42 protein-coding genes (1 of these 42 only partly in view) are annotated in these 48,641 nt (G+C 60.1%); 27 read left to right on the top strand and 15 right to left on the bottom strand.

Annotated elements, in window-relative coordinates; genetic code table 11:
• Positions 1-15 precede the first annotated feature (15 nt).
• The 6 genes from cysG to ACM6I6_RS01915 form a co-directional block, all read right to left on the bottom strand.
• Entirely contained in the window at positions 16-1,410 is a 1,395-nt protein-coding gene (gene cysG / locus ACM6I6_RS01940) for a siroheme synthase CysG (protein ID WP_406592020.1), read from the bottom strand.
• Positions 1,411-2,691: a serine--tRNA ligase gene (gene serS / locus ACM6I6_RS01935; RefSeq protein ID WP_414919282.1), complete on the bottom strand. Its 1,281-nt coding sequence runs from the start codon at positions 2,689-2,691 to the stop codon at positions 1,411-1,413.
• Positions 2,692-2,706: 15 nt separating this feature from the next.
• Positions 2,707-3,081, bottom strand: a complete 375-nt coding sequence (gene crcB, locus ACM6I6_RS01930; RefSeq protein ID WP_274074770.1) for a fluoride efflux transporter CrcB — start codon at positions 3,079-3,081, stop codon at positions 2,707-2,709.
• Positions 3,081-4,403, bottom strand: coding sequence for a replication-associated recombination protein A (locus ACM6I6_RS01925; RefSeq protein ID WP_323608411.1), 1,323 nt, complete (start codon positions 4,401-4,403; stop codon positions 3,081-3,083). The genes crcB and ACM6I6_RS01925 overlap by 1 nt, the downstream gene beginning before the upstream one ends.
• A gap of 154 nt (positions 4,404-4,557) precedes the next feature.
• Positions 4,558-5,181 carry an outer membrane lipoprotein chaperone LolA gene (gene lolA / locus ACM6I6_RS01920; RefSeq protein ID WP_414919281.1) on the bottom strand — a complete coding sequence of 208 codons (624 nt, stop codon included), beginning with the start codon at positions 5,179-5,181 and terminating at the stop codon, positions 4,558-4,560.
• 68 nt (positions 5,182-5,249) lie between these two features.
• Complete coding sequence (locus ACM6I6_RS01915; protein WP_406592019.1) at positions 5,250-7,691, bottom strand: DNA translocase FtsK; 2,442 nt, start codon at positions 7,689-7,691, stop codon at positions 5,250-5,252.
• Between the two features lie 274 nt (positions 7,692-7,965).
• On the opposite strand from ACM6I6_RS01915, the gene trxB reads away from it, so the two are divergent.
• From trxB to infA, 4 genes are all read left to right on the top strand, one after another.
• A complete protein-coding gene (gene trxB / locus ACM6I6_RS01910; protein ID WP_274074766.1) occupies positions 7,966-8,925 on the top strand; it encodes a thioredoxin-disulfide reductase in 960 nt (319 codons plus the stop codon).
• 62 nt (positions 8,926-8,987) lie between these two features.
• Positions 8,988-9,668: a leucyl/phenylalanyl-tRNA--protein transferase gene (gene aat, locus ACM6I6_RS01905; RefSeq protein WP_274074765.1), complete on the top strand. Its 681-nt coding sequence runs from the start codon at positions 8,988-8,990 to the stop codon at positions 9,666-9,668.
• 56 nt (positions 9,669-9,724) lie between these two features.
• Complete coding sequence (locus tag ACM6I6_RS01900) at positions 9,725-10,432, top strand: arginyltransferase (protein WP_274074764.1); 708 nt, start codon at positions 9,725-9,727, stop codon at positions 10,430-10,432.
• Between the two features lie 111 nt (positions 10,433-10,543).
• Positions 10,544-10,762 (top strand): translation initiation factor IF-1, encoded by a 219-nt coding sequence (gene infA / locus ACM6I6_RS01895; RefSeq protein WP_002553999.1) that lies wholly within the window; start codon positions 10,544-10,546, stop codon positions 10,760-10,762.
• Positions 10,763-11,001: 239 nt separating this feature from the next.
• Here infA and clpA read toward each other — a convergent pair whose 3' ends face one another.
• Positions 11,002-13,272 carry an ATP-dependent Clp protease ATP-binding subunit ClpA gene (gene clpA, locus ACM6I6_RS01890; protein ID WP_046817173.1) on the bottom strand — a complete coding sequence of 757 codons (2,271 nt, stop codon included), beginning with the start codon at positions 13,270-13,272 and terminating at the stop codon, positions 11,002-11,004.
• A gap of 30 nt (positions 13,273-13,302) precedes the next feature.
• Positions 13,303-13,686: an ATP-dependent Clp protease adapter ClpS gene (gene clpS, locus ACM6I6_RS01885; RefSeq protein ID WP_020799529.1), complete on the bottom strand. Its 384-nt coding sequence runs from the start codon at positions 13,684-13,686 to the stop codon at positions 13,303-13,305.
• 224 nt (positions 13,687-13,910) lie between these two features.
• Here clpS and cspD point away from each other — a divergent pair, with 224 nt between their 5' ends.
• Entirely contained in the window at positions 13,911-14,177 is a 267-nt protein-coding gene (cspD, locus tag ACM6I6_RS01880) for a cold shock domain-containing protein CspD (protein WP_414919280.1), read from the top strand.
• Between the two features lie 80 nt (positions 14,178-14,257).
• Here the strand turns inward: cspD and icd are convergent, their stop codons facing one another.
• Positions 14,258-15,514: an NADP-dependent isocitrate dehydrogenase gene (icd, locus tag ACM6I6_RS01875; RefSeq protein ID WP_057399856.1), complete on the bottom strand. Its 1,257-nt coding sequence runs from the start codon at positions 15,512-15,514 to the stop codon at positions 14,258-14,260.
• A gap of 495 nt (positions 15,515-16,009) precedes the next feature.
• Between icd and ACM6I6_RS01870 the strand changes: the two genes are divergently transcribed.
• The 22 genes from ACM6I6_RS01870 (at position 16,010) to nuoN (ending at position 42,171) form a co-directional block, all read left to right on the top strand.
• A complete protein-coding gene (locus ACM6I6_RS01870; RefSeq protein ID WP_274074762.1) occupies positions 16,010-18,235 on the top strand; it encodes an NADP-dependent isocitrate dehydrogenase in 2,226 nt (741 codons plus the stop codon).
• Positions 18,236-18,425: 190 nt separating this feature from the next.
• Positions 18,426-18,872, top strand: coding sequence for an NUDIX hydrolase (locus ACM6I6_RS01865; protein ID WP_274074761.1), 447 nt, complete (start codon positions 18,426-18,428; stop codon positions 18,870-18,872).
• A gap of 59 nt (positions 18,873-18,931) precedes the next feature.
• The gene (mnmA, locus tag ACM6I6_RS01860; protein WP_274074760.1) at positions 18,932-20,065 is read left to right on the top strand and encodes a tRNA 2-thiouridine(34) synthase MnmA; all 1,134 of its coding nucleotides are present in this window, start codon (positions 18,932-18,934) and stop codon (positions 20,063-20,065) included.
• Entirely contained in the window at positions 20,062-20,685 is a 624-nt protein-coding gene (gene hflD, locus ACM6I6_RS01855; protein WP_046817168.1) for a high frequency lysogenization protein HflD, read from the top strand. Before mnmA ends, hflD begins: the two co-directional genes overlap by 4 nt.
• Before the next feature lie 124 nt (positions 20,686-20,809).
• A complete protein-coding gene (purB, locus tag ACM6I6_RS01850; protein ID WP_414919279.1) occupies positions 20,810-22,180 on the top strand; it encodes an adenylosuccinate lyase in 1,371 nt (456 codons plus the stop codon).
• Between the two features lie 86 nt (positions 22,181-22,266).
• The gene (locus ACM6I6_RS01845) at positions 22,267-23,436 is read left to right on the top strand and encodes a cupin domain-containing protein (protein ID WP_274074759.1); all 1,170 of its coding nucleotides are present in this window, start codon (positions 22,267-22,269) and stop codon (positions 23,434-23,436) included.
• Positions 23,429-23,854: a GNAT family N-acetyltransferase gene (locus ACM6I6_RS01840; protein WP_032831798.1), complete on the top strand. Its 426-nt coding sequence runs from the start codon at positions 23,429-23,431 to the stop codon at positions 23,852-23,854. The genes ACM6I6_RS01845 and ACM6I6_RS01840 overlap by 8 nt, the downstream gene beginning before the upstream one ends.
• Positions 23,855-24,207: 353 nt before the next feature.
• Entirely contained in the window at positions 24,208-24,969 is a 762-nt protein-coding gene (locus ACM6I6_RS01835; protein WP_274074758.1) for a secretin N-terminal domain-containing protein, read from the top strand.
• Between the two features lie 476 nt (positions 24,970-25,445).
• Positions 25,446-26,771, top strand: coding sequence for an isocitrate lyase (gene aceA / locus ACM6I6_RS01830; RefSeq protein WP_007970439.1), 1,326 nt, complete (start codon positions 25,446-25,448; stop codon positions 26,769-26,771).
• A 460-nt stretch (positions 26,772-27,231) separates the two neighbouring features.
• Positions 27,232-27,645 (top strand): NADH-quinone oxidoreductase subunit A, encoded by a 414-nt coding sequence (locus ACM6I6_RS01825; RefSeq protein ID WP_007905050.1) that lies wholly within the window; start codon positions 27,232-27,234, stop codon positions 27,643-27,645.
• A gap of 10 nt (positions 27,646-27,655) precedes the next feature.
• Complete coding sequence (locus ACM6I6_RS01820) at positions 27,656-28,330, top strand: NuoB/complex I 20 kDa subunit family protein (protein WP_046037844.1); 675 nt, start codon at positions 27,656-27,658, stop codon at positions 28,328-28,330.
• A 73-nt stretch (positions 28,331-28,403) separates the two neighbouring features.
• Positions 28,404-30,188, top strand: a complete 1,785-nt coding sequence (gene nuoC / locus ACM6I6_RS01815; RefSeq protein ID WP_274074757.1) for an NADH-quinone oxidoreductase subunit C/D — start codon at positions 28,404-28,406, stop codon at positions 30,186-30,188.
• A 2-nt stretch (positions 30,189-30,190) separates the two neighbouring features.
• Positions 30,191-30,688, top strand: coding sequence for an NADH-quinone oxidoreductase subunit NuoE (gene nuoE, locus ACM6I6_RS01810; RefSeq protein ID WP_008053447.1), 498 nt, complete (start codon positions 30,191-30,193; stop codon positions 30,686-30,688).
• Complete coding sequence (gene nuoF / locus ACM6I6_RS01805) at positions 30,685-32,040, top strand: NADH-quinone oxidoreductase subunit NuoF (protein ID WP_034146908.1); 1,356 nt, start codon at positions 30,685-30,687, stop codon at positions 32,038-32,040. Before nuoE ends, nuoF begins: the two co-directional genes overlap by 4 nt.
• Positions 32,041-32,177: 137 nt before the next feature.
• On the top strand, positions 32,178-34,892 hold the full coding sequence (gene nuoG / locus ACM6I6_RS01800) for an NADH-quinone oxidoreductase subunit NuoG (protein ID WP_323608399.1): 2,715 nt from the start codon (positions 32,178-32,180) through the stop codon (positions 34,890-34,892).
• Positions 34,889-35,896 (top strand): NADH-quinone oxidoreductase subunit NuoH, encoded by a 1,008-nt coding sequence (nuoH, locus tag ACM6I6_RS01795; protein ID WP_274074755.1) that lies wholly within the window; start codon positions 34,889-34,891, stop codon positions 35,894-35,896. The genes nuoG and nuoH overlap by 4 nt, the downstream gene beginning before the upstream one ends.
• 12 nt (positions 35,897-35,908) lie before the next feature.
• Entirely contained in the window at positions 35,909-36,454 is a 546-nt protein-coding gene (gene nuoI / locus ACM6I6_RS01790) for an NADH-quinone oxidoreductase subunit NuoI (RefSeq protein WP_007970449.1), read from the top strand.
• 9 nt (positions 36,455-36,463) lie between these two features.
• Positions 36,464-36,967, top strand: a complete 504-nt coding sequence (gene nuoJ, locus ACM6I6_RS01785) for an NADH-quinone oxidoreductase subunit J (RefSeq protein ID WP_274074754.1) — start codon at positions 36,464-36,466, stop codon at positions 36,965-36,967.
• Positions 36,968-36,969: 2 nt separating this feature from the next.
• Positions 36,970-37,278, top strand: a complete 309-nt coding sequence (nuoK, locus tag ACM6I6_RS01780; RefSeq protein WP_007946416.1) for an NADH-quinone oxidoreductase subunit NuoK — start codon at positions 36,970-36,972, stop codon at positions 37,276-37,278.
• Positions 37,275-39,128: an NADH-quinone oxidoreductase subunit L gene (gene nuoL, locus ACM6I6_RS01775; RefSeq protein ID WP_414919278.1), complete on the top strand. Its 1,854-nt coding sequence runs from the start codon at positions 37,275-37,277 to the stop codon at positions 39,126-39,128. The genes nuoK and nuoL overlap by 4 nt, the downstream gene beginning before the upstream one ends.
• A 39-nt stretch (positions 39,129-39,167) precedes the next feature.
• Positions 39,168-40,700 (top strand): NADH-quinone oxidoreductase subunit M, encoded by a 1,533-nt coding sequence (nuoM, locus tag ACM6I6_RS01770; protein WP_274074752.1) that lies wholly within the window; start codon positions 39,168-39,170, stop codon positions 40,698-40,700.
• 7 nt (positions 40,701-40,707) lie between these two features.
• The gene (gene nuoN, locus ACM6I6_RS01765; protein ID WP_274074751.1) at positions 40,708-42,171 is read left to right on the top strand and encodes an NADH-quinone oxidoreductase subunit NuoN; all 1,464 of its coding nucleotides are present in this window, start codon (positions 40,708-40,710) and stop codon (positions 42,169-42,171) included.
• Between the two features lie 299 nt (positions 42,172-42,470).
• On the opposite strand, the gene ACM6I6_RS01760 is transcribed toward nuoN, so the two are convergent.
• The 6 genes from ACM6I6_RS01760 to ACM6I6_RS01735 all read right to left on the bottom strand — a co-directional run.
• On the bottom strand, positions 42,471-42,860 hold the full coding sequence (locus ACM6I6_RS01760) for a hypothetical protein (RefSeq protein ID WP_323628011.1): 390 nt from the start codon (positions 42,858-42,860) through the stop codon (positions 42,471-42,473).
• A complete protein-coding gene (locus ACM6I6_RS01755; RefSeq protein ID WP_406592017.1) occupies positions 42,857-44,269 on the bottom strand; it encodes a PAAR domain-containing protein in 1,413 nt (470 codons plus the stop codon). Before ACM6I6_RS01755 ends, ACM6I6_RS01760 begins: the two co-directional genes overlap by 4 nt.
• On the bottom strand, positions 44,266-44,763 hold the full coding sequence (locus ACM6I6_RS01750) for a hypothetical protein (protein WP_323628009.1): 498 nt from the start codon (positions 44,761-44,763) through the stop codon (positions 44,266-44,268). The genes ACM6I6_RS01755 and ACM6I6_RS01750 overlap by 4 nt, the downstream gene beginning before the upstream one ends.
• Before the next feature lie 1,015 nt (positions 44,764-45,778).
• Positions 45,779-47,521, bottom strand: coding sequence for an extracellular solute-binding protein (locus ACM6I6_RS01745; protein ID WP_274074750.1), 1,743 nt, complete (start codon positions 47,519-47,521; stop codon positions 45,779-45,781).
• 47 nt (positions 47,522-47,568) lie between these two features.
• Positions 47,569-47,841 carry a DUF2160 domain-containing protein gene (locus ACM6I6_RS01740; RefSeq protein WP_274074749.1) on the bottom strand — a complete coding sequence of 91 codons (273 nt, stop codon included), beginning with the start codon at positions 47,839-47,841 and terminating at the stop codon, positions 47,569-47,571.
• A 10-nt stretch (positions 47,842-47,851) separates the two neighbouring features.
• On the bottom strand, positions 47,852-48,641 hold the 3' portion of the coding sequence (locus ACM6I6_RS01735) for a carbohydrate ABC transporter permease (RefSeq protein WP_274074748.1). Its footprint extends 11 nt past the window's final position; 790 of the gene's 801 nt are visible here — the last part of the coding sequence; its start codon lies beyond the right edge, outside the window; it ends in the stop codon at positions 47,852-47,854.

Here is a 48,641-nt window from a genome sequence, read left to right as displayed (position 1 = left end):
GCGGCACCTCGGTCTCTAGACCTGCGCCTGAGCCCCTTCAAACCACGCCAGTTTCTCGCGCAGTTGCACCACTTCCCCCACGATCACCAATGTCGGAGCATGCACTTCATGCTCCGCCACCAGCCGTGGCAGGTCCGCCAACGTGCCGGTAAACACCCGCTGATTGACCGTGGTGCCCTGCTGGATCAACGCCGCAGGGGTATCCGCCCCGCGACCATGCTTGATCAACTGCTCGCAGATGCTCGGCAAGCCCACCAACCCCATGTAGAACACCAGGGTTTGCGCCGGCGCGACCAGGTCGGCCCAAGGCAGATCGCTGGAACCGTCCTTCAGGTGACCAGTGATGAACCGCACCGACTGCGCGTAATCGCGATGGGTCAGCGGTATCCCGGCATAGGCCGCGCAACCGCTGGCCGCCGTGATGCCTGGTACCACCTGGAACGGGATGCCATGAGCCGCCAGTTCCTCGATCTCCTCGCCACCACGGCCGAAGATGAACGGATCGCCACCCTTCAACCGCACCACGCGCTTGCCCTGTTTCGCCAGGTCGACCAATTGCTGGTTGATCTGGTCCTGGGGCACGGCGTGATCGGCGCGGCGCTTGCCGACGTAGACGCGCTCGGCATCGCGACGGCACAGCTCGAGAATCGCCGGCGCCACCAGGCGGTCGTAGAGCACCACGTCGGCTTGCTGCATCAGGCGCAAGGCCTTGAACGTCAGCAGGTCGGGATCACCTGGCCCTGCGCCCACCAGATAGACCTCACCGGTCGCCACTGGCGCTTCACCTTCGATTTTCGCCTGCAGCAAACGCTCGGCTTCACCGCCCTGCCCGGCCAGTTGCCGGTCGGCAATCGGGCCCTGGAAGACGTCTTCCCAGAACGCGCGACGCTGCTGCACATCCGGGAACAGCTTTTTCACCTGATGACGGAACCGCGCCGCCAGGCCAGCCAGCTGACCGTAGGTGGAAGGAATCCAGGTTTCGATCTTGGCGCGGATCAATCGCGCCAGTACCGGCGCATCGCCACCGCTGGACACGGCAATGATCAACGGCGAACGGTCGACGATCGCCGGGAAGATCACGCTGCACAAGGCCGGCGCATCCACCACGTTGACCGGCACGCAACGCCGATGGGCATCCTTTGAGACTTGTGCGTTCAGCGCTTCGTCGTCGGTGGCGGCAATGATCAGCACACAACCGTCCAGGTCCGCCTCGCCGTAACCGCGCGTGAGGCACTCGCCATCATGGGCGCTGACCAGCTCACGCAGCTGCGTTTCGATCTCAGGTGCGACCACCCGCAGCAGCGCACCGGCATCGGCCAGCAGGCGGGATTTGCGCAAGGCAATTTCCCCCCCACCGACGACCAACACACGACTGCCGCGAAGGTTATGGAACAGCGGCAGATAGTTCATTTAGCCGATGACCTCGAGGCCACCCATGTACGGCTTGAGTACCTCAGGAATACGGATCGAACTGTCGGCCTGCTGGTAGTTCTCCAGCACCGCCACCAGGGTACGACCGACCGCCAGGCCGGAACCGTTCAGGGTGTGTACCAGTTCCGGCTTGCCGGTTTCCGGGTTGCGGAAACGCGCTTGCATACGACGGGCCTGGAAGTCGCCGCAGTTGGAGCACGACGAGATTTCGCGGTATTTGTCCTGGCTCGGAATCCACACTTCCAGGTCGTAGGTCTTGACCGCGCTGAAGCCCATGTCGCCAGTGCACAGGGCAATGGTGCGATAAGGCAGTTCCAGCAGTTGCAGGACTTTCTCGGCGTTGGCGGTCAGGCCTTCCAGCGCTTCCATGGAGGTCGACGGCTCGACGATCTGTACCATCTCGACCTTGTCGAACTGATGCTGGCGGATCATGCCGCGGGTATCGCGACCCGATGCACCGGCTTCACTGCGGAAGCACGGCGTGTGCGCGACGAACTTGATCGGCAGCAGTTTCGAATCGACGATTTCGCCGGCGACAATGTTGGTCAGCGACACTTCGGCGGTCGGGATCAGGTACAGGTCGGCTTCGCCTTCGCGGGCGATCTTGAACAGGTCTTCTTCGAATTTCGGCAGTTGACCGGTACCTTGCAGTGCCGGAGCCTGGACCAGATAAGGCGTATAGGCCTCTTCGTAGCCGTGCTCGGTGACGTGCAGGTTGATCATGAACTGCGCCAGGGCGCGGTGCAGACGGGCGATAGGGCCGCGCAGCAACGCAAAGCGCGCGCCGGACAGCTTGGCGGCGGTCTCGAAGTCCAGCCAGCCGAATTTTTCGCCCAGGGCGACGTGGTCCTGCACCGGGAAGTCGAACGCGGTCGGCGTGCCCCAGCGGCGCACTTCGACGTTGCCGTCTTCGTCTTCGCCGATCGGCACCGATTCGTGCGGCAGGTTGGGAATGCCGAGCACGATGGCGTCCAGTTCGGTCTGGATCGCGTCCAGCTCGGTTTTACCGGCACTCAACTCGCCCGCCATGCGCTCGACGTCCGCCATCAACGGCGCGATGTCTTCGCCGCGTTGCTTGGCCTGACCGATGGATTTGGAGCGCGCGTTACGTTCAGCCTGCAGTGCTTCGGTGCGGGTCTGGACGGTCTTGCGCTGTTCTTCCAGCGCTTCGATGCGCGCGACATCCAGGGCAAAGCCACGGGATGCCAGGCGGTCCGCTACGTCCTGAAGGTTGCTACGTAACAGTTTGGAATCGAGCATGTCGGTCTCTCGTTATCAAAGTTTGGTCAAGGACAGGCCAGCCCAGGTGGCGAGCAGCCCGCCGAATACGCTGATGGCAGCATAGCCCAGGGCCAGAAGCACTTGCCCGCTTTCCAGCAGGCGCACCGTATCCAGTGAAAAGGATGAAAAAGTCGTCAGCCCTCCGAGGAAGCCGACGATCAACCCGGCGCGCACCTCGATCGGCACCTCCGGGCGTAGCAAAAACAGACCGTATAAAACGCCGATCAGCAAACAGCCGACGATATTAACGGCCAGCGTCGCGGTATAGAAGTGCCGCGGCCAATTAGCGTTGATCCAGTTACCCGTGGCAAAGCGTAGCAAGGTGCCGGCCGTTCCGCCGATGGACACTGCAATGATCAGGGGGAGCACTATTTTCTCCGCTGCCGGGGGCTCAGACGGTCGAGCTTGGCCAGGTGATTGAGCTTCTCGCCGATCTTCAATTCCAGGCCACGGGGCACCGGTTGATAGAAGGGTATCGGGTCGAGTTCTTCCGGGAAGTAATCTTCCCCGGCGGCGTAGGCATCCGGTTCGTCGTGGGCATAACGGTATTCGTCGCCATAACCGAGCTGCTTCATCAGCTTGGTCGGTGCGTTGCGCAGGTGCAGCGGCACTTCCAGCGAACCGTGTTCGGCGGCGGCACGCAGTGCGGTCTTGAAACCCATGTACACCGCGTTGCTCTTCGGCGCGCAGGCCAGATAGGTGATGGCCTGGGCCACCGCCAATTCGCCCTCGGGGCTGCCGAGGCGCTCCTGCACTTCCCACGCCGCCAGGCACAGGCTCAGCGCACGCGGGTCGGCATTGCCGATGTCTTCGCTGGCCATGCGCACCACGCGCCGGGCCAGGTACAGCGGATCGCAGCCGCCATCGATCATGCGCGCGAACCAGTACAGCGCGCCGTCGGGGTTGGAACCGCGCACGGATTTATGCAGCGCGGAGATCTGGTCGTAGAAGGCTTCGCCGCCCTTGTCGAAGCGCCGACGGGTATCGCCGAGCAGGCTTTGCAGCAGGTCGGTGCCGATCTCGCTGTTGTCTTCGGCCAGGTCCGAGGCGTTTTCCAACAGGTTGAGCAAGCGCCGGCCATCGCCATCAGCAGCCGACAGCAGCATCTGGAAGCCTTCATCGCTGAGGGTCAGGTTGCGCTTGCCCAGGCCGCGCTCTTCGGTCAACGCGCGGTGCACCAGTTTGCGCAGTGCGGCTTCGTCGAGGCTCTTGAGCACATAGACCCGCGCGCGGGAGAGCAAGGCGTTGTTGAGTTCGAACGAGGGGTTTTCCGTGGTCGCGCCGATGAAGATCAGCGTGCCGTCTTCGACATAGGGCAGGAACGCATCCTGCTGGGACTTGTTGAAGCGGTGCACTTCGTCGACGAACAGGATCGTCCGCCGGCCGTACTGCGCGGCCTGCTGCTTGGCGATTTCCACCGCCTGGCGGATTTCCTTCACCCCGGCCAGCACCGCCGACACCGTTTCGAAATGCGCCTCGGAGACTTCCGCGAGCAACCGCGCCAGGGTGGTCTTGCCCACTCCCGGCGGTCCCCAGAAAATCATCGAATGCAGGGCACCCTGCTCCAGGGCTTCGCGCAAGGGCTTGCCGCGAGCGAGCACGTGTTCCTGACCGACGTACTCGTCCAGGTTGGTCGCGCGCAGGCGGGCGGCCAGGGGCTGGGCGATGGGGGCGCTGCGAAACAGGTCCATGGCGTACGTTTAAAACCTCTAGTTAATCCTGAGATCGATGATTAACCCCTGTGGGAGCGGTCTTGCTCGCGAAGGCGGTGTATCAGTCACCTTCAATACTGAATGACACATCGCCTTCGCGAGCAAGCCCGCTCCCACAAGGGTTTTTTGCGTTTTATTCCTGGATCACGTCCGCACCCTTGGGGATGTCGAACTTGAACTTGGAAGCCGGGATCGGCTCGTTGGCCTTCACCCCGGTGAACAGGATATTGGTGCGCTGGCCGACGCTGTCGATCAGCTGCATATCGTTGACCAGGCCATTGCGGAACGACAGGCGCAGGCTGTCGAACAGAGTGTCCTTGGTTTTCGGCTTCAAGGTGAAGTCGATCACGCCGCCGGCTTCCTTGGCGCTGATATCGAAGCTCTGGCTGATCTTCGACACGTCACCGGACAGCAGCAACGCTGGGGTCTGGGTCAGGCGCTGGTCGAGGTTCTTGATGGTGGCCTGTTCCAGGTCCGGGTCCCACAGGGTGACCTTCTTGCCGTCGGAGACCATGGTCTGCTCGGCGGGCGCATTGGTGTGCCAATAGAACAGGCCCGGGCGCTGCAGCGACATTTCGCCGGCGGTTTCCTGCAACTGGGTACCCGAGCCATCCAGGGTCAGCTGGGAGAAACGCGCGGTCAGGGTCTGGGATTTTTCCAGCAATTGGGTCAGGCGTGCCACGTCCTTGTCATCGGCGTGGGCCGAGAGCGTGCTCAAAACCAGTACCGGCAGCAACAGCATGCGGATCAGACGCATGGGAGTCCTCATAACATTCGTGGGAGTGCGGGCGGCGCCTCAGGACGCCGCCCCTTTTCAGTGTCGGGTCAGTCGCGTACCGGGCCGGGGGCCAGGACTTCACGCGAACCGTTGGTGTTCATGGACGTCACGACCCCGGCCATTTCCATGGCTTCGATCATGCGGGCGGCGCGGTTGTAGCCGATCTTCAGCTTGCGCTGCACCGCGGAAATGGACGCACGACGGCTTTCCAGGACGAACTGCACCGCTTCGTCATACAGCGCGTCAGCTTCGGGATCATCGCCGTCGCCGCCACCGCTGCTGCCTTCAAAGCCGCTGCCCGCCTCTTCGACACCGTTGAGGATGTCGTCGTTGTATTCCGGCGCACCGCGCAGTTTCCAGGCCTCGACCACGCGATGAACCTCGTCGTCGGACACGAACGCGCCGTGAACCCGGATCGGCAGGCTGGTACCCGGCGGCATGTAGAGCATGTCACCGTGGCCGAGCAGTTGTTCAGCGCCGCCCTGGTCGATGATGGTCCGCGAGTCGATCTTGCTCGACACCTGGAACGCCATGCGGGTCGGGATGTTGGCCTTGATCAGGCCGGTGATCACGTCCACCGACGGACGCTGGGTCGCGAGGATCAGGTGGATACCCGCCGCCCGCGCCTTCTGGGCGATACGGGCGATCAGCTCTTCAACCTTCTTGCCGACGATCATCATCATGTCGGCGAATTCGTCGACCACCACCACGATGGTCGGCAGTTTCTGCAGCAACGGCGCCTCGTCGTGGATGCTTTCGCGCTTGTACAGCGGATCGCTCAACGGCTCGCCGGCGTCCTGCGCTTCCTTGACCTTGGCGTTGAAGCCGGACAGGTTACGCACGCCCATCTTCGCCATCAGCTTGTAGCGTCGCTCCATCTCGGCGACGCTCCAGCGCAGGGCGTTGGCGGCGTCCTTCATGTCGGTCACCACCGGGCACAGCAGGTGCGGAATGCCTTCGTAGATCGACAGCTCGAGCATTTTCGGGTCGATCATGATCAGCTTGGCATCTTCCGGGCCGGACTTGAACAGGATCGACAGGATCATCGCGTTCACACCCACCGACTTACCGGAACCGGTGGTACCGGCCACCAGCAGGTGCGGCATCTTCGCAAGGTCAGTGATCACCGGCTTGCCGCCGATGTCATGGCCCAGGGCCAGGGTGACCGGGGACTTGAAGTTGTCGTACTCGGGGGTCGACAGCACTTCGGAGAAGCGCACGATCTGCCGGTCTTCGTTGGGAATCTCGATACCGACCGTGGTCTTGCCCGGAATCACTTCCACCACCCGCACACTGGTCACGGCCAGGGAACGCGCCAGGTCCTTGGCGAGGTTGGCGATACGGCTGACCTTGACCCCTGCCGCCGGCTGGATCTCGTAACGGGTAATCACCGGACCCGGATGAATCGAGTCCACGGTGACTTCGACGCCGAATTCCTTGAGCTTGATTTCCAACAGGTGGCCGACGGCCGCCAGGGATTCGGGCGAGTAATTGAGCTGTTTCTTTTCCGCCGGGTCGAGAATCGAGATCGGCGGCAAGGTGCCTTCAACGGCGCTGTCGACGAACAACGGCGCCTGCTTCTCTTTTTCCACGCGCTTGCTCGGCGCTGGCGGCTTCGGTGGCGCCGGGGCGATCACCGGCGGCACCTGCTTCTCACGCTCGGACATGTGCTTGCTCAGGGCCTGCTCGCGTTCGATCAGGCGTTCCTTGACCTTGGCCTGCTCACGCTTGTCGGTGACGGTCGGCGCGACCACATCGTGCACGCGGTCATCGACTTCACGCAGTTGCGCAACCAGTTGTTTGCGCTCGACTCGGGCTGCCCACCAGCGATTGGCGGCGCCCTGGAACAGTTCGAACAGGTCGAGGGTGATCTTGCCGGTGACGTCCATCACCTTGAACCATGACAGGTCGGTGAACACCGTGAGGCCGAACAGGAACAGGGCGATGAACAGCAGCGTGCTGCCCTGGATGTTCAGCGCGTTCTTCGCCAGGTCGCCAAGGCTCTCGCCCAGCGCCCCGCCAGCGCCGGCCGGCAGACCGGTGGCAGCATGGAAATGGATGTGCGCCAGCGCGGCACCGGAAAGCACCAGGAACACCAGGCCGATCAGGCGCCAGGAGAACAGCCAGCCACTCCACTCCCACGGCTCGTGGCGTTGACGGAAGATCTGGTAGGCCTTGATCGCCAGCAACAGCGGGAAGATATAGGCAAAGTAACCCAGCACCATGAACAGGATATCGGCGCTGTAGGAGCCCGCCGGGCCGCCGAAGTTCTGCACGTCATCGATCTTGCTGTTGTGGCTCCAGCCCGGATCGTCCTTGCCATAGGTCAGCAAGGCCATCATCAGGAACAGGCACAACGCTCCGATGGCGATCAATGCACCTTCCTTGAGGCGGTAGTGCAAGTGCTGGCGCCAGAGTGGAACAACTGTTTTGGGTGCTACGGTGGATTTCTTCAAAACCTGCTTTTCCTGCGCCAACGGCGCGTCCATCTGTTAATGACTATGAAAAAACTGCCCAATCCAGGCAGGTAAAAAAGTTAACAGGCGTAACCGGGACTACTTTTAACACTGCGCATCGGTTTTCATAAACAGCAAATGCGCTGCCTATTTTGTTACAAACACTGTTACAGCGAGGCATTGTACGGGTTTGTACGGGCGATGCCATGCTGGCAACCCTTGGGTGTAGCATAGTCAACAGCACATGACGTGCGACTCAATTTGAGCACGCATTCTCTTTCGTGACAAAGGCTTATGAGGTGTTTTTATGAGCGAAGCGAAGCATTCCCGCCTGATCATCCTGGGTTCCGGTCCCGCGGGCTACAGCGCAGCCGTGTATGCCGCTCGCGCCAACCTCAAGCCCGTTGTCATTACCGGCATACAGGCAGGTGGCCAGCTCACCACCACCGTGGAAGTCGATAACTGGCCAGGCGATGTCGAAGGCCTGACCGGCCCGGTCCTGATGGAGCGCATGCAAAAACACGCCGAGCGCTTTGCCACCGAGATCGTTTACGACCACATCCATACCGCCAAGTTGCAACAGCGCCCCTTTGAACTCATCGGCGACAGCGGCACTTATACCTGCGACGCCCTGATTATTGCCACGGGTGCCTCGGCACAATATCTGGGGTTGCCCTCGGAAGAGACTTTCGCGGGCAAAGGGGTTTCTGCCTGCGCGACCTGCGACGGCTTCTTCTATCGCAAACAGGTGGTCGCGGTGGTGGGCGGTGGCAATACCGCCGTAGAAGAAGCGCTGTATCTGTCGAACATTGCCAGTGAAGTCCATCTGATTCACCGTCGCGACAAGTTGCGTTCGGAAAAGATTCTTCAGGACAAACTCTTCGAAAAAGCCGCCAAGGGCAATATCCGCCTGCACTGGAACCAGAACCTGGACGAGGTGCTGGGCGATTCCAGCGGCGTGACCGGCGCCCGCCTGCGCGACAGTCATACCGGTGCCATCACCGAGCTGCCGCTGACCGGCGTGTTCATCGCCATCGGCCACAAGCCCAATACCGACCTGTTCACCGGTCAACTGGAAATGCGCGATGGCTATCTGCTGGTCAAGGGCGGCAGCGAGGGCAATGCGACAGCCACCGCCATCGAAGGCGTGTTTGCCGCGGGCGACGTCGCTGATCACGTCTATCGCCAGGCCGTCACCTCCGCCGGCGCCGGCTGCATGGCCGCCCTGGACGCGGAAAAATACCTCGACGACATTCCCGTTGTTTGACCGCACACTTCACGGCGGGCGCTGCGCCCGCCCCGCCCTCCCCTTCTGCAAGCCCTGATGCCATGCTGACTTGGTTACAACGCAACACCCTGACGTTCCCGGCGCTGGAAAAGGCCATGCGCGATCCCAATGGATTGCTGGCGGCCGGTGGCGACCTGTCCGCCGACCGGTTGATCCAGGCTTACCGCCATGGCTGCTTCCCCTGGTTTTCCGAAGGCCAGCCGATTCTCTGGTGGTCGCCGGACCCTCGCACCGTGCTGTTTCCCGATGAACTGCATGTGTCCCGCAGCCTGAAGAAACTTCTGCGCCAACAACGCTACCAGGTGACCTTCGATCAGGATTTCGCCGCGGTCATCCGTGCCTGCGCCGCACCCCGGGAGTATGCGGACGGCACCTGGATCACCGATGCCATGCAGGACGCCTATATCGAGCTGCACAGGCGCGGCCATGCGCACTCAGTGGAAGTCTGGGACCAGGACGAACTGGTGGGCGGGCTGTACGGCCTGGCGATGGGCCAGCTGTTTTTCGGCGAATCCATGTTCAGCCTGGCCGACAACGCCTCCAAATTTGGCTTTGCCACACTGGTGCAACATCTGAAAGACTCGGGTTTTGTGCTCATCGACTGCCAGATGCCCACCGACCATTTGCACAGCCTGGGTGCCCGGGCGATTCCACGCCGCGAGTTTGCCGACTACCTGGCGCGGCATCTGGATCAACCCAATCATGCAACCTGGGTTTGCTGAGCGACTTTTGTCCGCGTGGCTTACACTTATTCAAAAGCTTATCCCGAGGGTTGATCATGACCGAGTTGGCGCGTTTGAAGTTTTATGCCACTCAACCCCACTCCTGCAGTTATCTGCCCGAGGAGCAGGCCACGACCCTGTTTCTCGACCCTAGCCAGCCCATGGATGTGCACGTCTATGCAGACCTGTCTGAAATGGGTTTTCGGCGCAGTGGCGACCATTTGTATCGACCCCATTGCCAGAATTGCAATGCGTGCGTACCGGCGCGCATTCCAGTCGGGCAATTCACCCCCAATCGTCAGCAAAAACGCATTTTCAAACGCAACGCCGACTTGCAGGTGCGCCCCGCAAAGCCGGGCTTCAGCGAAGAGTATTTCGATCTTTACCAGCGCTACATCGAAGAACGCCATGCCGATGGCGACATGTACCCACCCAGTCGCGATCAGTTTTCCACCTTCCTGGTCCGCGACCTGCCATTTTCCCGGTTCTACGAATTCCGCCTCCAGGGTCGATTGCTGGCCATTGCCGTCACCGACCTTCTGCCGAACGGTCTGTCGGCGGTCTACACCTTCTATGAACCCGCCGAAGAGCGCCGCAGCCTGGGGCGCTACGCCATCCTCTGGCAAATCGCCGAAGCCCGGCGACTGGGGCTGGATGCGGTTTACCTGGGCTACTGGATCAAGAACTGCAAAAAAATGAGCTACAAGACCCAGTATCGCCCCATCGAACTGCTGATAAACCAGCGCTGGGTCGTCCTGAACTAGAGCAGGCCCTAAACCCCTTGGCTTGAACACCCTTTTTCGGGCACAATGCACGCCGCTTTTGCCTGGCGCAGTTGCACCGGGCCATTCATTGGACACCGAGGGCTTTACTGCATGTCGAAAGAAGACAGCTTCGAAATGGAAGGCACTGTCGTCGACACCCTGCCCAACACCATGTTTCGTGTGGAGTTGGAAAATGGGCACGTCGTAACCGCGCATATTTCCGGCAAGATGCGCAAGAACTACATTCGTATTCTTACCGGTGACAAGGTGCGCGTCGAGCTGACGCCCTATGACTTGAGCAAAGGGCGCATCACTTACCGCGCTCGCTAATCAGGTCAATACAAGACGCCCGGCTTATGCCGGGCGTTTTTGTTTGCCTGCGATTTGATGCAGCACGCAAAACCAATGTGGGAGCGGGCTTGCTCGCGAAAGCGGCACATCAGTCAACATCGATGGTAAATGTTAAGCCGCCTTCGCGAGCAAGCCCGCTCCCACAGGGGATCGGTGTACACCTGACAGACAGCAAAAAGGCGCCTGTCGGCGCCCTTCTGCTTTGTTGCGGTTTGACGTCAGGCCATTTCAGCCGTGGTTTCGAACTCGAAGGTCAGCTCGCCGTCCTTGATGTCGATGTGGACCACACCGCCATGTTCGGCCAGTTCGCCAAAGAGGATCTCCTCCGCCAGTGGACGCTTGATCTTGTCCTGGATCAGGCGCGCCATCGGGCGAGCGCCCATTGCCGAGTCGTAACCGCCAGCCGCCAACCAGCTGCGGGCTGCATCGGTGACTTCCAGCAATACACGCTTGTCTTCCAGCTGCGCCTGAAGTTCGGTAAGGAACTTGTCCACCACGCTCTTGATGACCTCATGGCTGAGGCGACCAAACTGGATGATGGTGTCCAGACGGTTGCGGAACTCCGGCGTGAAGCTCTTCTTGATCACTTCCATCGCATCGGACGAGTGGTCCTGATGGGTGAAACCGATCGAAGCACGGGCTGCGGTTTCGGCACCGGCGTTGGTCGTCATGATGACGATCACGTTTCGGAAGTCGGCCTTGCGCCCGTTGTTGTCGGTCAGCGTCCCGTGGTCCATGACCTGCAGCAGCAGGTTGAAGACTTCCGGGTGCGCCTTCTCGATTTCATCGAGCAACAGCACGCAGTGTGGCTGCTTGGTGATGGCTTCGGTCAGCAGACCGCCCTGATCGAACCCGACATAGCCTGGAGGTGCACCGATCAGACGCGATACGGTGTGGCGCTCCATGTACTCGGACATGTCAAAGCGAATCAGCTCGACCCCCAGCGCCTTGGCCAACTGACGCGCCGCTTCGGTCTTACCGACACCGGTGGGACCGGCGAACAGGAACGAACCGACTGGCTTGTCAGGCGACTTGAGGCCGGCGCGGGACAGCTTGATCGCGGTCGCCAGCGAGTCGATCGCGGCATCCTGGCCAAATACCGTCAGCTTCAGGTCACGCTCAAGGTTACGCAGCAGCTCTTTATCGGAGCTGGTGACGTGTTTTGGCGGAATACGCGCGATTTTCGCGACGATGTCCTCGACTTGAGGCACTTCGATGCGTTTGACGCGCATTTCGATCGGTTGCAGGCGTTGGTAGGCACCCGCCTCGTCGATCACATCGATCGCCTTGTCCGGCATGTGCCGGTCATTGATGTAGCGCGAGGCCAGTTCGGCAGCGGCGCGCAGGGCCTCATCACTGTATTCGATATTGTGATGGGACTCGAAACGCCCTTTCAGGCCGCGCAGGATACCAATGGTGTCTTCCACCGAAGGCTCCGATACATCGACCTTCTGGAAGCGACGTGCCAAGGCACGGTCCTTCTCGAAGATCCCGCGGAATTCCTGGAAGGTGGTCGAGCCGATGCAACGGATATCACCGGACGACAGCAGCGGCTTGAGCAGGTTCGAGGCGTCCATGACGCCACCGGACGCGGCACCCGCACCGATGATGGTGTGGATCTCGTCGATGAACAGGATCGCCTGCGGACGTTTTTTCAGCTCATTGAGCAGCGCCTTGAAGCGCTTCTCGAAATCGCCGCGGTATTTGGTCCCGGCCAGCAGGGCACCCAGGTCGAGGGAGTACACCACGCTGTTGGCCAGCAGGTCCGGCACCTGGTTGTCGACAATGCGCTTGGCCAGGCCTTCGGCAATCGCGGTTTTACCCACGCCCGCCTCACCCACCAGCAGCGGATTGTTCTTGCGGCGACGGGCCAGGATCTGGGCGACGCGCTCGACTTCCAGCTCACGGCCTACCAATGGATCGATTCGACCCTGGCGCGCGAGTTCATTGAGGTTACTGGCATAAGCATCCAGTGGATTGCCTGAAGATGAAGACTCCCCGCCCTCGTCGTCCTGCATATCTTGCTCGCCCTCGGAGTGATCGCCGTGCCCTGGCACCTTGGAAATGCCGTGGGCGATGTAGTTGACGACATCGATACGGGCAACGCTCTGCTGTTTCAGCAGGAACACTGCCTGACTCTCTTGCTCACTGAAGATCGCGACCAGCACGTTGGCGCCAGTCACTTCGCGTTTGCCCGAGCTCTGTACGTGAAACACAGCACGTTGCAGGACACGCTGGAAGCCCAGGGTTGGCTGGGTCTCACGATCCTCGTCATGCACGGGGATCAGTGGCGTGGTGGAGTCGATGAACTCCTGCAGGTCATGCTTGAGTTTGTCGAGGTTCGCGCCGCACGCACGCAAAACGGTGGCGGCAGCCTCATTGTCCAATAGGGCCAGCAGCAGGTGTTCGACGGTCATGAATTCATGACGCTTCGAACGAGCCTCCTTGAAGGCAAGATTGAGGGTGACTTCGAGCTCGCGGTTTAACATAGCTTCACCTCATACCCAAGTGGTCGGCGATTAACCGTCCTTCTCGATTTCACAGAGTAGCGGATGCTGGCTTTCCCTGGCGTACTGGTTGACCTGCATGGCCTTTGTCTCGGCGATGTCGCGGGTAAACACTCCACATACTGCCCGCCCTTCTGTATGGACGGCCAGCATGACCTTGGTCGCCAGCTCGCGATTCAGGTTAAAAAACACCTCGAGCACTTCGACGACGAAATCCATCGGTGTGTAGTCATCATTGAACAAAACCACCTTGTACATCGGCGGCGCCTGTAAAGCAGGCTTGGCCTCCTGAACAGCAATGCCTGCGGAATCGTCGTCGTGTTCCTCCGGGCGATCTTTCTGGAGAGTCGGGCGATCCTGATTGAATGTTAGTCGAATCTGGCTGATTGCATGCATGGAAAGAAAGGTTCGTCAGTTGTGCAAATACAGTGGTGGGGGCGGTCTTGGGTGATTTCAACTCCGACTGCCTGGTCACCTTGACTATCGGCAAAACGGTGTTACAACCAATAGAGCCCACAGTGGGTAAAAAAGGTCCGCGGAGTCAACTTTTTTTCTAAGAAGTGACTGCGGATGTACTGGATGATACTCCAGTGATGGAGTCTGTTGCAGAGGGAGTTGGTATGTCAGGTGTCAAGGTCGGTGGCAAGGTGAAATGGTTCAACAACGCCAAGGGTTACGGTTTCATCAACGAGGATGGCAAGACAGAAGACCTGTTTGCCCACTACTCGGCCATTCAAATGGACGGTTATAAAACCCTGAAGGCCGGTCAAGCCGTCGTCTTCGAGATCATCCAGGGGCCCAAGGGGCTGCACGCCGTCAACATTGGCAACCCTGTCGATAGCACAAATGCCGTGACCCCTGCTACGCAACAAACCGTTACCGTTTAACGCAGCAGCGTCATCCAGTCATAAAAAAACCGCCCGACTCAATCGCTTGAGCCGGGCGGTTTTCGCATTCCCGGATTTTCTTACATGTGCGAGATCAGCGCATCACCGAAGCCGGACGAGGAAACCAGCTTCGCGCCTTCCATCAGACGCTCAAAGTCATAGGTCACGGTCTTGGCGGAAATCGCGCCGTTGGTGCCCTTGATGATCAGGTCGGCCGCTTCGGTCCAGCCCATGTGGCGCAACATCATTTCAGCCGACAGGATCAACGACCCCGGGTTGACCTGGTCCTTGCCGGCGTATTTCGGCGCGGTACCGTGGGTGGCTTCGAACATGGCCACGGTGTCGGACAGGTTGGCGCCCGGTGCGATACCGATACCGCCCACTTCCGCCGCCAGGGCATCGGAGAGGTAGTCGCCGTTGAGGTTCAGGGTCGCGATCACATCGTATTCCGCGGGGCGCAGCAGGATCTGCTGGAGCATGGCGTCGGCGATGGCGTCCTTGACGACAACGTTCTTGCCGGTTTTCGGGTTCTTGAACTGCATCCAGGGACCGCCGTCGAGCAGGGTCGCGCCGAACTCTTCGGCCGCCACTTCATAGGCCCATTCCTTGAAGGCACCTTCGGTGAACTTCATGATGTTGCCTTTGTGCACGATGGTCAGCGAATCGCGATCGTTGTCGACCACATATTGCAGGGCCTTGCGCGCCAGGCGCTTGGTGCCTTGCAGGGAAACCGGCTTGACGCCGATACCGCAGTTTTCGTCGAAACGGATCTTGGTGACGCCCATCTCTTCTTTAAGGAACTTGATGACCTTGGTGGCTTCCGGGGTACCGGCCTTCCACTCGATGCCGGCATAGATGTCTTCGGAGTTCTCGCGAAAGATCGTCATGTCGACGTCGCCTGGCTTCTTGACCGGGCTTGGCACGCCTTCGAACCAGCGCACCGGGCGCAGGCAGACGTACAGGTCGAGTTGCTGGCGCAGGGCCACGTTGAGGGAACGGATACCGCCACCGACCGGCGTGGTCAGGGGGCCCTTGATGGAAACCACGTAATCCTTGACCGCGTCCAGGGTTTCCTGAGGCAGCCAGGTGTCCTGATCGTAGACCTGGGTCGCTTTTTCCCCGGCGTACACTTCCATCCAGGAAATCTTGCGCTCGCCGCCGTAAGCCTTTTTCACAGCAGCATCGACAACCTTGATCATGACCGGGCTGATGTCGACACCAATGCCGTCGCCTTCGATGAAAGGAATGATCGGGTTATTAGGAACATTGAGAGAATGGTCTGCATTGACGGTGATTTTGTCGCCGACGGCTGGAACCTGAATCTTCTTGTAACCCATGCTGAACTCCATTGATTGGATTGAACATCTGGCTTGGTTCGAGCGTAACCCAGTTAAATCGGCGCGCAAACCCTATGTTCTATCGATATGCCGCAAAGCCATACAACCTGCGCCCTACAAGCCTGAAATCAAAGGGAAAAGCGCCAAACTCAAGCACGACGAACGACCTTACGCCTTGCTCGCCCCTGCGACCTTTAGACCAATGGACGACAAACGTTGTGTATGAACCATCGGCAGATTGCCAGCTACCTATGTATAATGCCGCCGCTGACTAAAGGGTCACGTCAGGTTGAACAGCTCTACGACGAGTGTTTCCACCCGATGAGACGGTCTGCTACCGCAGCCCGCCTACTTGACGCCCTACTTGATGCACCCAACATCACAGCAACGAAATCTCGATATTCGGCTCATGGATGACTTTGAACGAACGCGCTTACCCGGCGCCCCTCGAGTTTCTGCGCACGCTTTAGCAAAGAAGAGAGAGTTAATCCGAATATGCCCACCCGCTCGAAGATCATCTATACCTTCACCGACGAAGCTCCCGCCCTCGCCACCTATTCACTGTTGCCTATCGTAGAGGCGTTCACCGCCTCGGCTGATATCGCCGTTGAAACCCGCGATATCTCTCTTGCAGGGCGTATCCTGGCCAGCTTCCCCGAGCAATTGGGTGACAAAGCCGTAGCCGACCACCTCGCCGAACTGGGCGCCCTGGCCGTTACGCCTGAAGCCAACATCATCAAGCTGCCAAACATCAGCGCCTCGGTTCCGCAGCTGCAAGCCGCGATCAAGGAACTGCAGGCCCAGGGCTACGCCCTGCCGGACTATCCGGAAACCGTGAGCAGCGACGCCGACAAAGAAGCCAAGGCCCGTTACGACAAGGTCAAGGGCAGCGCCGTGAACCCGGTACTGCGCGAAGGCAACTCCGACCGTCGCGCGCCGCTGTCGGTGAAGAACTACGCGCGCAAGCACCCGCACAAAATGGGCGCCTGGGCTGCTGACTCCAAATCCCACGTTGCACACATGAGCAGCGGTGACTTCTACGGCAGCGAAAAAGCCGCCCTGATCGACGCTGCTGGCGCCGTGAAGATCGAACTGATCGCTCAAGACGGCACCACCACCGTCCTGAAAGAAAAGACCACCGTTCAGGTTGGCGAGATCCTCGACTGCGCCGTCATGAGCAAAAACGCTCTGCGTGCTTTCATCGCCGCTGAAATCGAAAGCGCCAAGGCCCAGGGCGTGCTGCTGTCGGTTCACCTGAAAGCGACCATGATGAAGGTCTCCGACCCGATCATGTTCGGCCAGATCGTTGCCGAGTTCTACAAGGACGCACTGGCCAAGCACGCTGACGTGCTGGCGCAGATCGGCTTCAACCTGAACAACGGCATCGGCGACCTGTACGCTCGCATCAAGGCCCTGCCGGCCGAGCAACAAGCGCAGATCGAAGCCGACATCCAGGCGGTCTACGCCGTTCGTCCATCCCTGGCGATGGTCAACTCCGACAAGGGCATCACCAATCTGCACGTGCCGAGCGACGTCATCGTCGACGCCTCGATGCCAGCCATGATCCGTGACTCCGGCAAGATGTGGGGCACCGACGGCCAGCTGCACGACACCAAGGCCGTGATCCCGGATCGCTGCTACGCCACCATCTACCAGGCGGTCATCGAAGACTGCAAGGCCAATGGCGCGTTCGATCCAACCACCATGGGCAGCGTGCCGAACGTTGGCCTGATGGCGAAAAAAGCCGAAGAGTACGGCTCCCACGACAAGACTTTCCAGATCAAGACCAACGGTGTAGTCCGCGTGACCGACACCAACGGCACCCTGCTGCTGGAACAGTCGGTTGAAGCCGGCGACATCTTCCGCATGTGCCAGACCAAAGACGCGCCGATCCAGGACTGGGTCAAACTCGCCGTCAACCGTGCTCGCGCAAGCAGCACGCCAGCGATCTTCTGGCTGGACCCGATGCGCGCCCACGACGGCGTGGTGATCGAGAAAGTCCAGGCTTACCTGAAGGATCACGACACGGCCGGCCTGGACATCCAGATCATGGCGCCAGTCGACGCGATGAAGTTCACCCTGCAGCGCACCCGCGAAGGCAAGGACACCATCTCGGTGACCGGCAACGTCCTGCGCGACTACCTGACCGACCTGTTCCCGATCATGGAACTGGGCACCAGCGCCAAGATGCTGTCGATCGTGCCGCTGATGAACGGCGGTGGCCTGTTCGAAACCGGCGCCGGCGGTTCGGCTCCGAAGCACGTGCAGCAACTGCTGGAAGAGAACTTCCTGCGTTGGGATTCGCTGGGTGAATTCCTGGCCCTGGCCGCGTCCCTGGAACACCTGGGCGTGACCTACAACAACCCCAAGGCGCTGGTTCTGGCCAAGACCCTGGACCAGGCCACCGGCCAGTTCCTGGACAACAACAAGTCGCCATCGCGTAAAGTCGGCAACATCGACAACCGCGGCAGCCACTTCTACCTGGCGCTGTACTGGGCCCAGGCCCTGGCTGCCCAGACCGAAGACACTGCACTGCAAGCGCAGTTCGCGACCCTGGCCAAGACCCTGACCGAGAACGAGGCGACCATCGTTGCCGAGCTCAACGCCGTCCAGGGCAAGCCAGTGGACATCGGCGGTTACTACCACGCCGACGCCGAGCTGATCAGCAAGGCCATGCGTCCTAGCGCAACTTTCAACGCAGCGGTTGCAGCGTTGGTTTAAGGTTGTAAGGAAGCACCACAAACCCCGGCCATGTGCCGGGGTTTGTGTTTTCAGAATTCACACAATCCCCTGTAGGAGCTGGCTTGCCAGCGATGGCGGCCTACCATTCAACATTGAGGGCGGCTGATCCACCGCATTCGCTGGCAAGCCAGCTCCTACAGGGGCAGCATTTCAACATTGAGGGAATTTTATGGAGTGGAAACCCCACATCACCGTCGCCACCATCGTCGAAGACAACGGCCGCTTCCTGATGGTCGAGGAACTCAAGCACGGACGCGTGGTGCTCAACCAGCCCGCCGGCCACCTGGACCCGGACGAAACCCTGACCGAAGCCGCCGTGCGTGAAACCCTCGAAGAAACCGGCTGGGACGTCGAACCCACCGGCGTACTGGGCATTTATCTCTATACCGCCCCAAGCAACGGCGTCACCTACCAACGGGTCTGCTTCATCGCCAAAGCGCTGAAACATCACCCCGAGTATCAACTGGACGACGGCATCGTCGGCGCCAAGTGGTTGACCCGCGAGGAATTAATCGAGCAGCGCGACAACTGGCGCAGCGAGCTGATCATGCGTTGCATCGACGACTATCGGGCCGGTATTCGCTTCGGTCTCGAATTGATCCGTCCTTCTCTTTAGCCTTGCGGGCTTCGGCCTGTTAGAATCGCGTCCTTTTTCAAGACACTCATTGAATCCCTATGCGTGATCCAGCCCCTTCTGACACACAAAAGAAGCGCGTCATTGTCGGCATGTCCGGCGGCGTGGACTCTTCCGTATCCGCCCTCCTGCTGATCGAGCAGGGCTATGAGGTGGAAGGCCTGTTCATGAAGAACTGGGAAGAAGACGACGGAACCGAATACTGCACCGCCATGGATGACCTGGCGGACGCCCAGGCCGTGTGCGACAAGATTGGCATCAAGCTGCACACCGCCAATTTCGCCGCCGAGTACTGGGACAACGTGTTCGAGCACTTCCTGGCCGAATACAAGGCCGGCCGCACGCCGAACCCGGACATCCTGTGCAACCGGGAGATCAAGTTCAAGGCGTTCCTCGACTACGCCATGATGCTCGGCGCCGACCTGATCGCCACTGGCCACTACGTGCGTCGCCGCGACATCGACGGCCGCACCGAGTTGCTCAAGGGCCTGGACCCGAACAAGGACCAGAGCTACTTCCTGCACGCCGTGGGTGGTGAGCAGATCGCCAAGACCCTGTTCCCGGTCGGCGAGCTGGAAAAACCGCAGGTGCGGGCGATTGCCGAGAAATACGAGTTGGCGACCGCGAAGAAAAAGGATTCCACCGGCATCTGCTTTATCGGTGAACGCCGCTTCAGCGACTTCCTCAAGCAATACCTGCCGGCGCAACCGGGCGAGATCAAGACCACCGAAGGCGAAATCATCGGCCGCCACCATGGCCTGATGTACCACACCATCGGCCAACGCCAGGGCCTGGGCATCGGCGGCCTGAAAGACGCCAGTGACGAGCCGTGGTACGTGCTGATCAAGGATCTTGCGCACAACGAACTGATCGTCGGCCAGGGTAACGATCACCCGTGGCTGTTCTCCCGCGCCCTGCTCGCCTCGGACATCTATTGGGTCAACCCGATCGACCTGAGCCAGCCGCGCCAGCTGACCGCCAAGGTTCGTTATCGCCAGAGCGACCAGCCCTGCACACTGGAGAAGACCGCCACCGGTTACCGCGCGACCTTCGACGACCCGCAACGCGCGGTCACCCCGGGCCAGTCCGTGGTGTTCTACGACGGCGAAATCTGCCTCGGCGGCGGCGTCATTGAAGTGGCTGAACCCTGGACCAGCAAAGGCCAGGCTCAATGACCCCCACTCAGGAGCAACTGACGGCCCTCGGCGGTGTATTCCTGGCTGCCGTGCTGGTCGACAAGATCGCCAAGACCGGCCAGACCAACGAGGCTGGCCTGACCTGCATGCTCGGCAGCCTGCTGATCCGCGACCCGAAGGACACCCTGGAGGTCTACGGCGGCGACGACATCAACCTGCGCGAAGGCTATCGCGCATTGATCGGCGCCCTCGAACGCGATCCGAGCGCCCTGCAGCGTGAGCCGCTGCGTTATGCCCTGGCGATGCTTGGCCTGGAACGTCAATTGGCCAAGCGCAGCGACATGCTGGACGTGATCGGCAAACGCCTGCCGCAGATCCAGTCCCAGGTCGAGCACTTCGGCCCGGCCCACGAAAACGTGATCGCCGCCTGCGGCGCGCTGTATCAGGACACCCTGAGCACCCTGCGCCAACGCATCCAGGTGCACGGCGACATGCGCAACCTGCAGCAACCGAGCAACGCCTCGAAAATTCGTGCCCTGCTGCTGGCCGGCATCCGTTCGGCACGGCTGTGGCGGCAATTGGGCGGTCATCGCTGGCAACTGGTGATCAGCCGCCGCAAATTGCTCAAAGAGCTTTACCCATTGATGCGTAACGAATAACCCGCATCGACAGCACTGAACTCAGCAATACGCGTAATACGCCGGTCAGTTGGCGACGGACCGGCGGATTTTTTCATGTATGATACGCGCCCCATTTCGTTGCCCGACTGTCCGAGAACACCCCATGCAGCTTTCTTCGCTCACTGCGGTTTCCCCTGTTGACGGCCGCTACGCCGGCAAAACCCAGGCCCTGCGCCCAATTTTCAGCGAGTACGGCCTGATCCGTGCCCGCGTCCTGGTTGAAGTGCGCTGGCTCCAGCGCCTGGCCGCTCACCCTGCCATCAGCGAAGTGCCGGCGTTCTCCGCCGAAGCCAACGCTGTGCTGAACACCCTGGCGGAAAACTTCTCCCTGGAGCACGCCGAGCGTGTCAAGAAGATCGAGCGCACCACCAACCACGACGTAAAAGCCATCGAATACCTGCTCAAGGAGCAGGCGGCCAAGCTGCCGGAACTGGCCAAGGTCAGCGAATTCATCCACTTTGCCTGCACCAGCGAGGACATCAACAACCTGTCCCACGCCCTGATGCTGCGCGAAGGCCGTGATGATGTGATGCTGCCGCTGATGCGCCAGACCGCCAACGCCATCCGCGAACTGGCCATCCGTTTCGCCGACGTGCCGATGCTGTCGCGCACTCACGGTCAACCGGCTTCGCCGACCACCCTGGGTAAAGAGCTGGCGAACGTGGTTTACCGTCTGGAGCGCCAGATCGCTCAAGTCGCTGCCGTACCGCTGCTGGGCAAGATCAACGGCGCTGTGGGTAACTACAACGCGCACCTGTCGGCCTACCCTGAGATTGACTGGGAAGCCAACGCTCGCGCTTTCATCGAAGACGAGCTGGGCCTGGGCTTCAACCCGTACACCACGCAGATCGAACCGCACGACTACATCGCCGAGCTGTTCGACGCCATCGCGCGCTTCAACACCATCCTGATCGACTTCGACCGCGACATCTGGGGCTACATCTCCCTGGGTTACTTCAAGCAGCGCACCATCGCTGGCGAAATCGGTTCGTCGACCATGCCGCACAAGGTCAACCCGATCGACTTCGAAAACTCCGAAGGCAACCTGGGTATTGCCAACGCACTGTTCCAGCACCTGGCGAGCAAACTGCCGATCTCCCGCTGGCAGCGCGACCTGACCGACTCCACCGTACTGCGCAACCTCGGTGTCGGCTTCGCCCACAGCGTGATCGCGTACGAAGCCAGCCTCAAAGGCATCAGCAAGCTGGAGCTCAACGAGCAGAAGATTGCCGCTGACCTGGACGCTTGCTGGGAAGTGCTGGCCGAGCCGATCCAGACCGTGATGCGTCGCTACAACATCGAAAACCCGTACGAAAAGCTGAAAGAATTGACCCGTGGCAAGGGCATCAGCCCTGAAGCGCTGCAGACTTTCATCGACGGCCTGGACATGCCAGCCGCGGCCAAGGCCGAGCTGAAACTGCTCACCCCGGCCAACTACATTGGCAACGCTGTAGCGCAAGCCAAGCGCATCTGATCGACCGCTAGACCCGTTTAAGACGCCCGGCCGCGCCGGGCGTTTTTATTCCCGTATGAAAAGTGCTTTTTTTCAATAGGTTACACATGAATCCTGACATTCCTCTTCAACTTCTGGGCGGCATCACGGCACGCGAATTCCTGCGCGACTACTGGCAGAAAAAACCGTTGCTGATCCGTCAGGCGATTCCCGATTTCGAAAGCCCGATCGACGCCGACGAACTAGCCGGCCTGGCGCTGGAAGAAGAAGTCGAATCGCGTCTGGTGATCGAGAACGGCGAGCGCCCTTGGGAATTGCGTCGCGGCCCGTTCGCCGAAGACGAATTCAGCAAACTGCCGGAACGCGAGTGGACCCTGCTGGTGCAGGCCGTGGACCAGTTCGTGCCGGAAGTCAGCGAACTGCTGGAAAACTTCCGCTTCCTGCCGAGCTGGCGCATCGACGACGTGATGATCAGCTTCGCCGCCCCCGGTGGCAGCGTTGGCCCGCATTTCGACAACTACGACGTGTTCCTGCTGCAAGGCCATGGCAAGCGCAACTGGAAAATCGGCCAGATGTGCGACTCCGAAAGCCCGCTGCTGCAACACGCGGACCTGCGCATCCTCGCCGAATTCGAAGCCACCGATGAGTGGGTCCTGGAACCGGGCGACATGCTCTACCTGCCGCCGCGCCTGGCCCATTGCGGCGTGGCCGTCGATGACTGCCTGACCTACTCGGTCGGTTTCCGTGCACCGAGCGCCGCTGAAGTGCTGACCCACTTCACCGACTTCCTCAGCCAGTTCCTGCCGGACGAAGAGCGCTACACCGACGCCGACGCCCAGCCGGTGGCGGATCCGCATCAGATCCAGCACGACGCCCTCGATCGCCTCAAAGGCCTGCTGGCCGAGCATATGAGCGACGAGCGCCTGCTGCTGACCTGGTTCGGCCAGTTCATGACCGAGCCGCGTTACCCGGAACTGGTGGTCGGCCCGGAAGATCTCGAAGAAGACGACGTCCTCGGCGCGCTGGAACAAGGCGCGGTGCTGATCCGCAACCCGAGCGCACGCCTGGCCTGGTCGGAAGTCGATGACGACCTGCTGCTGTTCGCCAGCGGCCAGAGCCGTTACCTGCCGGGCAAACTGCGCGAGTTGTTGAAGATGATCTGCGCGGCCGACGCCTTGCACGTCGACAACCTGGGTGACTGGCTGGCCGACGAAGACGGCCGCGGCCTGCTGTGCGAACTGGTCAAGCAAGGAAGCCTGGGGTTTGCCGATGAATAAGATTCACGTACGTGTCGCAGACTGGCAGAAAGACAACGCCGAGATCCGGCGCATTCGTGAAGCGGTGTTCGTCGCCGAGCAATCCGTTCCGCCCGAGCTGGAATGGGATGCCGATGATGTGACGGCCGTGCATTTCCTCGCCCTCGAAGGCGACTTTCCCGTGGGCACCGCCCGCCTGCTGCCCGACGGTCACGTCGGCCGGGTGTCGGTCCTCAAGGACTGGCGCGGTCTGAAAGTCGGCGATGCACTGATGCACGCGGTGATCGGCGAAGCCGAAGAGCGCGGGCTGAAGCAGCAGATGCTCAGCGCCCAGGTGCAAGCCACGGCGTTCTATGAGCGCCTGGGCTTCCACATGGTCAGCGAGGAGTTCCTGGAAGCCGGGATTCCGCATGTGGACATGGTTCGCCATTCGGCCTGATACCGAGTCGCGGCCTTCGCGAGCAAGCCCGCTGCCACAATTGGAATGCATTCCCCTGTGGGAGCGGGCTTGCTCGCGAAGAGGCCAGTAGGCACACCACAAAACGCCCCGCCATTTTCGGATGCCGGGGCGTTTTGCTGTCTAGCATTAAACTTGCCCCCTCCCAGGCCGACACACTGCTATCACCCAAACCTGTAGGAGCGAGCTTGCTCGCGATGTAGGTGAACGATGACGCGTGCTGCCTGAAGCAACGTGTCGCGATCAAGTTTTTCGCGAGCAAGCTCGCTCCTACAGACATCCCAGGCCGACAAACTGGCAATATCAACATTTTGAAGCTGGCGGAGATAACGGATATGTCCCTACGCACCCTGCTCACCACACTGCTGGTGACCTGCAGTTTACCGCTCATGGCCGCCACCGAAATCGTGCCGCTGAACTACCACACCAGCGCCGACATGTTGCCGGTGGCGCAGGATTTCATCGGCAAGGACGGCCAGGTCAGCGCCTACGGCAATCAGCTGATCGTCAATGCCGATCAGCGCAAGATCGACGAACTTAAGGCCTTGATCGGTCAACTCGACACCGCGCCAAAACGCCTGTTGATCACCGTCGACACCAACGAAAACAACTCCCAAGGCAATCAGGGTTATTCGGTCAACGGCGCCAAACCGGGCCAGACCCGCATCATCAGCCACAGCACCGACAGCCGGGACGGTGGCATCCAGCAGGTCCAGGCCACCGACGGCATGCCAGCTTTGATCCAGGTAGGCCAAAGCGTACCGCTGACGAGCAGCCAGACCGACTCCTACGGCGACCTGCGCAGCCAGACCGAATACCGCAACGTCACCCAGGGCTTCTACGTCACCGCCAACGTCACTGGCGAGATCGTTCACCTGTCGATCAGCACAAACCGTGACCGAATGAGCCAGGAACGTCCCGATGTAGTGAACGTGCAAAGCACCGACACAACCGTCACCGGCCGCCTGGGCGAGTGGATCCTGCTGGCCGGGGTCAACGGTCAGACCCAGGCCGACAAACAGGGCGGGAGCCGCAGCTACTCGACCCAGAGCCGCAACGACATGACCTTGCGGGTGAAAGTCGATACTTTGGACTAAAGCCCCGAAAACTGACTGAGGAGTCGTATTAGACCAAAGATGTAGTGCCTGAAAAAAAGCACTACAAAACGTTTGACGAGCCTAAAAAGCAAAGGCATGATGGCCTCGCTCCCGCTAATCAGGGGCCCTGGCAAGGGCCTTCGAGGCGATGTTCGCATCTACCCCGCGAACCGCTTCGTGTCTGTACCGCCCACAAGGTGTGTTTGACGAGGTTGCCGACTGGAACGAAGTTGTCCCGAGGGACGGAAGCGTATTTAGGTAAACCCGGCATCACACTGAAGTTCGCACCAAGGCCCACGACGCCCGAATGCGCCCGCCAGTTCGCCCTTACCTGCTCACTTCCCCTCGAGCCCATCGTTCATCCCGTCGCCATCCCCGCCGAACCCGACTTGACCACCTAAGCTTCTGGTCAGCGAGCGCAGGAATTTTCCACCGCAGAACAACTTTTCATAAAGACGCGACGAGGTTTATCTCCCATGGCACTGACACGCGAACAGCAAATTGCAGCCCTCGAAAAAGACTGGGCTGAGAACCCGCGCTGGAAAGGCGTGACACGCACTTACTCCGCTGCTGACGTCGTCCGCCTGCGTGGCTCGGTTCAACCTGAGCACACCTTTGCAAAAATGGGCGCCGAGAAGCTGTGGAACCTGGTTACCCAGGGTGCCAAGCCAGCCTTCCGTCCTGAGAAAGATTTCGTCAACTGCATGGGCGCCCTGACCGGCGGCCAGGCTGTACAACAAGTCAAAGCCGGTATCCAGGCAATCTACCTGTCGGGCTGGCAAGTGGCTGCGGACAACAACTCCGCCGAATCGATGTACCCGGACCAGTCGCTGTACCCGGTTGACTCGGTACCGACCGTGGTCAAGCGCATCAACAACTCGTTCCGTCGCGCCGACCAGATCCAGTGGAAAGCCGGCAAGAACCCGGGCGACGCTGGCTACATCGACTACTTCGCGCCAATCGTGGCTGACGCCGAAGCCGGTTTCGGCGGCGTACTGAACGCCTACGAGCTGATGAAGAGCATGATCGAAGCAGGCGCCGCCGGCGTTCACTTCGAAGACCAACTGGCTTCCGTGAAGAAATGCGGCCACATGGGCGGCAAGGTACTGGTTCCTACCCAGGAAGCCGTACAGAAGCTGACCGCTGCCCGTCTGGCAGCCGACGTTGCCGGTACCCCGACCATCATCCTGGCCCGTACCGACGCCAACGCCGCTGACCTGCTGACCTCCGACTGCGACCCGTACGACCAGCCATTCGTGACTGGCGAACGTACCCAGGAAGGTTTCTACAAGGTGCGCGCCGGCCTGGATCAAGCCATCGCCCGCGGCCTGGCCTACGCTCCGTACGCCGACCTGATCTGGTGCGAAACTGCCAAGCCGGACCTGGACGAGGCTCGTCGCTTCGCTGAAGCGATCAAGAAGGAATACCCGGACCAACTGCTGTCGTACAACTGCTCGCCTTCCTTCAACTGGAAGAAAAACCTGGACGACGCGACCATCGCCAAGTTCCAGCGCGAACTGTCCGCCATGGGCTACAAGCACCAGTTCATCACCCTGGCCGGCATTCACAACATGTGGCACAGCATGTTCAACCTGGCGCACGACTACGCCCGCAACGACATGACTGCCTACGTGAAGCTGCAAGAGCAAGAGTTCGCTGATGCTGCCAAGGGTTACACCTTCGTGGCTCACCAGCAGGAAGTGGGCACCGGCTACTTCGACGACATGACCACCGTGATCCAGGGTGGCTCGTCTTCGGTAACCGCGCTGACCGGTTCGACCGAAGAAGAACAGTTCCACTGATCTGCTTCACTTGAGATATCAGCCGCCGCGGGCCTTATAGAAAGCTAACCGCAGCGCTGCACACCTGACGCCCCGACTGGTTCGGGGCGTTTTTTTGCCCGCAATTCCCCATACACAACAAAACCCTGTAATGCGCAAATAAGACAACTTCCCCACCCTAAACCCACTAAACAGTTTAAAAACCGGCACAAACAATATTGATTATCATTTAGCGAAAACTATGTTCGTTACATTCCTTACAAAACATAATTCCCGAAATGCCGGCTAATGCCCGCAACGCAAGGGCTACGGCGCTTTTACCGCGCGCTATGTCCTTATTCCTATAAATAATTTCGCTATAGGAATTTTACTTGCTGGGTGTTTAGCCATAAAATCAGCGGGATTGATTGCTGCGACATATCGTCACTGCTTTGTTACTTTCAAGCTCAGAGACCTTTGCTCTCTGTTAAGGATTACCAGCATGCCCGAAGCGACAGGACTCATGGCCCACAACTGGGGCTTTGCCATTTTCCTTCTAGGCGTCGGCGGCCTCTGCGCCTTCATGCTCGGTGTCTCCAGCCTACTCGGGTCAAAAGCCTGGGGCCGCAGCAAAAACGAACCGTTTGAGTCCGGCATGCTACCTACAGGTGGCGCCCGCTTGCGGCTCTCAGCCAAATTCTATCTGGTCGCGATGCTGTTCGTGATCTTCGATATCGAAGCCCTCTTTCTCTTTGCATGGTCTGTGTCCGTCCGCGAAAGCGGCTGGACCGGATTCGTCGAAGCTCTCGTTTTCATAGCAATTCTGTTGGCAGGTCTTGTCTACCTATTCCGAGTGGGCGCCCTTGACTGGGCTCCGGAAGCTCGGCGCAAGCGGCAAGCGAAGCTGAAACAATGAGGCTTTGGCAATGCAATACAATCTCACCAGGATCGACCCCGATGCTCCTAACGAGCAGTATCCGATTGGCCAGCGGGAAACCGTTTCCGATCCGTTAGAAGATCAAGTCCACAAAAACATCTTCATGGGCAAGCTCGAAGACGTGCTTAACGGCACGATCAACTGGGGGCGCAAGAACTCCCTGTGGCCGTACAACTTCGGCCTTTCGTGCTGCTACGTGGAAATGACCACCGCCTTCACGGCGCCCCACGACATCGCGCGCTTTGGCGCCGAGGTTATCCGGGCATCGCCGCGCCAGGCGGATTTCATGGTTATCGCCGGTACCTGCTTCATCAAGATGGCGCCGATCATCCAGCGTCTCTACGAGCAAATGCTCGAACCTAAATGGGTCATCTCCATGGGTTCGTGCGCCAACTCCGGTGGCATGTACGACATCTACTCCGTCGTTCAAGGGGTGGACAAGTTCCTGCCCGTGGACGTCTACGTGCCTGGCTGCCCGCCCCGTCCTGAAGCTTTCCTGCAAGGTTTGATGCTGCTGCAGGAGTCGATTGGACAGGAGCGTCGTCCGCTTTCCTGGGTCGTTGGTGATCAAGGCGTCTACCGCGCCGAGATGCCTTCGGAGAAGGAAAAGCGCCGCGAACAGCGAATCGCAGTCACCAACCTGCGCAGCCCCGACGAAGTCTGATCCAGATCTGCTTCTTTAATAGAACGAGACACTGGCTTCATTCTTTACGTTGACCGAAAGCGATAAAATAACCATGACTACAGGCAGTGCTCTGTACATCCCGCCTTACAAGGCAGACGACCAGGATGTGGTCGTCGAACTGAACAACCGTTTTGGCCCGGAGGCGTTCACCGCCCAGCCTACCCGCACCGGCATGCCGGTGCTTTGGGTTGCCCGTGCCAAACTCGTCGAAGTCCTGACCTTCCTGCGCAACCTGCCCAAGCCGTACGTCATGCTCTATGACCTGCACGGCGTGGACGAGCGTCTGCGTACCAAGCGTCAAGGGCTGCCGAACGGCGTCGACTTCTCCGTGTTCTACCACTTGATGTCGATCGAGCGTAATAGTGACGTAATGATCAAGGTCGCCTTGTCCGAGAGCGACCTCAGCCTGCCGACCGTCACCAGCATCTGGCCGAACGCCAACTGGTACGAGCGTGAAGTCTGGGACATGTACGGCATCGACTTCAAAGGTCACCCGCACCTGTCGCGCATCATGATGCCGCCGACCTGGGAAGGTCACCCGCTGCGCAAGGACTTCCCGGCCCGTGCCACCGAGTTCGACCCGTTCACCCTGAACCTGGCCAAGCAGCAGCTCGAGGAAGAGTCCGCGCGCTTCAAGCCGGAAGACTGGGGCATGAAGCGTTCCGGCCCGAACGAGGACTACATGTTCCTCAACCTCGGCCCGAACCACCCTTCGGCGCACGGTGCATTCCGCATCATCCTGCAGCTGGACGGTGAAGAGATCGTCGACTGCGTTCCGGACATCGGTTACCACCACCGTGGCGCCGAGAAGATGGCCGAGCGTCAGTCCTGGCACAGCTTCATCCCGTACACCGACCGTATCGACTACCTCGGCGGCGTGATGAACAACCTGCCGTACGTGCTCTCGGTCGAGAAGCTGGCCGGCATCAAGGTGCCCGAGAAAGTCGACGTCATCCGCATCATGATGGCCGAGTTCTTCCGGATCACCAGCCACCTGCTGTTCCTGGGTACCTACATCCAGGACGTCGGCGCCATGACCCCGGTGTTCTTCACCTTCACCGACCGCCAGAAAGCGTACACGGTGATCGAAGCCATCACCGGTTTCCGCCTGCACCCGGCCTGGTACCGCATCGGTGGCGTCGCCCACGACCTGCCGCGCGGCTGGGAAAAACTGGTCAAGGATTTCGTCGAGTGGATGCCCAAGCGCCTGGACGAATACCAGAAAGCCGCACTGGACAACAGCATCCTGCGCGGCCGGACCATCGGCGTCGCCGACTACAACACCAAGCAAGCCCTGGAATGGGGCGTCACCGGTGCCGGCCTGCGTGCCACCGGTTGCGACTTCGACCTGCGTAAGGCGCGTCCGTATTCGGGCTACGAGAACTTCGAGTTCGAAGTGCCGCTGGCCGCCAATGGCGATGCCTACGACCGTTGCATCGTGCGCGTCGAAGAGATGCGCCAGAGCATCCGGATCATCGACCAGTGCATGCGCAACATGCCGGAAGGCCCGTACAAGGCGGATCACCCGCTGACCACGCCGCCACCGAAAGAGCGCACGCTGCAGCACATCGAAACCTTGATCACGCACTTCCTGCAGGTTTCGTGGGGCCCGGTCATGCCGGCCAACGAATCCTTCCAGATGATCGAAGCGACCAAGGGCATCAACAGTTATTACCTGACGAGCGATGGCGGCACCATGAGCTACCGCACCCGGATTCGTACCCCAAGCTTCCCGCACCTGCAGCAGATCCCTTCGGTGATCAAAGGCAGCATGGTCGCGGACTTGATCGCGTACCTGGGTAGTATCGATTTCGTTATGGCCGACGTGGACCGCTAAGCATGAACAGCACGCTTATCCAGACAGACCGTTTCACCTTGAGTGAGACCGAGCGCTCGGCCATCGAGCACGAGTTGCATCACTACGAAGACCCGCGCGCGGCGTCGATCGAAGCCCTGAAGATCGTCCAGAAGGAACGTGGCTGGGTGCCCGATGGCGCCCTGTACGCCATCGGCGAGATCCTCGGCATCCCGGCCAGCGACGTAGAAGGCGTGGCGACATTCTATAGCCAGATCTTCCGCCAGCCGGTTGGCCGCCACATCATTCGCGTCTGCGACAGCATGGTCTGCTACATCGGCGGCCATGAATCCGTGGTCAGCGAAATCCAGAGCAAACTCGGCATCGGCCTGGGTCAGACCACCACCGATGGTCGTTTCACCCTGCTGCCGGTTTGCTGCCTCGGCAACTGCGACAAGGCGCCGGCGTTGATGATCGACGACGACACTTTCGGGGATGTGCAGCCAGCAGGCGTTGCCAAATTGCTCGAGGGCTACGTATGACCCTGACTTCCTTCGGTCCAGCCAACCGCATCAAGCGTTCGGCCGAGACTCACCCGCTCACCTGGCGCCTGCGTGACGACGGCGAAGCCGTCTGGCTCGACGAGTACCAGGCCAAGAACGGCTACGCCGCTGCGCGCAAGGCCTTCGCCGACATGGCCCAGGACGACATCGTCCAGACCGTGAAAGACGCAGGCCTCAAGGGCCGCGGCGGTGCAGGCTTCCCCACGGGCGTGAAGTGGGGCCTGATGCCCAAGGACGAATCCATCAACATCCGCTACCTGCTGTGCAACGCGGATGAAATGGAGCCGAACACCTGGAAAGACCGCATGCTGATGGAGCAACTGCCCCATCTGCTGATCGAAGGCATGCTGATCAGTGCCCGCGCGCTGAAAACCTATCGTGGCTACATCTTCCTGCGTGGCGAGTACACCACCGCCGCCAAGCACCTCAACCGTGCCGTGGAAGAAGCCAAGGCTGCAGGCCTGTTGGGCAAGAACATCCTGGGTTCGGGTTTTGATTTCGAGCTGTTCGTCCACACCGGTGCCGGGCGTTACATCTGCGGTGAAGAAACCGCACTGATCAACTCCCTCGAAGGCCGTCGCGCCAACCCGCGCTCCAAGCCGCCCTTCCCTGCCGCCGTTGGCGTGTGGGGCAAACCGACCTGCGTGAACAACGTCGAGACCCTGTGCAACGTGCCGGCGATCATTGCCGACGGCGTGGACTGGTACAAATCCCTGGCCCGCGAAGGCAGCGAAGACATGGGCACCAAGCTCATGGGCTTCTCCGGCAAGGTCAAGAACCCGGGCCTGTGGGAACTGCCATTCGGCGTCACCGGTCGCGAGTTGTTCGAAGACTACGCCGGCGGCATGCGCGACGGCTTCAAGCTCAAGGCCTGGCAGCCAGGCGGCGCCGGTACCGGCTTCCTGTTGCCGGAACACCTGGACGCACAAATGTACGCCGGCGGCATCGCCAAGGTGGGTACCCGTATGGGTACCGGCCTGGCCATGGCGGTGGACGACAGCGTCAATATGGTGTCCCTGCTGCGCAACATGGAGCAGTTCTTCGCCCGCGAATCCTGTGGTTTCTGCACCCCGTGCCGCGATGGCCTGCCATGGAGCGTCAAGCTCCTGATGGCCATCGAGAACGGTGAAGGCCAGCCAGGCGACATCGAGACCCTGCTGGGTCTGGTCGGCTTCCTCGGCCCAGGCAAGACCTTCTGTGCTCACGCACCGGGCGCCGTGGAGCCATTGGGCAGCGCAATCAAATACTTCCGCCATGAGTTCGAAGCCGGTATCGCGCCTGTCAGCGCCGCCGTCCCGCCTCTGGCAAGGCCGATCGTAGTCGGCGCGTAAACGCTTAAAAAAGGCGAAGGGTCCGTGCCCTTCGCTTTTCGTGCGATGACGCCTTTACCGGCTGTGTTGATTCGCGCGGATAACAAGATTCCATTAGCCACGCCCGCTGACACCGGGCCAACGAAGAACTTTGAACCATGGCCACTATCCACGTAGACGGCAAAGCGCTCGAAGTCGATGGGGCAGACAACCTGTTACAGGCATGTCTGTCTCTGGGCCTCGATATTCCGTATTTCTGCTGGCACCCTGCCCTTGGCAGCGTTGGCGCTTGCCGCCAGTGCGCGGTCAAGCAGTACACCGACGAGAACGACACCCGTGGTCGTATCGTCATGTCCTGCATGACCCCTGCCACCGACAACACCTGGATCTCCATCGAAGATGAAGAATCCAAGGCCTTCCGCGCCAGTGTTGTCGAATGGCTGATGACCAACCACCCTCACGACTGCCCGGTCTGTGAAGAAGGCGGTCACTGCCACCTGCAAGACATGACGGTAATGACCGGCCATAACGAGCGCCGTTACCGCTTCACCAAGCGTACCCACCAGAACCAGCAACTGGGCCCGTTCATTTCCCACGAGATGAACCGCTGCATCGCCTGCTACCGCTGCGTGCGCTTCTATAAGGACTACGCCGGCGGCACCGACCTCGGCGTATTCGGCGCCCACGACAACGTGTACTTCGGTCGCGTTGAAGACGGCACCCTCGAAAGCGAGTTCTCCGGCAACCTCACCGAGGTCTGCCCGACCGGTGTGTTCACCGACAAGACTCACTCCGAGCGCTACAACCGTAAGTGGGACATGCAGTTCTCGCCGAGCATCTGCCATGGCTGCTCCAGCGGTTGCAACATCTCCCCGGGCGAGCGTTACGGCGAACTGCGTCGTATCGAAAACCGTTTCAACGGTTCGGTAAACCAGTACTTCCTGTGCGACCGTGGCCGTTTCGGCTATGGCTACGTCAACCGCGAAGACCGCCCGCGTCAGCCGCTGCTGGCCAATGGTGCCAAGCTGAGCCTGGACGAAGCACTGGATAAAGCCGCCGACCTGCTGCGCGGTCGCAACATCGTCGGTATCGGTTCGCCACGCGCCAGCCTCGAAAGCAACTACGCGTTGCGCGAACTGGTCGGTGCCGAGCACTTCTACTCGGGTATCGAAGCTGCCGAGCTGGACCGCATCCGTCTGGTCCTGCAAGTGCTCAAAGACAGCCCGTTGCCAGTACCGAACATGCGCGACATCGAAGACCACGACGCCATCTTCGTCCTCGGCGAAGACCTGACCCAGACTGCTGCGCGCATGGCCCTGTCCCTGCGTCAATCGGTCAAGGGCAAGGCCGAAGACATGGCCGACGCCATGCGCGTCCAGCCATGGCTCGACGCCGCGGTGAAGAACATCGGCCAGCACGCGCTGAACCCGCTGTTCATCGCCAGCCTGGCTGAGACCAAGCTCGACGACATCGCTGAAGAGTGCGTACACGCCGCTCCAGACGACCTGGCCCGCATCGGTTTCGCCGTGGCTCACGCCCTCGACGCCAGCGCGCCTGCCGTTGAAGGCCTGGACGCTGAAGCCCTCGAACTGGCCAAGCGCATTGCCGACGCCCTGCTCGCCGCCAAGCGCCCACTGATCATCGCCGGTACTTCCCTGGGCTCCAAAGCCCTGATCGAAGCCGCCGCGAACATCGCCAAAGCCCTGAAGCTGCGCGAGAAGAACGGTTCCATCAGCCTGATCGTGCCAGAAGCCAACAGCCTCGGCCTGGCCATGCTCGGTGGCGAGTCGGTCGACGCTGCGCTGCAAGCAGTCATCGACGGTAAAGCCGACGCCATCGTCGTGCTGGAAAACGATCTGTACACCCGTACCGACAAGGCCAAGGTCGATGCTGCCCTGAGCGCGACCAAAGTGCTGATCGTCGCCGACCACCAGAAGACCGCCACCAGCGATCGCGCGCAACTGGTCCTGCCAGCCGCCAGCTTTGCTGAAGGCGACGGTACCCTGGTCAGCCAGGAAGGCCGCGCCCAGCGTTTCTTCCAGGTTTTCGATCCGAAGTACATGGATGCGAGCATCCTGGTTCACGAAGGCTGGCGCTGGCTGCATGCCCTGCGCGCGACCCTGCTGAACCAGCCGATCGACTGGACCCAACTGGACCACGTCACCGCTGCCGTCGCTTCCAGCACCTCGATCCTGAACCGCATCGTCGATGCCGCACCGTCCGCCGCGTTCCGCATCAAGGGCATGAAACTGGCCCGTGAACCGCTGCGCTACTCCGGTCGTACCGCCATGCGCGCCGACATCAGCGTGCACGAACCGCGTACCCCGCAGGACAAGGACACCGCGTTCGCCTTCTCCATGGAAGGTTACTCGGGTTCCGCCGAACCGCGTCAGCAAGTTCCCTTCGCCTGGTCTCCGGGCTGGAACTCGCCGCAGGCCTGGAACAAGTTCCAGGACGAAGTCGGTGGTCACATCCGTGCTGGCGACCCGGGCACCCGCCTGATCGAAAGCACCGGCGACTCGTTGAACTGGTTCGCCAGTGTTCCGCGCGCGTTCAACCCGGCTCCAGGTACCTGGCAGGTCGTGCCGTTCTTCCACCTGTTCGGCAGCGAAGAGAACTCTTCGAAAGCCGCGCCGGTCCAGGAACGCATCCCGGCTGCCTATGTTGCCCTGGCCAAGTCCGAAGCCGATCGCCTCGGTGTCAACGACGGTGCCCTGCTGAGCTTGAACGTGGCTGGCCAGACCCTGCGTCTGCCGCTGCGCATCAACGAAGAACTGGGCGCCGGTCTGGTGGCATTGCCTGCGGGCATCGCCGGCATTCCGCCAGCCATCTTTGGCAAATCCGTTGACGGTCTGCAGGAGGCAGCTCAATGACCTGGTTCACTCCTGAGGTGATCGACATCATCCTCGCGGTCCTCAAGGCCGTGGTGATCCTGCTCGCCGTGGTGGTCTGCGGCGCCCTGCTCAGCTGGGTCGAGCGTCGTCTGCTCGCCCTCTGGCAGGACCGTTACGGTCCGAACCGTGTGGGTCCGTTCGGCGCGTTCCAGATCGCCGCCGACATGATCAAGATGTTCTTCAAGGAAGACTGGACGCCTCCGTTCGCCGACAAGATGATCTTCACCCTGGCACCGGTAGTCGCCATGAGCGCCCTGCTGATTGCCTTCGCGATCATCCCGATCACCCCGACCTGGGGCGTGGCGGACCTGAACATCGGCATCCTGTTCTTCTTCGCCATGGCCGGTTTGTCGGTCTACGCGGTGTTGTTCGCCGGTTGGTCGAGCAACAACAAGTTCGCCCTGCTGGGCAGCTTGCGTGCCTCGGCGCAGACCGTGTCGTACGAAGTGTTCATGGGCCTGTCGCTGATGGGCATCGTGATCCAGGTCGGCTCGTTCAACATGCGCGACATCGTCGACTACCAGGCGCAGAACCTGTGGTTCATCATTCCGCAGATCTTCGGTTTCCTGACCTTCTTCATCGCTGGCGTGGCCGTGACTCACCGTCACCCGTTCGACCAGCCGGAAGCGGAACAGGAACTGGCCGACGGTTACCACATTGAATACGCCGGCATGAAATGGGGCATGTTCTTCGTCGGCGAGTACATCGGCATCGTGTTGATTTCGGCGCTGCTGGTGACCTTGTTCTTCGGTGGCTGGCACGGTCCGTTCGGCATCCTGCCGCAGATCCCGTTCATCTGGTTCGCACTGAAAACCGCGTTCTTCATCATGATCTTCATCCTGCTGCGCGCTTCGATTCCGCGCCCACGGTATGACCAAGTGATGGATTTCAGCTGGAAGTTCTGCTTGCCGCTGACCCTCGTCAACATGCTGGTGACCGCTGCGATCGTGTTGCTCAACACGCCCGCCGTCGCGGCTCAGTGAGGATAGAGAATCATGAAGTACATATTTGACATCGTGCATGGCTTCTACACCCAGCTTCGCAGCCTGGTGATGATCTTCGGCCACGCCTTCCGCAAGCGCGACACGCTGCAGTACCCGGAAGAACCGGTCTACCTGCCGCCGCGCTACCGTGGACGTATCGTCCTGACCCGCGACCCCGACGGCGAAGAGCGTTGTGTAGCCTGCAACCTGTGCGCCGTGGCGTGCCCGGTCGGTTGCATCTCGCTGCAGAAAGCTGAAACCGAAGACGGTCGCTGGTACCCGGACTTCTTCCGCATCAACTTCTCGCGCTGCATTTTCTGTGGCCTCTGCGAGGAAGCCTGCCCGACCACCGCGATCCAGCTCACGCCGGATTTCGAAATGGCCGAGTTCAAACGTCAGGACCTGGTTTACGAGAAAGAAGATCTGCTGATCTCCGGCCCCGGCAAAAACCCTGATTACAACTTCTATCGTGTTGCAGGTATGGCGATTGCCGGTAAGCCAAAAGGCTCCGCGCAGAATGAAGCCGAACCGATCAACGTGAAGAGCTTGCTGCCTTAAGGAAGAAAGATGGAATTCGCTTTCTATTTCGCATCGGGTATCGCTGTGGTGTCCACGCTTCGCGTGATCACCAACACCAACCCTGTGCACGCCCTGCTCTACCTGATCATTTCGCTGATCGCCGTGGCCATGACGTTCTTCGCCCTCGGCGCACCGTTTGCCGGTGTCCTGGAAGTGATCGCCTACGCTGGCGCCATCATGGTGCTGTTCGTGTTCGTGGTGATGATGCTGAACCTGGGCCCCGCCTCGGTTCAGCAGGAGCGCGTCTGGCTCAAGCCCGGCATCTGGCTCGGCCCGGTCGTACTCGGCGCCCTGCTGCTGGTGGAACTGCTGTACGTGCTGTTCGCCCACCAGAGCGGCCAGGCCGTCGGCCACACCACCGTAGACGCCAAGGCCGTGGGCATCAGCCTGTTCGGTCCTTACCTGCTGGTGGTCGAACTCGCCTCGATGCTGCTGCTCGCCGCAGCCGTGACGGCGTTCCATTTGGGCCGTAACGAAGCCAAGGAGCAATGACGATGCCTGCTATCCCCATGGAGCATGGTCTGGCGGTCGCCGGCATCCTGTTCTGCCTCGGCCTGGTCGGCCTGATGGTCCGCCGCAACATCCTCTTCGTGCTGATGAGCCTGGAGGTCATGATGAATGCCTCCGCCCTGGCGTTCATCGTTGCCGGTAGCCGCTGGGCGCAGCCGGATGGACAGATCATGTTCATCCTGGTGATCAGCCTGGCAGCCGCCGAGGCCAGTATTGGCCTGGCGATCCTGCTGCAACTGTATCGCCGCTTCCACACGCTCGATATCGACGCTGCCAGTGAGATGCGCGGATGAATCTTCTCTATCTGACTTTCGTATTCCCTCTCATAGGTTTCCTGCTGCTGTCGTTCTCCCGTGGACGCATCTCGGAAAACCTCGCCGCGCTGATCGGCGTCGGCTCCATCGGTCTGTCGGCGATCGTCACCGCCTACGTGATCTGGCAATTCAACGTCGCCCCGCCGGAAGGCGGCCACTACACCCAGGTGTTGTGGCAGTGGATGGCGGTGGAAGGTTTCACGCCGAACTTCGCGCTGTACCTGGACGGCCTGTCGCTGACCATGCTTGGCGTGGTCGTCGGCGTCGGCTTCCTGATCCACCTGTTCGCGTCCTGGTACATGCGCGGTGAAGCCGGTTACTCGCGCTTCTTCGCCTACACCAACCTGTTCATCGCCAGCATGCTGTTCCTGGTGCTGGGCGATAACCTGTTGTTCCTGTACTTCGGCTGGGAAGGCGTGGGCCTGTGCTCGTACCTGTTGATCGGTTTCTACTACAGCAACCGCAACAACGGTAACGCGGCACTCAAGGCGTTCATCGTCACCCGTATCGGCGACGTGTTCATGGCCATCGGCCTGTTCATCCTGTTTGCCCAACTAGGCACGCTGAATGTCCAGGAACTGCTGGTGCTGGCACCGCAGAAATTCCAGGCCGGCGACTTCTGGATGGTCATGGCCACCCTGATGCTGCTGGGCGGCGCTGTCGGTAAATCCGCGCAACTGCCGCTGCAAACCTGGCTGGCGGACGCGATGGCCGGTCCTACCCCGGTTTCGGCACTGATCCACGCCGCAACCATGGTGACCGCCGGTGTCTACCTGATCGCCCGTACCCACGGCCTGTTCACCCTGGCGCCGGAAATCCTGCATCTTGTAGGTATCGTTGGTGGTGTGACCCTGGTGCTTGCAGGTTTCGCCGCCCTGGTCCAGACCGACATCAAGCGTATCCTCGCCTACTCGACCATGAGCCAGATCGGCTACATGTTCCTGGCCCTGGGCGTGGGTGCCTGGGATGGCGCGATCTTCCACCTGATGACCCACGCCTTCTTCAAGGCCCTGCTGTTCCTTGCCTCCGGTGCGGTGATCGTTGCCTGCCACCACGAGCAGAACATCTTCAAGATGGGCGGCCTGTGGAAGAAACTGCCTCTGGCCTACGCCAGCTTCATCGTCGGCGGCGCGGCCCTGGCGGCCCTGCCACTGGTGACCGCAGGCTTCTACTCCAAGGACGAAATCCTCTGGGAAGCGTTTGCCAGCGGTAACGAAGGCCTGCTGTATGCCGGTCTGGTCGGTGCGTTCATGACCTCGCTGTACACCTTCCGCCTGATCTTCATCGCGTTTCACGGTGAAGCGAAGACCGAAGCCCACGCCGGTCACGGCATTGCCCACTGGCTGCCACTGTCGGTGCTGATCGTATTGTCCACCGCCATCGGCGCGATGATCGTTCCGCCACTGCACGGCGTGCTGCCGCAAAGCGTCGGCCATGCCGGCGGCGAAGCCAAGCACAGCCTGGAAATCGCTTCGGGCGCCATCGCCCTGGCCGGTATCCTGCTGGCAGCCTTGCTGTTCCTCGGCAAGCGTCGCTTCGTCACCGCCATCGCCAACAGCGGCATCGGCCGTTTCCTCTCGGCCTGGTGGTTCGCTGCCTGGGGCTTCGACTGGATCTACGACAAACTGTTCGTCAAGCCATACCTGGCGATCAGCCACATCCTGCGCAAAGACCCGCTCGACCAGACCATCGGTCTGATCCCGCGCATGGCCAAAGGCGGTCACACCGCCCTGAGCCGTACCGAGACCGGTCAACTGCGTTGGTACGCCGCCTCGATGGCTGCTGGTGCCGTGCTGGTCATCGGCGCTGTCGTGCTGGTAGCGGTCTGATATGAACCTTGCGAATTTGCGAAAGGAAACGAACCCGTCATGATTCTGCCTTGGCTAATCCTGATTCCCTTCATCGGCGGCCTGCTGTGCTGGATGGGTGAGCGCTTCGGCGCCACCCTCCCCCGCTGGATTGCGCTGATCACCATGTCCCTGTTGCTCGCTCTCGGCCTCTGGCTGTGGGCCAACGGTGATTATTCATTTGCCCCGGCGCCTGGCGCCGACCCGACCTGGGCGCTTGAGTTCAAGCACGTCTGGATCGAACGCTTCGGCATCAACGTGCACCTGGCCCTCGACGGCCTGTCGCTGTTGATGATCATGCTGACCGGTCTGCTGGGTGTGCTCTCGGTACTCTGCTCGTGGAAAGAGATCCAGCGTCACGTGGGCTTCTTCCACCTGAACCTGATGTGGATCCTGGGCGGTGTCGTCGGCGTGTTCCTCGCCCTCGACCTGTTCATGTTCTTCTTCTTCTGGGAAATGATGCTGGTGCCGATGTACTTCCTCATCGCGCTCTGGGGTCACAGTTCTTCGGATGGCAAGAAAACCCGGATCTACGCGGCGACCAAGTTCTTCATCTTCACTCAGGCTTCCGGCCTGATCATGCTGGTGGCGATCCTCGGTCTGGTACTGGTCAACTTCAACGACACCGGCGTGATTACCTTCAACTACGCCGACCTGTTGAAGACCAAGATGTCGATGACCACCGAGTACATCCTGATGCTCGGCTTCTTCATCGCCTTCGCGGTCAAGCTGCCAGTCGTGCCGTTCCACTCCTGGTTGCCTGACGCTCACGCCCAGGCGCCGACCGCAGGTTCCGTCGACCTCGCCGGTATCTTGCTGAAAACCGCGGCCTACGGCCTGCTGCGTTTCGCCCTGCCGCTGTTCCCGAATGCCTCGGCCGAGTTCGCGCCGTTTGCAATGGCCCTGGGCCTGATCGGGATCTTCTACGGTGCGTTCCTGGCGTTCGCGCAAACCGACATCAAGCGTCTGATCGCCTTCTCGTCCGTTTCCCACATGGGCTTCGTACTGATCGGCATCTACTCCGGCAGCCAACTGGCGCTGCAGGGCGCGGTGATGCAGATGCTGGCGCACGGCCTGTCCGCGGCGGCACTCTTTATCCTCAGCGGCCAGCTGTACGAGCGCACCCACACCCGCGACATGCGTGAAATGGGTGGCCTGTGGTCGAAGATCGCCTACCTGCCGGCCCTCAGCCTGTTCTTCGCAGCGGCGTCCCTGGGCCTGCCGGGTACCGGTAACTTCGTCGGTGAGTTCCTGATCCTGATCGGTACTTTCCCGATCGCTCCATGGGTGACCATCATCGCCACCACCGGCCTGGTGTTCGGTTCGGTCTACTCGCTGATCATGATCCACCGTGCCTACTTCGGCCCGGCCAAATCGGACGCGGTACTGCATGGCATGGACGGTCGCGAAATGATCATGGTGGTCGGCCTGGCAGCACTGCTGATCTACATCGGCGTGTACCCGCAACCGTTCCTCGATACCTCTGCCGCGACGATGCATGGCGTGCAGCAGTGGCTCGGCACCGCCTTCACTCAACTCGCTTCGGCCCGGTAAGAGCGCTATGGAATTCACGACTCAACACTTTATCGCGCTAGCGCCGTTGTTGATCACCAGCGCCACGATCATCGTGGTGATGCTGGCGATTGCCTGGCGCCGCAACCACTCCCAGACCTTCCTGCTGTCGGTGGCAGGTCTGAACCTGGCTCTGCTGTCGATCCTGCCAGCCCTGAAAGTCGCGCCTCTGGCGGTGACTCCACTGCTGCAGATCGACACCTTCGCCTGCCTGTACATGGCGCTGATCCTGGTCGCCACCCTCGCCTGTGTCACCCTCGCCCACGCCTACCTCGGCGATGGCGGTTCGGGTTACCCGGGCAACCGTGAAGAACTGTACCTGCTGATCCTGATGGCCGCCGCCGGTGGCCTGGTACTGGTCAGCGCGCAGCACCTGGCCGGCTTGTTCGTCGGCCTGGAACTGCTCTCGGTACCGGTCTACGGCCTGGTGGCCTATGCCTTCTTCAACAAGCGCTCGCTGGAAGCCGGCATCAAGTACATGGTGCTGTCGGCTGCCGGTTCCGCGTTCCTGTTGTTCGGTATGGCCCTGCTCTACGCCGACGCTGGCAGCCTGAGCTTCAACGGCATCGGCCAGGCCCTGGCGGCCACTGGTCTGCCAAGCTCCCTGGCGCAACTGGGCCTGGGCATGATGCTGATCGGCCTGGCGTTCAAGTTGTCGCTGGTACCGTTCCACCTCTGGACCCCGGACGTTTACGAAGGTGCTCCGGCACCGGTGGCAGCGTTCCTGGCCACCGCGTCGAAAGTCGCTGTGTTCGCGGTGATGGTGCGTCTGTTCCAGATCTCGCCAGCAGCGAGCAGCGGTGTGCTGAGCGACGTACTGACCATCATCGCCATTGCGTCGATCCTGTTCGGTAACCTGCTGGCACTGACCCAGAGCAACCTCAAGCGTCTGCTGGGTTACTCGTCCATCGCCCACTTCGGCTACCTGCTGATCGCCCTGGTGGCGAGCAAAGGCCTGGCCGTGGAAGCCATCGGCGTGTACCTGGTCACCTACGTGATCACCAGCCTCGGCGCGTTCGGCGTGATCACCCTGATGTCCTCGCCGTACAACGGCCGCGACGCCGATGCCCTGTACGAGTACCGCGGCCTGTTCTGGCGTCGTCCGTACCTGACCGCCGTACTGACCGTGATGATGCTGTCCCTGGCCGGTATCCCACTGACCGCGGGCTTCATCGGCAAGTTCTACATCATCGCCACCGGTGTGCAGTCGCAACAATGGTGGCTGGTCGGCTCCCTGGTACTGGGCAGCGCCATCGGCGTGTTCTACTACCTGCGCGTCATGGTCACCCTGTACCTGATCGAACCGAACCTGCGTCGCCACGATGCCCAGCTTCACTGGGAACAACGCGCAGGCGGCGTGATGCTGCTGGCCATCGCGGTACTGGCGTTCTTCCTCGGCCTGTATCCACAGCCGTTGTTGAGCCTGGTACAGCAATCGGGGCTGGCGGGTTGATCGCTTAAGCTTTATGCGGTAGAAAACAGAAACGGCACCTTCGGGTGCCGTTTTTGCGTTTGGAGTTTCAAGATCAAAAGATCGCAGCCTGCGGCAGCTCCTAAATTGGGTTCGCGTACATCCCGTAGGAGCTGCCGAAGCCTGCGATCTTTTGATCTCAATCACCATAGACGTTGGTTGTCTAGGACGAACTCTTAGCGAGCATGCTCGCGTAGGCGTAGGGGCACGCACAAACAACAACGGCACCTTTGGGTGCCGTTGTTGCGTTTGGTGCTTCAATGACAACTTGGGCTATCGAGTTATCTGAGTTCCAGTAGCACGTATGCAATCGCCATCCCGATTAGAGTGACGATCACACCCACTACAAATATGACCAAAAGACGTTTCAGGTGAGGCGGAAAGTTCTCGATATCCTCAGAGGCCACTTTGCCATAGCGGATGTAATCTTTCGGCCACACCACCATGCCGGCAATTGCAGAGAGCAGCACAAAGCCGCCAAACCAACCCTGTCTCCTCCATCCTGGCCCCCAAATGTAAATGAAGCGACTGTTTTTCAAGGATTCCATCATGGCATCCAGATGACGGTGGCTCAGATACAAGCCGTAAGCAATATTCGCTATGCCCAATAGAATAGGGCCGCCGGTGACAGTTAATGCAATCCACGGAGACCAATTGTCGATGCTGGTCACTCCTGTTTTACTTCAAATATTTTCTCACCTACGTATTCGCCCACCGTGCCGCCACCTTCTGTCCCCACCCATGCACCAACCCCTACCAACGCGGCAAAGCAAACAATGCCCCCCACTACATGCCGCCTCCCCAGTGCCAGGCAAACAGGACGACCAGCCCAGGGCACGCCCATCCCGCCCGCTATCCCACCAGCTGTGGATCCGATAAATTTTCCTCCTTCAGTAAATTTCACCTTCTCACAAGCCGCTTCAGAGTCACCAAGACAAACTTCCTGAATGGCCAGCAACGATGAAACTCCACCAATCCCAATGCCGATGTACCCCCCGGCGCCCATGTACTTCGCCGCCCGACTAATCGCATTCACATGGGTCGCGTAACCCGGTATCTGCCCTGGCGCACCAGCCTTGTCCCAGTGGTGCACCAGACTGCGACTGGAAATACCGAGCGCTGTCTTCAGCTTGGGATGATCGCCCAGGCTCGTCTGGCCACGCAGTCGAGTAGAGTTCAGCAGATGCGCATCCAGTTGGGCGAGCAGACGTGTGCGTTCGGCGAAGAACTGCGGCGATTTGAGGTGCCCGTGCTGGCGATAGCTGTCCTGATGCAGACGCTCAATGGCTTGTAGGGTGTCGCGCATTTGGGTCAGATGTTTTTCCATGACCGCCGCGCTGACGCCAAGCCAGGTTGAGGTATGGCCGGAGAAACTGGCGATTTCCGCCGCGTGGCGGAACATGAACTCCGCTTCCTCTGGTGTAAGAGGGTCGAGCGCCGCCTCGACCTGTTGCGCGGCCTGCATCAACTGGGCTTCCTGATAGGTGCAGGAGGTGTTATTCGGATCGCTCAGCACAATCAGCGAGCCGGCTTTCAAGTCGCCATACCCAGGGTTCAGTGCCTGAAACTTGCTCATCACACCCGGGTCGGGCGTAGGGAAAAGTGTCGCCTCCAACGCTTCGCGGGTCATGCTTTTGGGCACCACATAGAATCCCGGTTCTTGAGGTACCGCGCGATTGAGTATCGCAGGCGCTGGAGGGTTCGAAGGGGCGAAACCAGACTGACGTGGCGCTGCCGGTTGGCTGGTTGCAGCACTGGAAGCCGGCTGCACAACGCTCTTGCCCGCTCGCGGTGCGGAGTTAGCGCTTTGATAGGTGGCTGTGACCACGGAGGGGATCAGTCGGGCTTTGCAGGGACAATCGCTATAGCTGTCCAGCGTGCCTGCCACGGCTTTGCCATGACTGATCATGTAGGAAATCCCACCGACGATCTTGTAAGTCTTGCCGTCCTCGCCACAGGTAACCCGATCACCTTCGCGGGCATGGGCGATTCCGTACATCATGACGCCGGTATGACCATCCAGGACTTTGCCGCCACAGGTGGTCTTGTCATTCAGGCCAATGAAATGTCCTTCGTTCATTGATGCTCTACCTCTTGGATGGAGGGCAGAAAATCATCGGCCATCGCTACACCTTCCCGCCCCACTAACAAAAAACCGCTTTGTAAGGTGTTGATGATCTCGTCACCATTGCAAAGATGGCTACCGACCAGCGCCATATCGCTATGTTCTTGTCCCGCGCCCGTCACGATCTGTGCCGTACTCCCATCGGCGTACACGACGTAGTCGCCTTTCCGTGCCGCACGTACCTTCTGGCCGCTCTCTAACGTGAACTCCAAGGGAGCAGCTCCCTGCTTGATCACCCCGCCATCGCGGGTTTGACTGCCCTCGGTTGCGATTCGGTAAATGGCGTGTGCGGGATGAGCTTCCATGTATGCCTGGCCCTGGCGAACAACTGCCAGAGCTTCATCGCAATATTGCGCAAGTCGTTGTTCACTCAAGTGGGGAGCGTCAAGGCTGCGGAGAAATTCAGGAGAAACTTCGTTGGTATACAAAGTGTGCAGAGGTGCATTCATTTGCAACTTCCTTATCGTCTTCGATTTGAATTGCCTTCCCTTCTCATCTCGGCAGAAGCACTGAGCACAGAGAATATGGGCGAAGACAAATAAGACTGTGGAACGCGGAGTGAAAGCAATCCAACAGCACAAACAAATAAACGATTAGGAATTTTCGCTATTATCAACAACCAATTTCCTACAGAGACAGTTACAAAAATTAATTTTTCGCTAAAGAAATTTATACGCCCCTGTTTAATCGCTTCGAAGTGTCACTTCCTGAAAGCTATAACATCTTGCAGTATTATTTAGAGGCAAGACAGAATCCGCCGGCTTGTTCTATCGTTTGCCGATCGATGACAAAACAGAGACTGGGTTTGGTAGACCCATAGCCATATCCGGCAGAGGCTCGCCTTCACTCAGTGCTTGGCCCATGTGATCGAGGCTAACTGTCCCTGGTCCAGCAATCGGGACTGGCTGGTTGATCGCTTAGCGACATTCGGTAGAAAACACGCACGGCACCTTCGGGTGCCGTTTTTGCGTTTGGCGTATCAAGATCAAAAGATCGCAGCCTGCGGCAGCTCCTACAGGTGGATCGCATTTCAAGGTAGGAGCTGCCGCAGGCTGCGATCTTTTGATCTTTATTGCCCTCTCTTTTTTCAGGAAGTTACCTGCAGGGCGGTACGCAGTAGCTGACATTCAACAGGAGGCATTTGCCGTTAAATTTGAAGACCAGCTATCCAGAAAGAAAACCCGGTAACCGACGTTTAGGAACTGATGACATGCTTGATGACTTCGAAGGTACTCAAATCAGAGACTTCCGTCCTGCTGTCAAATGTTTGTTCGGCTGATGAAGTTTGGTGACTGGGATGGCCTCATCGCGAGCAAGCTCGCTCCCACAGGGGATCTTCTGTGGACACACTAATCGCGAACACCGCCGATCAATTGTAGGAGCAAGCTTGCTCGCGATGACGGTGGAACAGACACCAACAAAAACGGCACCTTACGGTGCCGTTAACGTTTCACAGCTCAGATATTACTTACGCGCCGCCTCCCACGATTTCAGCAGCTCGGCATAGCTCACGGTCTCACCCTGAGGCTTCTCGTTCGCCAGTTTCGGTTTCGGTGCACCCGGCTGATCGAACCAGTATTGCGCATCGCGCTCCGGGTTCATTTTCGGCGCGCAGGTGGCTTGTGCCTTCGAGCGTTCCAGACGGGACATGATCGCGTCCTGATCCTTGGCCAGGCCGTCCAGGGCTTCTTGCGGGGTTTTCTCGCCGCTCGCCGCTTCGGCGATGTGGCTCCACCACAGCTGCGCGAGACGCGGATAGTCCGGCACGTTGGTGCCGGTCGGGGTCCATTGCACGCGGGCCGGGCTGCGGTAGAACTCCACCAGGCCGCCGAGTTTCGGTGCCAGGTCGGTCATGGCTTGTGAGTTGATGTCCGACTCGCGGATCGGGGTCAGGCCGACAATGGTTTTCTTCAGCGAAACGGTTTTCGAGGTCACGAACTGCGCGTACAGCCAGGCCGCGAGTTTCTGTTTCTCAGGCGTGGACTTCATGAACGTCCAGGAACCCACGTCCTGATAGCCCAGCTTCATACCCTCTTCCCAATACGGCCCGCGCGGCGATGGTGCCATGCGCCATTTCGGCGTGCCGTCGGCGTTCATCACCGCCAGGCCCGGCTTGGTCATGTCGGCGGTGAAGGCGGTGTACCAGAAGATCTGCTGGGCGATGTTGCCTTGGGACGGCACGGGGCCTGATTCGGAGAAGGTCATGCCCGCCGCTTCCGGTGGTGCGTACTTCTTCAGCCAGTCGACGTATTTGGTGGTGGCGAACACCGCCGCCGGGCCGTTGGTGTCACCGCCGCGGGTCACGCTGGAGCCGACCGGGTGGCAATCCTCGACGCGGATGCCCCACTCGTCCACCGGCAAGCCGTTGGGGATGCCCTTGTCACCGCCACCGGCCATGGAGAACCAGGCATCGGTGAAGCGCCAGCCCAGGGACGGATCTTTCTTGCCGTAGTCCATGTGCCCATAGACACGCTTGCCATCGATTTCCTTGACGTCTTCGCTGAAGAACTTGGCGATGTCTTCATAGGCCGACCAGTTCACCGGAACGCCTAGCTCGTAGCCGTACTTTTCCTTGAACTTGGCCTTGAGGTCCGCGCGCTCGAACCAGTCGGCGCGGAACCAGTACAGGTTGGCGAACTGCTGGTCAGGCAATTGATAGATCTTGCCGTCCGGCGCGGTGGTGAAGGAGATGCCGATGAAATCCTTGATATCGAGGGTCGGCGAGGTGAAGTTCTTGCCCTCGTTGGCCATCAGGTCGGTGATCGATTCGGTCTTGCCGTAACGGAAATGCGTGCCGATCAGGTCCGAGTCGTTGACCCAGCCGTCATAGATGTTCTTGTCCGATTGCATCTGGGTCTGCAGCTTTTCCACCACGTCGCCTTCCTGCAGCAGGTCGTGGGTCAGCTTGATCCCGGTGATTTCAGTGAAGGCCTTGGCCAGCACCTTGGACTCGTACTCATGGGTGGCGATGGTTTCCGATACCACCTTGATGTTCATCCCGCGAAACGGCTCCGCCGCCTTGATGAACCACTTCAGCTCTTCGAGTTGCTGATCGGCCGTCAGGGTGGACGGTTTGAATTCACTGCCGATCCATTTCTTCGCGGCGTCTTCATAGGCATCGGCCCAGGCAGACGCGCTCAAACCGCTGAGTGCCAGCATGGCTGCCAATGAAATGCTATGTCGCAGCTTATTGTTTTTGTCGAACATAGAGACCTCCTGTTTAAGTTTCGGAGCAACATTGCCGAGCGATTCGACTAGCCCCACCGCATCACAGCCAACAGCCACACCAGGGACATCGCGAAGGCGACCCAGATGCTCCAGTCGGTCACGCCAATTACCAGCAGATGCAGGTAGGCGCTGCCGAGAAGACCGATGAACAACCGATCGCCACGGGTGGTGGCAATCGGCAAAAAGCCTCGCCGAAGGATGCTCGGCGAACGCAACTCCCAGGTGGTCATGCCCACCAGGATCAAGGCAATGACAGTGAAGAACGCCGCCGTCGGGACGGTCCAACTCATCCATTCCATCATCAGCTCCTCATACCCGGCCCAGGGCAAAGCCCTTGGCCACGTGGTTGCGCACAAACCAGATCACCAGCATGCCCGGCAGGATGGTTAACACTCCCGCCGCCGCCAGCACGCCCCAGTCGATGCCGGACGCCGAGACCGTGCGGGTCATCACCGCCGCGATGGGCTTGGCGTTCACCGAAGTCAGGGTTCGTGCCAGTAGCAGCTCGACCCAGGAAAACATGAAGCAGAAAAACGCCGTGACGCCGATGCCGGAGCCGATCAGCGGGATGAAAATCTTCACGAAGAACTTGGGAAAACTGTAGCCGTCGATGTAAGCGGTTTCGTCGATTTCCTTGGGCACGCCCGACATGAAGCCTTCGAGAATCCACACCGCCAGTGGCACGTTGAACAGGCAGTGCGCCAGGGCCACCGCGATGTGGGTGTCGAACAGACCGATCGATGAATACAGCTGGAAGAACGGCAACAGGAACACCGCCGGCGGCGCCATGCGGTTGGTCAGCAGCCAGAAGAACAGGTGCTTGTCGCCGAGGAAGCGGTAGCGCGAGAACGCATAGGCCGCCGGCAACGCCACGCTCAGGGAGATGATGGTGTTCAGGCTCACGTAGTACGCCGAGTTGATGTAACCGGTGTACCAGCTCGGATCGGTGAAGATCACCTTGTAGTTGGCCAAGGTGAAATCCTGTGGGAAAAGCGTCAGGCCGCCGAGGATTTCGCTGTTGCTCTTGAAGGACATGTTCAGCAGCCAGTAGATCGGCACCAGCAGGAACAGGATGTAGATCAGCAGTGGAACAAGCTTT

This window comes from Pseudomonas sp. IT-P218, from assembly GCF_949767605.1.
Lineage (GTDB): Bacteria > Pseudomonadota > Gammaproteobacteria > Pseudomonadales > Pseudomonadaceae > Aquipseudomonas > Aquipseudomonas putida_AE.
This window is presented reverse-complemented; position numbering and strand designations above follow the sequence as displayed.

Coding starts and splice junctions, on each gene's coding strand:
- ACM6I6_RS01825 (WP_007905050.1), top strand. CDS start 27,232: ATGCCCGAAGCGACAGGACTCATGGCCCACAACTGGGGCTTTGCCATT.
- ACM6I6_RS01755 (WP_406592017.1), bottom strand. CDS start 44,269: ATGAACGAAGGACATTTCATTGGCCTGAATGACAAGACCACCTGTGGC.
- trxB (WP_274074766.1), top strand. CDS start 7,966: ATGAGCGAAGCGAAGCATTCCCGCCTGATCATCCTGGGTTCCGGTCCC.
- clpS (WP_020799529.1), bottom strand. CDS start 13,686: ATGCATGCAATCAGCCAGATTCGACTAACATTCAATCAGGATCGCCCG.
- cysG (WP_406592020.1), bottom strand. CDS start 1,410: ATGAACTATCTGCCGCTGTTCCATAACCTTCGCGGCAGTCGTGTGTTG.
- ACM6I6_RS01915 (WP_406592019.1), bottom strand. CDS start 7,691: ATGGACGCGCCGTTGGCGCAGGAAAAGCAGGTTTTGAAGAAATCCACC.
- ACM6I6_RS01820 (WP_046037844.1), top strand. CDS start 27,656: ATGCAATACAATCTCACCAGGATCGACCCCGATGCTCCTAACGAGCAG.
- cspD (WP_414919280.1), top strand. CDS start 13,911: ATGTCAGGTGTCAAGGTCGGTGGCAAGGTGAAATGGTTCAACAACGCC.
- aceA (WP_007970439.1), top strand. CDS start 25,446: ATGGCACTGACACGCGAACAGCAAATTGCAGCCCTCGAAAAAGACTGG.
- ACM6I6_RS01835 (WP_274074758.1), top strand. CDS start 24,208: ATGTCCCTACGCACCCTGCTCACCACACTGCTGGTGACCTGCAGTTTA.
- nuoE (WP_008053447.1), top strand. CDS start 30,191: ATGAACAGCACGCTTATCCAGACAGACCGTTTCACCTTGAGTGAGACC.
- nuoN (WP_274074751.1), top strand. CDS start 40,708: ATGGAATTCACGACTCAACACTTTATCGCGCTAGCGCCGTTGTTGATC.
- ACM6I6_RS01845 (WP_274074759.1), top strand. CDS start 22,267: ATGAATCCTGACATTCCTCTTCAACTTCTGGGCGGCATCACGGCACGC.
- infA (WP_002553999.1), top strand. CDS start 10,544: ATGTCGAAAGAAGACAGCTTCGAAATGGAAGGCACTGTCGTCGACACC.
- nuoG (WP_323608399.1), top strand. CDS start 32,178: ATGGCCACTATCCACGTAGACGGCAAAGCGCTCGAAGTCGATGGGGCA.
- serS (WP_414919282.1), bottom strand. CDS start 2,691: ATGCTCGATTCCAAACTGTTACGTAGCAACCTTCAGGACGTAGCGGAC.
- ACM6I6_RS01840 (WP_032831798.1), top strand. CDS start 23,429: ATGAATAAGATTCACGTACGTGTCGCAGACTGGCAGAAAGACAACGCC.
- ACM6I6_RS01900 (WP_274074764.1), top strand. CDS start 9,725: ATGACCGAGTTGGCGCGTTTGAAGTTTTATGCCACTCAACCCCACTCC.
- ACM6I6_RS01870 (WP_274074762.1), top strand. CDS start 16,010: ATGCCCACCCGCTCGAAGATCATCTATACCTTCACCGACGAAGCTCCC.
- nuoF (WP_034146908.1), top strand. CDS start 30,685: ATGACCCTGACTTCCTTCGGTCCAGCCAACCGCATCAAGCGTTCGGCC.
- ACM6I6_RS01740 (WP_274074749.1), bottom strand. CDS start 47,841: ATGGAATGGATGAGTTGGACCGTCCCGACGGCGGCGTTCTTCACTGTC.
- nuoC (WP_274074757.1), top strand. CDS start 28,404: ATGACTACAGGCAGTGCTCTGTACATCCCGCCTTACAAGGCAGACGAC.
- ACM6I6_RS01865 (WP_274074761.1), top strand. CDS start 18,426: ATGGAGTGGAAACCCCACATCACCGTCGCCACCATCGTCGAAGACAAC.
- mnmA (WP_274074760.1), top strand. CDS start 18,932: ATGCGTGATCCAGCCCCTTCTGACACACAAAAGAAGCGCGTCATTGTC.
- ACM6I6_RS01750 (WP_323628009.1), bottom strand. CDS start 44,763: ATGAATGCACCTCTGCACACTTTGTATACCAACGAAGTTTCTCCTGAA.
- purB (WP_414919279.1), top strand. CDS start 20,810: ATGCAGCTTTCTTCGCTCACTGCGGTTTCCCCTGTTGACGGCCGCTAC.
- ACM6I6_RS01745 (WP_274074750.1), bottom strand. CDS start 47,521: ATGTTCGACAAAAACAATAAGCTGCGACATAGCATTTCATTGGCAGCC.
- hflD (WP_046817168.1), top strand. CDS start 20,062: ATGACCCCCACTCAGGAGCAACTGACGGCCCTCGGCGGTGTATTCCTG.
- lolA (WP_414919281.1), bottom strand. CDS start 5,181: ATGCGTCTGATCCGCATGCTGTTGCTGCCGGTACTGGTTTTGAGCACG.
- nuoJ (WP_274074754.1), top strand. CDS start 36,464: ATGGAATTCGCTTTCTATTTCGCATCGGGTATCGCTGTGGTGTCCACG.
- nuoI (WP_007970449.1), top strand. CDS start 35,909: ATGAAGTACATATTTGACATCGTGCATGGCTTCTACACCCAGCTTCGC.
- ACM6I6_RS01925 (WP_323608411.1), bottom strand. CDS start 4,403: ATGGACCTGTTTCGCAGCGCCCCCATCGCCCAGCCCCTGGCCGCCCGC.
- icd (WP_057399856.1), bottom strand. CDS start 15,514: ATGGGTTACAAGAAGATTCAGGTTCCAGCCGTCGGCGACAAAATCACC.
- aat (WP_274074765.1), top strand. CDS start 8,988: ATGCTGACTTGGTTACAACGCAACACCCTGACGTTCCCGGCGCTGGAA.
- nuoH (WP_274074755.1), top strand. CDS start 34,889: ATGACCTGGTTCACTCCTGAGGTGATCGACATCATCCTCGCGGTCCTC.
- clpA (WP_046817173.1), bottom strand. CDS start 13,272: ATGTTAAACCGCGAGCTCGAAGTCACCCTCAATCTTGCCTTCAAGGAG.
- nuoK (WP_007946416.1), top strand. CDS start 36,970: ATGCCTGCTATCCCCATGGAGCATGGTCTGGCGGTCGCCGGCATCCTG.
- nuoL (WP_414919278.1), top strand. CDS start 37,275: ATGAATCTTCTCTATCTGACTTTCGTATTCCCTCTCATAGGTTTCCTG.
- nuoM (WP_274074752.1), top strand. CDS start 39,168: ATGATTCTGCCTTGGCTAATCCTGATTCCCTTCATCGGCGGCCTGCTG.